Source organism: Parabacteroides sp. AF21-43, from assembly GCF_003635435.1.
In the GTDB taxonomy this organism is placed as follows: domain Bacteria; phylum Bacteroidota; class Bacteroidia; order Bacteroidales; family Tannerellaceae; genus Parabacteroides; species Parabacteroides distasonis.
This window is the reverse complement of the sequence record NZ_QTMG01000014.1, coordinates 57,672-115,342: the sequence shown is the minus strand read 5'-3', so window position 1 is coordinate 115,342 and position 57,671 is coordinate 57,672. Positions and strand designations below refer to the sequence as shown.

Here is a 57,671-nt window from a genome sequence, read left to right as displayed (position 1 = left end):
CTTATCCGCGACGATCTGGATATTCACCTTGGCCGGTTTCTGGCCTTCCTTAACGGTATAGATCTCGCCGTCGTAACTATAGCATAGAGTCCCGGAATTATCGGAGGTAAGGAAACGCACGGGGTGGGTGGTATGCGTCGTGATTTGTTTCTCGCTGTTGCCTGCCAAATCCTTCTTGAAGATGTTAAAGCTTCCTTTCTCCTCGCTTAGGTAATAGAAAGACGCCCCATCCGCGGCCCATACAGGATTACGATCCTCACCGCCAAAAGTGGTTACTTTCTGGAAAGAGCGATCTTTTCCAAGCGTACATAACCAGATATCACGGGTGATAGAAGATTGATGATGCTTGCGCCAAGGGTCCTCGTAACCTTTGTAGTCATTGTATAATAATTTACTGCCATCTTTGCTGAGGGCTATATTTTCCATGTATAACGAAGAATATAAATCCGGCCTTCCTCCGTCCGTGCTTATCTCATAGACTTGCATAAAGCGGGTGCCGGGGAATTGGATATCCTTGGCGTCTTGCAATACGTTGGCTAGATACAAGATGTGTCCGTTGTCCTTAAAGGTAGTGGGATATTCGTTTGTGGAGTGGGTGGTGAGCCGCTTAGGTTCCCCTCCCTCCTTGTTCATGAGAAATACATCGAAGTTGCCGCTACGGTTGGAGGCGAAGGCTATTCTCTGTCCGTCGGGCGACCAGACCGGACGGGTATCATGCGCCGGATGTGTTGTCAACTGCCGGGCTTTTCCTCCGGAAGAAGGGACCGTGTAGATATCCCCTTGGTAAGAAAATGCGATCGTCTGCCCGTCCGGGGAGATCGCGCAGTAACGCATCCATAACGGACTGTCGTCTGCTTGCGCCGCCGCCGATAAAAATAACGCCAGCGCAGGAATCATCAAGTTTTTCATGTGTACTCTATTTTAGATTTACAAATGTAATCGATTTTCGATATTTATTAGGAGAAATAATTGCGTAGATTAAATTTTTAAATATTTTTGCATATGAACTTTAAAACCGCCAAGATGATGACGAAATATAGGGTGTGTATGACTTTTATGTCCATTTTATTATTGCTATTTCATTTTGTGTTTCTGTTTTCTTGTGGAAAGCTACCGGAAAAAACATTTGCTTTTTCTGATAACCTGCGGATTGACTCTTTGGAACATATGGCTATGGATTCGATTTACCGGAATCCTCGATATGCTCATTCCGCATTGGATGAAGCTTTAAGTCTAACTAAAGATAGCGATAAATATTATAAATTACTTGCGGTTAAAAGCCAGATTTATTTTGCAAATAGTGTATATGATTCCGGGTTTGTTTTACATCGGTCAATTATAGATTATTGCGACCGTGTACCGATGTCTCCCAAGATACATGGACTCTTAGGGACGTTGAAAAATACGGTTGGCAATTATTATTCATTTTTGGATAAAACGGATTCGGCCCTCCTTTGCTATTCCGAGGCGTATCAAGAGATCCGGCAGAGTGAGATGGAGCATAAAATCCCGGATATTTATATCAATATAGCGGATATATATACCCGGAAAGGAGCTTACGATCAGCGAGCCCGCTACTTTCGCCAAGCTCTTTTCGTGAGTGATTCATTGGGTATTATGGATCGGATGTCCTTTCCTATTTATTTTGGTTTGGGCGAGACGTATATGGAATTGAGGGACTTTGACTTATCCGATCACTTTTACCGTTTGGCGGAGAAAGAACTGGATTCTCGTAACTTGAGCGAGAAATTCACCTTTTGCAATAGCCGGGGAAATTACTATTATTACAAGGAAGAGTATGCGAAGGCGCTTCCTTGGTTCTTGAAAGCCCGTGAGGTGGTACGTCCTACTCATATGGATTTCTATACTAACGTATGCGAGATCAATTTAGGGGAGATCTATCTATGTCTGAATCAGTTGGATTCCGCTCGTTTTTATCTGGAAAAAGGGTTTAGGTACTTCCATACCTATAATAATAAGACGGCCTTGTACCATTTGACGACCTTGAAGGCTTCGCTAGCCTTAAAAGAGGGGAACTCCGGGCTGGCTTATCAATTGTTGAGGAGTTACACGGATACGGTAGGCATAGATCCCAAGATGGTAGCGATCCGTAATAAGAACTTGCAGAATTATTTCGCTACCACGGGCGATTTTAGGCGTGCCTATGAGTACCAAACGAAGAATAGCGTCATTGAGAACAATATTCGTAGCGAACGGACCCAGATGCGTGTCACCGAGATCGATATGCGTTATAGCCAAGATACGACTTTACTCAAGCGGGAGGCTATTATTAAACAACAGGCCGGCCGGATGGAATACTTGGAAATGAGCCGTTGGGTTTGGATCTTGCTTTTTGCGATCTTGTCGATCGTCAGCGGCATGGCTTATTACTTTATGAAACGTAAACGGCATGCCCAATGGTTAAGCCATATCGATCAGGTGACGAAGTTAAAGATGGAGAGTATTCGCAACCGTGTATCCCCTCATTTTATATTCAATATATTGAACCGGGAGATTAGCTCGGAGGAAGAAGGAAGTTCCCGCCGTACGCAACTTTCCGGATTGGTGGAGTTGTTACGTAGTAGTTTGGAGATCACGGAAAAGCTTAGTATCACGTTGGAGGAAGAATTACGCTTTGTCCGGACTTACTTGAATTTGCAGGCGCAAGGATTAGGGCCGGACTTCCGTCTGGAATGGAATCTCGATCCCTCCCTTGACACGGACGCAATCTATCTCCCGGCCATGCTGATCCAGATACCCGTAGAGAATGCCGTGAAACATGGCTTGTGTGCGATCGAGGGCGAGAAGCGATTATCTGTTTTCGTGGAGCGCGACGGGAAAGGCATCCATATCCGTATAGAGGATAATGGACCCGGGTATCGTCTGTTTACGAATGCGGGACATAACGGTACGGGGATGGGAACGAAAGTCCTTTACCGTACGATCCTATTGTTGAATAGGAGAAATAAAGAGAAGATCACATATTCGGTCCAAAGCAAGGAGAAGGGGATGGGGAGCGGAACAATCGTCAGTTTCTTTATTCCGTTGGATTTTAATTACGCTTTCTAGGTATCGTGAATGTACGAAAGTAATCCGGGCCGTTTCCTCCGGATAGTGGATGGAAGCGGCCCGGATCGAATTGAATCGGTTGATTCGGGTTATAGTCGCTCAATGTCTTCAACAGAAAGTCCGGAGCATTGGGCGATAAGTTCGGAGTCAAGTCCTTGCTCCTTCATCTTTTGGGCTATCTGGAGTTTTTCCTCTTGACGGCCTTTCTCGATCCCTTTCTCGATCCCTTTCTGCATCCCTTTTTGCATTCCTTCCTGCATTCCTTTTTCAATCCCTTCCGTTTGTGCGTAATCGATGGTCGCATACCAATCCCGATAATTCTTTAGGTTTTCCTCGTAGATCGCACGTTCTTTTTCGCTGAGTGAGTTGACGTTCGCCACGTCCAGTAAGCGAAGGAAGGTCTCCTGTTCCTCCTTGAAGGGAGATTGTTCAAATAGGTTCATATTCTTCAATGTATAAATCCAACGTTCGAAGGAGCTCTTGCACTCCTCCTTGCTTAAACTGAATAACGGGAACGATATGTAGATCTGCTTCATCTTGATCTCATTGAACACCTTTCCCGTCCTCTCGTTAGCGAGGACAACATCCGTACGGAAGTCTGTGAACTCCGGCAACTTGAAATTCAAGAAATAGACTCCGTAGATGGGTAGCAACCGATATTGCCATTGCTTGCCGATTTGTCCTTGCCGGGCCACCATGCGACAAAGATAATAAAAACCTCTGTTAAAGAAATAGTGCTGGGGACAATTCTGCATCTCTAGGATGAACTTGGCCCCGGACACGTCCTCGCAGAGCAGGTCGAATATGATGGTACGGTTCTCGACGGTCTCTGGCTTGATCTCCTTGTCGAGGTAGGTGATGTCCTTGATCTGCCGTTCGCCGGCTAGGGCGGCGTTAAGGAACTTGATGGTAACTTGCTTGTCTTGGAAGACAGCCTTAAATCCAGCATCAGTCATGATGTCTACGTATTGTGCCATAGTTAAATGGTTTTAGGTGATTACTGCTCCAAAGGTAAGGTTTATTTTCGTATCGCACATCCTGTTTATTGTATATTTCTTAAAAAGCAGATTCATGGTAGTCAGCTTTACTATTTATAGAAAGTACGATTAGTATTAATAGTAGTGCAAAATACTATGGATAGTAATCGGCTCCCATTTTGATCAATTCTTATTATACGCTGATTATCAGAAATATAAATAACAATCTTTAAATATTAGGCTTATTGTACTTTTTAAGAGATCAAATTTGGTATGGTTGACTTATTCTTTTCACGTATAAAGATAACATTAAATAATAGACTAAGCCGCTAGCATAAAGTTCTCCAAGTGAATAACTAATCACTTCTCAACTCGTAAGCTTATGGCTTGACAAGCCTTGGATTATACGTTTGTAGTATTTGCAATGATTGCATGTGAATGTTTGTATTTTGTATTTATTATGCGGTTATGGATGGATACCATATATAATGTACATGCGTACATTATATAATAGATAGAAACGGCTAGTCTAAACGATCGATTCTTTTAGTCATTTGCAAAGGTACGCGTTTCTTCGATACTTGCAACCCTTCCGAGCTATTTTTTTTTCACTTATCCTCTTTCTTATCAATAGGATAGGTTATCATTTACCAAACAAGCGATTCCTTCAACGAACCTCCCGCTCAAGCGTCTAAAAAACGCAAGATCTAAACGATCGTTTAGACTAGTCGTTTTCGAGTAAAACAAGGGTACTAAACGACGGGATGGACTTTAATTAACACTATTATTAATATTAAATTTTGAATTTATGAACAAGAAGTTTTCTACTCTTTTGGCAGGTATGGCGCTGTTAAGTGTTATGTCTGTTAATGCACAGACTACACCAAGTCGAGTAGACCCGGAAACTGTATTGGGTCAAGAATGGCGTTTAGGCGGTTTGAAGGAGGGAGCTAATTCTGGTCTTTATCAGTTGAAGGTCATGGATGGCACTACTCCTGCTTATCTTGCGATGGAGCTAAATCGTGGAACAGGTGATTATGAACTACGTGTTTATAGTGCAAGCGAAGCTAAGAATAACTTAGAGGCTACATTGTGGTGTGTTTCTGTCTCTAATTATAACCAAGGTCAAGCTCCTATTTATGACTTCCAGAATAAATTGTCTGGAACTATGTTGGATTTGACAATGGCTGGCCATGAGAAGACTGAGAATGGTATGAATGGTGCTTGGAAACCTGTTTTAGGTGGTGAGATCGCAGGTTGGGCATTCTCTCGCTCATACAAAGATTTGGAAGAAAAGAGACCTTTGTATTCTTATTTCTCAACGGACTCAATTGTTGGTTTGAAAGCGGATCCTGCTACCGGCGCTGTTAAGGTTGCCAAGTGGGGTGCTAATCAAATAGATGCCACTTCAAACGCCGCTGATGTGACTAACTTTGCTTTGGTTGGTGCGGCACAAATCGCATTGAGTGAAGATCAAGTAAATACGAAGTTGGGTCTTCTTCAAGATAACGAGGCTGGAGTACAATTGACTTTCACTCCGGACGTGAAAGGTACTAGCTTGAAGAATCCGTTCAATGAGCAGAAGTTTATCGCGGAGGATAAAGATAATGACAAATGGCTTTTCATCAAGCAAAAGGATAAAGACGCTTATTTGAAAGTTGATACGGCTTATACGAATGAGACAGGTACAAAGTTCTTAGCTTACGGTTGGACAGAGAAAGCAAAGGATAAAGCTGATGCTTACAGTTCTATTAGCTCTGAATTACGTGCTCAGCACAAGTTCAAATTTATCTATTCTCCGAGTGGCGATAGCTTGTACATCTATGTGAAAAAAGTTACTTGGAATAATGATGGCAAGTATTGGAATACGCACGTTACGGCTAATCCGGCTAACGAGCATGAGTACTGGCGTGTCTCTTTGCAAGACTTGATTAAAGATGAAACTTGTATTTTGACAGTTGATCCGGAGGACCAGAACACTCATATTTCTTTGGGTCTTAGCGGATGTGAGGAAAAGGGTTCATCCAAGACTTCCGTTGATGATGGTGTTTATTTCATCAAGAATAAACAAGGACAGTATTTAGCTTCTCCTATCTATGAGAATGGTACTATCCGTTGGACAACCGTGAATGAGGATGAGCAGAGTGTTGCTCATATGCCAGCTTATCAATGGGTTGTATTGAAGAAAAATACAAGTAATGATAAAGTGAAGGCTGTGTCTCCGGTTACTATCTCTAACCGTGAATTCGCAGATAAAGTTATAAATGCGGATTTTGATGGTGATGGCCAGATGGAGTCATATAAGACTGCTGTTTATTCTACTGTTCAGTTAAGAAAGGCAGAGGGTGGTTCTTATATGTTTGTATATGGAGATAAACTTACAGCGGAGTATGGCTCTGTCGGTATAGATTCTTTGTTCTTCGAGAAAGTTCCGGCAGCTTCTATTTCTGATCCGTATTTAGGTTACAGAAAGTTGGAGAAAGATTCTTTGTTGGTTAACAAATATACGTTTAACTATTGGCATCCTTATGCTACGGATAAATACATCGCTAAATCTACAGACTCTACGTTGACTGTGTTGGATGGAAAAGATGCTTTCGTAATTGATACATTGACTGAGCGTTGGTATAATAACTCAAAGATATTTGCGACTGTAGATATCCCTTACGGTTATAAGGTTAGCGATGATGTGGCTAAGAATCGTATTAAAGGCTTGAAGACTCTAGTGAGAACTGCTTATGAGGTTTCTTATAAAGATGGTAAAGGTGAACTTAATGAATGGAAAGTTAATAAGGAAGATAAGTTTAATGTAGGTTCTAGTGCTACTGGTCATCAGCAATCTTATACGACTTATTATGCATTCTTCAAAGAAAACAACCATATCAGTGGAAAGCACTATTATGCGATTGTTAATGCTGCATATGATAATTATCCTAATGCTACAAAATATGTATTAGGTTATCAGAAAGCTGGAGTATCCGATTATGATGGTGCCGCTACATTGAAGAATCAAGTATTAGGCGAGACTCGTACTTCTGCTTTCGCTATCGAACCGGACAACACTCCGCTTTACCGTCGTTTCAGTTCTCTTGAACTTGAAGGTAATGAAGGTGACAAGGCCGATACTTTACGTTTTATCGAGAAATACCGTAAAGAATACTTGCAGGTTGAGAATAATAAGAACTTCATGAAAGAAGGTATTGACTTCTTAGGTATTTATACTCCGGATAAGACTGAGGATGGTTTGTCATTCATCGTTGATACCGCATGGGTAAACCGTGGTTCTGGTAATATCAAGCCTCAATATTTGATCTCTATTGATCGTAATGATTTCGAAGGAGTTGAAGGCGTACCTTGTACGGAAGATGACCATCACTTTACCGCAGAAGGTAAACCGACAGATAAATGGCATTGCGTTCACGCAAAACCGGCTGTTCCGGGCTTTGAAAGAGGTAAATATTTGATCAATTTCCATGATTTCGCTAATAAATATGGTTGGTCAACATTATCAAATGGGGAGCAAGATGCTGACTACATGTGGAAGAAATATGATCGTGCAGGTTTCGTGGAAGCTATCCGTGTAGCTGATACTTTGTATATCTTGAGAGATGAGTTCAAGAACTTACCGAACGAGAAGATCAACTTCGCTGATTTGAACAAGGCTGAGGAGGATGCTTGGACTGCGGCTAAGAAGGCTGGAGTATCTGAAGATGAATTTGTTTCACACAAATATATCTTATCTGGTGATAACCATAAGTATGTGACTTGGTCTATGCGTTTCGTAAACAAGGAAGTTGCCGCTAATGAGGTAGAAGCTGATAGAGCATTCTTGTTCGAGTCTATGAAGAGTAAACATGTTTCTGGTTACAATAATTCTGCTATGGGTGACATCGCTCCTACATATGCGGCTTGGTTGAGAATGCAGAATGGTTGTTTAGTTCTGTCTGATGATCGTTCTTCTAATTTCGATGAGATGAATACAGGTGGTGACGATGCTTTGATCTTCAATGTGGAGCAAGGTGATGATATCGCAACAGATAACGAAACAATCGATACTGTAGAAGGTATCTCTGTAGTAGCCGGTAACGGTACCGTAACCGTTCAAGGCGCAGCTGGTAAGTCTGTAGTTATCACGAATATCTTGGGTAAGGTAATCGCTGAGACCGTTCTTACTTCCGATAACGCTACAATCTCCGTGCCTGCCGGTATCGTAGCAGTGGCTGTTGATGGTGAGGAAGCTGTTAAGGCTATCGTTAAATAAGAATTTAACAAAATAAGATAATCATACAATTCCCGTGCGGGTATCGATCCAAGTAATCCGTGACGGATGAACAGGCGGGAGTTGGATTAATATTAATACTAAAGTAATAAATTAAGAGGTCCGTAAGTACCTCCGTGAGGAGGAAGTACGGATAAAGGAACAAGAGGATGCGTCGATATAATGTACGCATCCTCTTTAGTGTTTATAGCGGGTGTTGAGGATAAATCCTGCTTCTACTTGCAAAAGAGCGAGATAAGCAACGGCACGCTGATCTCGAGGATAATCCCGTGGATAATAGCCACAGGTACGATATTCTTTCCGGAATACCGACTGATAACCGGAAGGCAGACATCCATGGAATTGATTCCCGCCACGGATACCGGAGCGAATTTACCAAAGAAAGAGGCATACAGCGGTGCCCCGAATAAAGCTAACATTTCCCGGATGATATTAGCCAATAATGCGATAGCCCCAAGTTGCGAAGCGATCTCTATCCCTGCCGACGCCTCTTTCAGTTGTACGATAAGCAAGGAGGATAAGGAATAATAAGCGAATCCGCTTCCTACAGCCATACAATCATATATATTCCACGAGGTCAATAACAAACTTGCCGCCGCAGAGAATACTAACGTGCCGATGATCGTAAAGAACGGCAGTAGCAAACTGGAAAACCGGATATCCTTTATCATCTTTCCTAATTCGGCGTTTGCTCCCAGATTCAATCCTACTTGGATAACGAGGGCGTATAGCAAGAATTGCGGTAGTTTTTCGCAATACGTGGAGATAGTCGTGTTGGCGAAGGTTCCGCAAAAGATTCCCGCAGTGAAACATAAGATAACGATTAGGTTATTTTTCATTGAGACCTCCTTTCTTGATAAATAATTTATAAGCGATAAAAGATGCTACCAGACTTCCCAATACTCCGCAAATAGCAAGTATGGCTGCTTGTATTCCAAACTCACCAATATTATTCAGCAAAGATTGGTTGGCTCCTATGGTAATACCGAATATGAACAACATCGCGAAAATCGTATAAGAGATGGAATGTTCCAATCCCTTGAAAGCGGGGACGTGTCGGCATAAATAACCGACGCTTATCCCCAGACCTAATAGACCTAGAATGATAAACATAAGCATATTGTATTTTGAGATGCGCAAGACATCTTTTCCCCGGAAACGAAGCATACGAATACTCCCTCTTTTCCGCAGAAGTTAAACTTGAGTGCAATTAAGACCTAGATGTAGGTGTAAGAAGAGAACTATAAAAAGAAGTCCTCTCAAGAAGAGTATGGATGGATTTAGACAAAACCGCTGAACCAATGAACATGCACGATCGTATTGCCCGAGAAAGCCCGGGTATACCATCTTTTTGAGTTGTTCAGAAGCTTCTTGTTCATCTTATTTGTATCATTGTTTGATTTCCGGCGCAAAGGTAGTAATAAATTAGAGATTCTAAAACTTTTTCTAGGATCGGATATATAAGGGACTTGACTTGGATTTTGGATCTTTTTATGTACATTTGAGGTCCTACCCGCTATTGGGCCAACTAAAAACGGATAGAACAGATATGATTAAAAGAAAAGATTGGTTATGAGGAAAAGAATGATTTTAACAGCATTGGCGGCTGTCGCTATCCCTACGTTGTTGATGGCGGCGGATGAGGCGAGATTAATGCGCTTTCCGGCTACAAATGGTTCAGAGATTGTATTCTCGTACGCTGGCGATTTATATAAGGTCCCGGCTACAGGTGGTGAGGCACAGCGATTGACATCGTATGTGGGGTATGAGATGTTTCCCCGTTTCTCCCCGGATGGTAAGACGATCGCTTTTACGGGACAGTACGACGGTAACACGGAAGTGTACACGATGCCCTCTTCCGGCGGTGAGCCATTGCGTATCACTTACACGGCTACGAATAGCCGTGATGATCTGGGCGATCGCATGGGCCCGAATAATATCGTGATGACTTGGACACCGGACGGTAATGGTATTGTTTACCGCAACCGCATCAGCGATGGGTTCTCCGGCAAGTTATATACGGTAAATAAAGAAGGTGGCCTTTCCGAGGTGGTTCCCTTGCCCGAGGGCGGCTTTTGTAGCTATTCGCCCGACGGAAAACAATTGGCTTACAACCGGGTAATGCGTGAGTTCCGTACATGGAAATACTATAAGGGCGGTATGGCCGATGATATCTGGGTTTATAATCCGGAGAAGAAAAGTGTAGAGAATATCACGAACAATGAGGCGCAAGATATCTTTCCGATGTGGATTGGTGATGAGATCTATTTCCTTTCGGATCGGGATTACACGATGAACTTGTTCGTTTACAATACGAAGACTAAACAAACAAGTAAGGTGACGAACTTCACTGAGTACGACGTGAAATTCCCTAGCAGCTTCGGCAATACGATCGTTTTCGAGAATGGAGGCTATATCTATAAGATGGATGCGGTGTCGAAGAAACCGGAGAAAGTGAACGTAACCCTCGCCTCCGATAATGTCTACGCACGTAGCGAGATCAAGGATGGCTCCAAATATATCACGAGTGCCAGCCTCTCCCCAAAAGGTGAGCGTATGGTGGTGACAGCTCGTGGCGAGGTATTCAATATCCCGGTAGATAAAGGGGTTACGAAAAATATCACCCGTACTCCGGGAGCGCACGAACGTGACGCTCAATGGTCACCGGACGGAAAACATATAGCCTATATCTCCGACGCTACCGGCGAGACCGAGCTGTATCTCCAAGATTTCGAGGGGGGCGAGCCTACCCAGTTGACCAAGAATAACGATACGTATATCCGTACTTTCCAGTGGAGTCCGGATTCCAAGAAGATTGTCTATACGGATCGTAAAAATCGTATCAATCTTTTGGACGTATCTAACAAACAGCTAACAACTATCTCACAAAGTCTGTTAGATGAAGCCCGCAACGTAAGTTTCTCTCCGGATAATAATTGGTTGACTTATTCCCGTGTGTCCGATAATAATTTCTCGATCGTCTATGTCTACGATATCGCGGGTAAGAAAGAATATCCCGTGACCGATAAATGGTACGAGTCTTATTCTCCGGTATTCAGTACGGATGGCAAATATCTGGTATTCACTTCCGCCCGTGATTTCAATCCTACGTATAGCCAAACGGAATGGAATCATGTGTATAATAATATGGGTGGCGTATATCTGGCGTTATTGTCTAAGGATACCGCTTCCCCGTTTATGGAAACGGATGCGGAGGTAGCCATTGAATCTACCCCGGCGAAAGCGGATGCCTCTAAAAAGGACGAGACAAAGAATGAGGCTTCTACTCCGGTCGTAAAGATTGATATAGAGGGTATCACGGATCGAATCGTTAAGCTCCCCTTGCCGGGATCGAATTACTACGATCTTTATTCCGATGGAACGAACGTGTATTATTTCACGAAAGGCGGCATGAAGATGTTTGACTTGAAGAAACAGAAAGAGGAAACCGTTAGCGATGCCGCTATGATGGTTGATCCGGCTGGCAAGAAAGCTGTTTTCTTTAAGGACGATCAACTATTCGTAACCGATATACCGAAGGGTAAAGCGGATTTAAGTAAGCCGGTTAATCTGGCGAATATGAAGATCACGGTAGACTATACGAAGGAATGGGCGCAAATCTTCGATGAGGCTTGGCGTGCTTTCCGGGATGGTTTCTATCTGGAGAATATGCATGGCAAGGATTGGAAGGCGATCAAGGAGAAATACGCCGCCCTTCTTCCTTACGTGAAAACACGTTTGGACTTGAATTATATTATTGGCGAGATGATCGGCGAGCTGGGAGTAGGGCATGCTTATGTGAACCCCGGTGAGGTGGAAAGTCCTAAACGGGTATCGATGGGTCTGCTAGGTGCTGAGGTTTCTCGGGATAAGAGTGGTTTCTTCCGCTTGGAAAAGATCCTGCCGGGGGCTTCTTGGAGTAAGGAATTACGTTCTCCATTGACAGAACCGGGTGTTGAGGCGAAGGCTGGAGAGTATATCGTCGCTATAGACGGGGTTCCTGCGAATAGCGTGAACGATATGTATAAGTTGTTGATCGGGAAGGCGAACGTTCCGACCGAGTTGTCCTTGAATAGCAAGCCTCAGTTGGCGGGGGCTCGTAAGATCGTGGTCAGTCCGTTGGCGGAAGAATATTCTTTGTATCACTATAATTGGATCCAAGATAATATCAAGAAGGTAGATAAGGCGACGAACGGTAAGGTCGGTTATATCTATATTCCGGATATGGGGCCGGAAGGCTTGAATGAGTTCTCTCGCTATTTCTATCCGCAATTGGATAAGGAAGGTTTGATTATCGATGATCGTGCGAATGGCGGTGGAAATGTCTCCCCGATGATTCTGGAACGTCTGTCTCGTGAGCCGTATCGTTTGACGATGCGCCGGGGTTCTTCTTTGATCGGGACCGTGCCGGATGCCGTACAGGTTGGCCCGAAAGTTTGCTTGATCAATAAGTATTCCGCTTCCGATGGCGATTTGTTCCCGTGGGGCTTCCGTGCGCTTGGCTTAGGTAAATTGATTGGAACCCGTACTTGGGGCGGTATCATCGGTATTAGCGGCCCGCTTCCTTATATGGACGGTACGGATATCCGTGTGCCTTTCTTCACGAGTTATGATCCGAAGACGGGCAACTGGATTATCGAGAACCACGGTGTGGATCCGGATATCTTGATCGATAACGACCCCATCAAGGAATGGAACGGTGAGGATCAACAATTAGACCGTGCTATCGAGGAAGTCATGAAACAATTAAAAGAACGCAAACCGCTAGCTCCTGTCCCCGCGCCAAGGGACTGGAGCCATAAATAATGAGAGGTTATTTGTAGAGACGGGGCACGCCCCGTGTCTACAAATAAATAAATAGTAAACGGATTAAAAACTAGTAATCTATCTATGGAACGATTCGCAGCCATTGACTTTGAGACCGCTAATGGAAAGCGGAGCAGTATTTGCAGTATAGGTATCGCCATATTGGAGGATGACTGGGTAGTAGATAGCATTTATACCTTGGTACGTCCTACCCCTAATTTCTATACCCGTTGGACTACGGCTATACATGGGTTGAGCGCTGAGGATACGAATGATGCGTTATGTTTCGAGGAGGCTTGGGAAAGCATCGCCCCGAAACTAAAGGATCTCCCCCTTGTTGCCCATAACAGTCCGTTTGATGAGGGATGCCTGAAAGCCGCCCACGAGGTGTATGACTTAGCCTATCCGAAATATCCCTTCTATTGCACTTGCCGTCTATCCCGGAAGATGTACCCATTTCTGGTAAATCATCAGTTGCAGACAGTAGCCGCCCACTGCGGTTACGACCTTACCCGACATCATAACGCCATGGCTGACGCTTACGCCTGTGCCCATATCGCCCTTACGATGATGCGGGAAAAAGAGGTCGATACCTTGGAGGCGCTTATGGCTTCCTGTTACTCTAGGTAACTATGGGGTGTTTTTCCCGGCTATTTTATCCACCACGACAGCGATAGCGCCATCTCCCGTCACGTTGCAAGCGGTGCCAAAACTATCCATGGCAATATAAAGGGCGATCATCAACGCTTGCAGTGTCTCATTGAATCCCAGCATACTTTGCAAGATACCCAAAGCGGCCATAATAGCCCCTCCCGGAACCCCCGGAGCCGCTACCATCGTAATTCCCAGCATCATGATAAATCCGCTGAAGTTGGAGAAGGTAACCGGTTCTCCCGCCATGATCATGATAGCCATAGCGCAAGCTACGATTTTCATGGTGCTACCTGCCAGATGGATCGTGGCGCAAAGCGGTACGGTAAAGATCGCTATATTCTCCCGTACGCCATTCTTGACAGCCTGCGCCAGTGTCACGGGAATCGTGGCGGCGGAGGATTGGGTCCCCAGAGCCGTAGCGTAGGCCGGTAACATATTCTTCAAGAGGCGGAGCGGATTTTTCCCGGCTATGGCTCCGGCTATCGTGAATTGGATCAATAACAATAATACATGTAAGACAAAGATGACTATGATAACCTTGAGGAACATCGTGATAATACTCATGACTTGTCCGCTCACGGTCATGTTCAGGAAGATACCGAAAATATGGAGCGGTAATAACGGGATGATAACCACCTCGATTAGCTTAATGATAATTTCCTTGAAATCCGTGAAAGAGTCACGCAGGGTGGTTCCCGCTATATTAGAAAGCCCTAGGCCAATCGTAAAGGATAGCAGCAAGGCTGTCATGACATCCATTAAAGGCGGCATATTTACCACGAAGTAAGGTGTCAGCATGAAATCTTCCGGATTCTCCATTGCCGTCAATTCCGTGTTGGTCGGTAGTATGTGCGGGAATATAGCCGATCCGCTCAGGAACGTGAAGAAACCCGAGAAGACTGTTGAACCGTAAGCGATCAAGGCGGTTATCAACAATAGCTTTCCGGCTCCTTTACCCAGATCTCCGATAGCGGGAGTCACCAGCCCCAATATGATTAGAGGGATGGAGAACGATAGGAAGTTGCCGAACAATGAATTGAAGGTTACAAAGATACGTGCGATTCCTCCCGGTAAAAACTGGCCGAACAATACGCCGGCGGCGATAGCGATAACGACTTTAGTTAACAATGATACTCTGATCTTCTTCATGGTGTTGCTTTATTTTGAAGCCAATGGCGGCCATCGTAATACTCATCAACGGACTGATCAGGTTAAAGAAGCAATAAGGAAGATACGTCAGGGTCGCTACGCCTAATATCGTGGCTTGCGTCATGCCGCAGGTGTTCCACGGTACCAGCACGGACGTTACGGTTACGGAATCTTCCGTCGTACGGCTTAACAGGCGACTCTCATATCCTTTTTTCTTGTAGATATCCTTGAACATATTTCCGGTAAGGATAATAGATATGTATTGATCGGCCGTAACGATATTCAAGAATAAACCGGAGAATACGGTAGACGCCACCATGCCGACCCTCCGTTTCATAAAGCGCAGGAATACGGACGTAAGGCTTTCCAGCATACCGCTGGCCGTCATGGAACCACCGAAGCACATGGCGCAGATGATCAGCCAAATCGTATTCATCATACCCGCCATACCCCGGGTAGCGACCAAGCTGTTCAAGGCCTCGTTGCCCGTATCGATTTGGGTACTCCCGTAGAATGTCATGAATAATCCCTTAAACAGGGAGGAGGCATCCGCTACCGACGCTCCCGCTACCTCTTGCAATAAATGAGGCTGGAAAAAGATCGCGAGCACCCCCGCCATCGCTGTCGAGATAAACAAGGTGATCAAAGACGGTACTTTCTTGGCGATTAATATACCCGTTACCACCGGTACGATCAGTAGCCAGAGCGAGATATTAAAACTTTCGTTCAACGAGGCGGCGAACTCGGCTATTTGCCCGGATGCGTTCGAGGTATGCGTAAAACCCGCTATGGTAAAGATAATCAACGTGATCACCATAGACGGTATTGTCGTAAGCATCATATACCGGATATGGGAGAACAAAGGGGTATGCGTTACGGAAGAGGCTAATACCGTCGTGTCCGAAAGCGGTGAGATCTTATCCCCGAAATAAGCGCCCGAGATGATCGCCCCGGCTACCCACCCCGTAGCGAAGCCCTGTGCCTCACCGATACCCATCAAGGCGATACCGATCGTGGCGATGGTAGTCCACGAGCTACCGGTCATAACGGATACGACAGCGCAGATCACGCAACAAGAGGCCAGAAAGAAACTCGGATGGATGATTTGCATCCCGTAATAAATCAAGGTCGGGACGATACCGCTGATCATCCAGCTACCGGATAAAGCGCCAATCAACAATAGGATAATTATAGCTGTGGCCACTCCCAATATGTTTTTACATATCGCCTCTTCTATATCACGCCATTTGACTTTGCAGAAGATCATGGCCAAAAGGGAGGCGACCGCCGTGGTGGTAAGTAATACGACTTGGCTTCCGCCGCTCAACGCGTCGCTGCCAAAAGTGCGTATGGTTACAAACAAAAGAGCTACCAGCACGAGGATAGGCACTAGTGAAAGTAGAGGGGAGGGCATCTTCTTAAGATGATTTTCCATTGTTCATTCAGTCGCTTAAATAATGATGGTGCGAAAATACTAAAAATACCTTGAATAGCGCTATGAATTATAGATTGATTTCCTTATTTCACAGTCTTTTGGACGATCTTATAACCGGTTGCCGCTATAAGAATGCTCATAAACGGGCTGACGATATTAAAGACGCAATAAGGGAAATAAGTCCAAGTAGATACGCCAAGGATTGTAGATTGCGTCATGCCGCAAGTCGTCCACGGGATCAGCACGGAGGTGACGGTGACGGAGTCTTCCGTTGTCCGGCTAAGCAGGCGGCTCTCGAATCCCCGTTGCTTATATACTTCTTTAAACATTTCGCTGTTCAGGATGATGGCGATGAACTGGTCCGCCGTGCAGATGTTCAAGGATAATCCGGACACGACGGTAGAGGCGACCATGCTGGTACGGCCTCGCATGAAATGCAAGAAGATACGTGTGATGCTTTCCAGCATGCCGCTAGCGGACATGGCCCCGCCGAAACACATGGCGCAAATGATCAGCCAAATCGTGTTCATCATCCCGGCCATTCCCCGGGTAGAGACTAGAGAGTTCAGGGCCTCGTTGCCGGTCTGTATCTGCGTGCTGTCATAGAAAGTCATCAGCAGGCCTTTGATATAGGCGATAATTCCGCTATCCGTGATCCCGGAAATCTCCAATAAGGCGTTTGGCTGGAAGATCAAGGCGAATATTCCGGCGAGTATGGAAGAGGCGAAAAGCACTACGATCGAAGGTGTCTTCTTGGCGATCATGATTCCGGTAACGATCGGTACGATCATAAGCCAAGGCGTGATATGGAACGAGCCTTTCAAGGCTTCGGAGAAAGCGGCTATCTGGGACGCGTCCGCTGTCTCCCTCGAGAATCCGGCGATGCTGAATACGATCAGTGTGACGATCATAGAGGGAACGGTCGTATAAAGCATATACCGGATATGCGTGAAAAGGGGCGTGTCCGTTACGGAGGCCGCCAATACCGTAGTGTCTGATAACGGCGACATCTTATCCCCGAAATAAGCGCCCGATATAATCGCTCCGGCTACCCACCCCGTACTGAAGCCTTGCGCCTCGCCAATCCCGATCAAGGCGATCCCGATGGTGGCGATGGTAGTCCACGAGCTACCCGTCATAACCGATACGATACTGCATAGCAGGCAACAGGCCACGAGGAAGAAATCCGTTTGCATGACTTGCAACCCGTAATAGATCAAGGTCGGCACGATCCCGCTTACCATCCAACTGCCCGATAGGGTTCCGATCAATAAAAGGATGATGACGGACGGTGCGATCCCATAGATGTTACGGGCGATTTGCCCCTCGATATCTTCCCACTTGATCTTGCAATGAAAGACGGCGATCAAAGAGCAGATCGAGGTGGCTATCAATAATACGATTTGGCTGGCTCCTCCAAGGGAATCGCCCCGGAAAATATAGATGGCTACGGCCAGCATGATGACTAATGTCACTACGGGTAGTAAAGAGATCGCGATGGAGGGTGTCCGGGGCTTTTCTGCCATGGGTTTATTCACGTCGTTTGTTATTTATCATGGATAATCCGAATAAATTCTTTATACGGACTTGCCTTGTGTTATCGATTCTAATTAATTTCGCTGCAAAAATAAAAAAGGATTTGGATAGGAGGGTAACTTATGGTAGTAAATAATCGGTTAGGCTATTTATTTGTCTTTTTGGGGATGAGTATGGCGCTATATGCCCAGCGAAAGACGGAAGTGATCCGTTATGGCGATCTGGATCAGTGGGTGGTACGTAAGATCACGGAATCGGCTATTATCGGGAAGGAGACGAAGACACTTTACTGCGTTGGCCCTACGGATACGATTATCGGAAATAGACCTTTTGAGTCGAAAGCTTCGCCTTGGGGCAGTTCTAACGTGATGGCTAGGGTGAGCGGGATTACGAAAGCTAGCGTCAGTGTCTACCCCGAAAGACGGGATGAGGGGTATTGCGCACGGCTGGAGACGGGGATAGAATCGATCTCGGCGATGGGTATCATGAACGTGAAGGTGTTGGTCGGGGGATGCCTCTATCTCGGCCGTTTTCTGGAACCGGCGAAGAATTCTTCGGAGACGTGGGGACAGATCGTTTGCGGTATCCCGTTTCACCAAAAACCTACGTCCTTGTTATTCGATTATAAGGTGAAACTCTCCGGTGATCCCAATCGTATTAAATTGAGCGGTTTTAGCAAGAGATCGGAGGTAAATGGCATTGATATGCCTTTGGTGAATCTCTTTCTTCAGAAGCGTTGGGAAGATAAGGACGGGAACATATATGCTAAGCGTATCGGTACGCTGGTAATCCGGATGGATAAAAATACGGATTGGGTAAACGATGCCAATTTCACGATCTTATACGGCGATATCACGAAACGTAGCGATTATAAAGAATATATGGGGTTTCAACTCGGAGAGTCCGCTCGTTATAGTTTAAACAGCAAAGGTAAGAACGTCCCTGTCCAAGAAATCGGCTGGGGAACGGAGGACGATGAGGTAACCCATATGATCTTAGAGTTCTGTTCCAGTCACGGAGGCTCATACATAGGGTCTCCGGGAAATACCTTTTGGGTAGATAATATCCGGTTGGGATATTGAGCCTATTATCGTTGAAACCCTATGGTATTTGTCTCCGGTCTTGATACAGAAGCCAACAAATGAAGCGTAGCTTGTTTTATTCTATGGTTTCGTGATCAGAATATAATAGTCTGATATTAGCCTCTAATATTCTGAATCCACTCCCATGATCGTGCGGCATACCATATTTGGGGCCAGATTTATAGCTCCCGATTCTTATATCATACATTATCTTCCCATCGGTTAAGAGTGATATAAAACGCTCAAATGATGGCTCTGTATATATATCGGCTTTATTGAAGTAGAAGAGTTCCTTACCTCCTTCTTTTTTTGTTTGGGCAGTTACATATAATAAGTTCTTTAGCTTCTTTGTTAGTGCTTTTTGAATGTCTTGATAGGTGTAACCTACGCTACAATCTAACAGCTCTTTTGTATTTAAGTCAAATACTCCTATTAATATTGTCTTGGCGACAGGGTTGTTTAGGAGTTTAAAAGAATATTTCTTCATATATGTGTTATAGCTATTTGCAAACATAGACGTATGCAAGCTATTTATAGATGGTGCATCTTCATAAGGTGTTCCAAATTTATCTTTTAAATAAGCATTCGCACGTTTGGGAAATGAGGGGCTTTTAGTGAATAGGGTAACGTAAGAGCATGAAGCGCCGCGATGAGATTTTATTTCGAATCCAGCTAAATCGGGCTCGTCTAAATTGTTCTCGACAACTCCGATGTAATCTTCAAATGTTTTTCCAATCCCAGTATTGTTGGCTCTATTGCTTGGAACATATTCCAAGGATTTAACCTCTTTGAACTTTGAAATAATAAAATCCTTATTCTCCATAACGTATTATATTAAATATGAGTAAGTCAATAATATCTCTATCTTTGGAAAAATCTTCCTCTGATATGAATAGCTGTTCTATGGTAATGTTGAAATAGTGGCATATTTTATAGATCTGACTAAGGGTGTACTTATGTGGAAATTTAGGGCTTTCTATACTCCCGATTAAGCCCGGAGCCACTTCGAGGAGATTCGACAACTCTTTTTGGCTAACATTGTTGGCCTCTCTTAGCTCCTTTATCTTAAGGATGATTTCAAGTTGATACTCGGTCTTTCTAATCATTATTGTTATTTTTGCCCAAAAATATAGTTTTATATATGCTTATGTGCTCACAATATGTGAGCAATTGAGTATATTTGCACTCACATAATATAAGTAAGGAAGGTATGTACAAAAGAACGATTGATAATAGGTGGAGCTTTAAGGATGCCGATACCAAAGAATTTACTCATTGCTATCATGCGTATCCTGCGATGATGATTCCCCAAGTAGCAAGAGCTCTAATAGAGGAATATAAGCCAGAGGATGGAGTTGAGCTACTTTTCGATCCATATATGGGAAGCGGTACATCGTTAGTTGAGGCTTCCATAAAAGGTATAAATGCGATAGGAACAGACCTTAATCCATTGGCTAGATTGATGAGCCATGTAAAAACAACCCATTATGATTTATCTTGTATCAGAGATACTTTTTCAATGATGCAAGCCTTGTTCTTTGAGTATTCTGAAGATAAGGTCAAGAATAAGAATTTCGATAATATTTCTAATTATACTTATTGGTATTCCAGAGATAGCCTTTTGCGCCTTTCTTATATTTATCAAGTAATTAATGAATGTGTGGCTTTAGATTTCGCTGATTTCTTTAAAGTTCCTCTTTCCGAGACTGTTAGAGAGGTGTCGTTTACGAGGAATGGAGAATTTAAGCGGTTTAGGATGAAGGAAGAGAAAATTAAAGACTTCAAACCGGATGTCTTTCGATTGTTTGAAGAAAAGGTTATAAGAAATATAAATGGACTTGAGGAGTTTAATAGTATAAAATATCCATGTAATATAGGTATCTATGACTTTAATAGTACTATAGAAATCCCTTCCGATATAATACAGCCGAATAGTGTTGATATGGTTGTAACCTCTCCGCCTTATGGCGATAGTAGAACAACCGTTGCTTATGGACAATTTTCAAGGTGGGCAAATGAATGGTTCAATTTTGAAAATGCTAAAACACTAGATAATCTCCTAATGGGGGGACGAGTTCAGAAAGAGGAACTTTTTGAGACTAAAAGCATTAAATCTGAACTGGACGAAATAAAGAGCATTGACCCAAAGAGAAATTTGGAAGTGGTCTCGTTTCTTAATGATTATACCTGTTCTATAAAGAATGTCGCGTCTGTAATAAAGAGTGGTGGAGTCGTTTGTTATGTCGTAGGGAACAGAACGGTTAAGGGGGTTCAAATTCCATTAGATTACTTTACTGCTGAAATGTTTGAGAAGAATGGTTTTACACATATCGATACGATTGTTAGAGAAATACCTAACAAAAGGATGCCTTCCAAAACAAGTCCTACTAATGTGGCAGGGAAGAAGGTTAGTACGATGTGCAATGAATATATAGTCATATTGGAGAAGAGATAAGGAAAGAGGCTGTTTTATTTGACTGAATTGATAGCCAATGGCTCCCTGTGTCGAGTTCTTTCTTTTTGACAGTTTGTAATCTTAACGCCCGTAGAATTGATTATTGCGGGGGAATGTACAGTCTACTCTTAAATTTGAGTTAAAATATATTTAATCGCTTGTTGGATAGTTGGATATCAAAAGATGCTCTTTTGTTCTAGCGAAACTAGCTCATCCTAATTCCTATTTTATGGGATGAAAAACCTATCTCAATGGGTTACGATAGGGAAGTGACAGGGTTATGATGGCTATTCTTGATAGTTCACGACCCTATTCTTGACTATTCACGATGCCCAACGGCACTATTGGCGTTGCCAAACACGACCGATAGTGTAGGCTTTTGTCGATACTCGTGTGTAAAAAGTAGTACTTTGCCGCATAAAACGCCGCTTACAACCTCCTTTTTCTCATTATCTTGCCTCTTTTACGAATGGGCTATGTCACGATATGCGCTTTATTTCAGTCAAAAGGATTGTATGAATGCTGTTTTACTGACAGGGAGATTCGCAGGAAATAGTCTGTATTGGAAGTAAAATATAAATAGATAATTGAAAGTAGAAATGAATTGTTCTTTTAATGTACGCTCGTACATTAATGTATAGTTAAATACGTTGATATTTGAGAATTTTTTATGGGATAGAAACGACTAGTTTAAACGATCGATTCTTTTAGTCATTTGCAAAGGTACGCATTTCTTCGATACTTGCAACCCTTCCGAGCTATTTTTTTACCGCTTATTCTCTTTCTTATCAATAGGATAGGTTATCCTTCACGAAACAAGCGGTTCCTTCAACAAACCTCCCGTTTCGACGCTCAAAAAACGCAAGATTTAGACGATCGTTTAGACTAGTCGTTTTTAAATAGCGACGATTTGTTAAGGTCTTGAATGATATTTAATTAACACTATTATTAATATTAAATTTTCGATTTATGAACAAGAAATTTACAACGTTTTTGGCTAGCGCCATGCTTGTATCTGCTTTCTCTGTAGGTACGGTAGCGGCGTATGTCGGAACTCCAGTTGCTCCGCAAGCTACAATGGCTGCGGAAGAAACTCCGGATCCTAATGCGACGATAACGCCTAAAAAAGGGGAGGCCGTTTTGTTTCAAAACGGTTCTGAGGCGAAGTTCTTAGGTATCACAAAAGGAACGACCTTCGGTTATATTACAAAGGAGACTGGGACTTCTCAGTTTACATTGGAGAACTTAAACAAGGCTACTTGGACAGTTTCGGAGAAGAAGACCGTTTTAGGTCAAACGGTTTATTCTTTTGTGAACAAGAATACAGGCTTGACTTTCGCTGTAGATCCTTCTTTGGCGGCAGAGGCTGTTATGCAAGAAGACGGTGAAACGGTAGATGCGGCTAAAACCGCTAAGAAAGTTAAGGAGGCGGCCGTAGCCACTTTAGGGGGTAGCGCTACGGAGTGGGTAGTGAAAGATCTTGACGGCAGCGGCAAAACTTTGGTTTCTTATGTGGATGGTAATAAATATGTTTATCTGGCGACCAGATCGTCTGATGGCAAGATGATCTTGGTTAAGGGATCAAGTACTTCTTTAACGGGAACATCTGTATTATCTATCGGATTGAACCAAGGTAATATTCCGCAGGAGTTAGAATTAGGAGCAAAGGATTTAAATACCTTGTTGCAATCGGCAGTTGAAAACTCTTTCCGTTTGAATATGACTCCGGAGGTTACTTCTGGAAAGAAAAATCATTTGACGGCGACCGACCTTGTTGCGGAAGACGCTACTGAAGGCTATGTACTTTTACAGGCTAAAGACCAGAAAAAAGATGATGCGCAGTTGTATGTTGTTGTTGATACCACTTATTATGGCGGTACGGAAACAGATGGTTCCTTGCTTACTTATACGTATGATGCCTATGGGCCTAAAAACGACGATGGCTCTTTAAAGGATACGAAATCTATTACGGGTACCGTGGAGGGTGAATCAGTTACATATACAACTCTAAAGAACGGACGTTTGCAAGGCTCTTATAAGTATAAGTTTACTTATAATGCAGTAGATGACAAGCTTTATGTCCAAGTGAAGGACGCTATGCACCAAGTGCCTCGCAGAGAGGATGAGACAGATGCCGCTTATGCTAAAAGAATAAAGGACAGCTTTGATAATGCGAAATGGCAATCCGCTGAAAACGTAGTAAACGACAAGTATATTTATATGGCTAGTCTAGCCAGTGTAAATGTATTGTCATTGAATACGGATGAGACGGAAAAAGAAAAAACAGGTGTGGTAACTCAAAACGTAAAGATTACTATCGGTACGAGTTTCACAGGTTTGAAACCGACTACAATCCCCGATGGTGTTTATACGGTCCAGTTTAAGGCTAAGGCAGGAAATCCGAAGTTCGCCCAAAACGGTACTTATGCGTTGGCTAACCTTGCTGGTGATTTCGGCTGGGCTGATCAGGCTAAGAGACAAGATTTCAATCATATGCCGGCTGCTCAATGGGTGGTTAAAAAGAATGGAGTTTCTACTACGTCTGCGGTCACGATCAAGAACCGAGAGTTCAATGATTGGGGAGCTGATGCGTCTGCTGAAAGTGTTTTGCCTAAGACTTCAACCCAATTCTATGCGGTGGAAGGTAGCGGTGATGTCTTTTATTTCAATGGAACAATGCCCGATACATTGACCTTCACGAAGGTAGCGGACGAATTAGTCAAGGATACGAAGTTGGGTTATAAGTACGTAACCGCTAACGAGGCTATGGTGCAGACCTATACATTTAATTACTTGCATGGCTTGTCATTAGACAAATATTTATACACCCCGGCAGGCAAGGACTCTATCGTACGTGTAGACGAGAATGATGGCAAGTCCAATTTCCGTTTGATCTTGAAAGTCAAGGATGACAAATATGGCTATGAGAATGGCTTGGTAAGAAACGCTTACTATGTATCTGATGGCAAGGGACATTATATCTCTTATGACTCTGACGCTAAAAAGTATATGATGAAATCCGAGCCTACTTTGTTCTTCTTGAAAGAGAACAATTGCGATAATGGCAAGCATTACTATGCGTTAGTGAAGGCTGTGGAGCGTACGCATGCAGTTGGTGAGGGCTCATTCTTCACTTCTGATTATTTAGGTAAAGAGGTTAAGGAAGGTAAGATCGATGGTAAGGAGCTTGCTAAAGTGAAAGACGAAGAAAATACGCTTCTTTACGACAAGGATGGCTATCGTTTAATTAAGGACAACAGCGAGATCAAGAAGGCTTATGTGTATACGTTGAATGAAGATGAAAGTAAAGTCATATTTGACGAGATTGAATTAACTTCAGTTGCTGAACAAAAACACAAATCAACGGATTATGCTACTGTCAAGGTTTCTGTGGATGATAACACGTTGGATTTGACGGAAGGAAAGTTGAATGATAAGTTCGATGATGGCACTGACAATGAGATCCGTACTTCCGCTTTTGCGGTAGAGGTTGACAACTCTCCATTGTATCGTCGTTTCGACAACGCCGAGTTGGAAGAGAGCGAGACAGCTGACAGCTTATTCTTCGTAGAAAAGATCCGTAAGGAATACTTGATGGATGAGTGGAATAAGAACTTGACAGATAAGAAGGTTGATTACGCTGGTATCTGGAATAAGGAGAAAGCTGATGGTAAATTGGCGTTCATCGTTGATACCGCTTGGGTAAACCGTGGCGCTGGCAATATCAAGCCTCAATATTTGGTGTCTGTAGCTCGTCAGGATCAAGCCGGTACTCCGGGTGTTCCTTGTACATATGCTCATAATCATTTCGACAACGCCGGAAATCCTGTAGAGGCAGATAAATGCTCACATGCTACTCCTGCTAGCCAAGGCTTCAACTACGGTAAGTATTTGGTAAGTTTCGGTGACTCTGCCCTTATTAAAGGCAAGGAATACAAGACTCCGTATATGGATATTGACGGTGGTTATACTCGCGTTGGTTTCGTAAAGGCTATCCACGCAGGCGACAGTTTGTTCATCTTGGTGAATGATTTCGCTAACATGAAACCGGAAGAGTTGAATGTTGAGACAATTATCAAAGCTTATGAGAAAGCTAAGATCAACGAGACATATATTGTAAACTTGCGAGGCGACAACCATAAGAACGTAACTTGGTCATTCCGTTACGTAAATCCGGATAAGGCCGCTCAAGCTTACGAGGATGGTAAAGAGGGTGAGAACAATGAGTTCATGTTCGAGTCTAACATTTATTCCGAGACTGCTGACGCTGCTGTTACGGGTAATAAAGGTAAGGCTACTGCAGGTTACAAGGAAGTTAAGGCCGGTTCCATAGCTCCTCAATATGCCGCATGGTTGAAGATGCAGAACGGTTGCTTGGTATTAACTCGTGGTGATTCAGAGTTCAGCGCAGCTAAGACTGGTTCTGACGGTGCCTTGATCTTCAACGCATATCAGAAGACTGATGCTGAGGATATGGTAACATCTATCGAAGGCGCTAACGCTGAAGGCGTATCTATCGTAGCCGGCAACGGTACTGTAACCGTTCAAGGCGCAGCCGGTAAGTCTATCGTTATCACGAATATCTTAGGTAAGGTTGTCGCTGAGACTGTTCTTACCTCCGATAACGCTACAATCGCTGTACCTGCCGGTATCGTAGCCGTAGCTGTTGATGGTGAGGAGGCTGTAAAGGCAATCGTGAAATAAGAAATAAACGAAATAAGATAATCATACGATTCCCGTGCGGGTATCGATCCAAGTAATCCGTGACGGATGAACAGGCGGGAATTGGATTAATATTAATACTAAAGTAATAAATTAAAGTTCATCCGTAAGTACTTCCGTGAGGATGGAAGCGGATAAAAAGACAAGTCCTTGGCAATGTGTTCGCATGCCAAGGACTTCGTGTTTATACTTGCCTTCGTCAGACCTAATGAGTGTATGAATTGTTTAATTCTGCGTAAGCAACTCCGTCAGCCTCTTGACCCCTTCCGAGGCCCCGGCCTGTATATGCTCGATATCGTTGCGATAAGTACGTACATCTTTCGGGTCGATCAAGTAGATCGGTTGGCCCCGGCGCACGTAGTTTAGTAATCCGGCAGCAGGGTAGACGTTTAAGGAGGTACCGATAATCACGAAAATATCACAATCTTCCACCAGCTTGATGGAAGGCTCTATCATGGGTACCGCCTCTCCAAACCATACAACGAAAGGACGTAGCTGATTTCCGTGAGGGTCCTTGTCGCCCAGATGAATATCCGGGTTCTCCAGCGATAGATTGTAGGTCGTGTCCAGATCCCTTACGGAGCATGCCTTCATCAACTCTCCATGCAGATGGATCACGTGGCTGCTACCTGCGCGTTCATGTAAGTTATCGATATTCTGGGTAATGATCCGTACGTCGAAATCTTTCTCCAAGGCGGCAAGGCCGAGGTGACCGGCGTTAGGTTTCGTATTCAATAGCTCTCTTCTGCGCTGGTTGTAGAAGTCGAGAACCAATTTAGGGTTGGCGGCGAAGCCTTCCGGCGTGGCGACATCTTCCACCCGGTATTTCTCCCATAACCCGTCCGAGTCACGGAAAGTGGAGATACCGCTCTCTGCGCTCATTCCCGCTCCGGTAAGTATGACTAACTTTTTCATCTGTTACTTGTTTAATGTATAGATGTATATATTAATAGTTACGAAGTTACGACTTTATTTCGTAAAAAGCTTTGAATGAAATAAAAAGTTCTTACAAAATGCTGTTATACGATTAAAAGCATTACTTTTGTGGCTTATAATTAGTTGAACAAGAAAAAAGAATGGATAAAGTAAGTTATGCGCTTGGCTTAAGTATCGGAAATAATTTCCAGAACTCAGGCATCAAGGATCTTCAAGTGGAAGATTTTGTACAGGGATTGAATGACGTCTTAACAGAGGCAAAACCTGCTCTTAGTTATGATGAGGCAAAACAAGTGATCAATGATTACTTCATGAAGCTTCAACAAGAGAAACTGGAGATCAATAAGAAAGCCGGTGAGGAGTTCCTTTCTATCAATAAGCATAAGGCTGGTGTGGTAGAGTTGCCTAGCGGTTTGCAATACGAGGTGCTGAAGAATGGTACAGGCGCTAAACCTACGGCGAACGATAAGGTAAAATGCCACTATCACGGTACGTTAATCAACGGTCAGGTGTTTGATAGCTCCGTACAGAGAGGCGAGCCCGCCGTATTCGGTGTTTCACAGGTAATCCCGGGATGGGTAGAGGCCTTGCAGTTGATGCCGGTCGGTTCTAAATGGAGATTGTTTATCCCGTCTAACCTTGCTTATGGCGAGCGTGGGGCAGGTGAGGCTATCGAGCCGAATAGTACGTTGATCTTCGACGTTGAGTTATTAGATATCGAAAAATAATATATAAGAGTTAAAGAAAAATGAAAAAGTTAAGTGTATTAGTCGCTACAGTGATTGTAGCAATGGGCGCATCTTTCACCTCTTGCGGTGATTCTCACAAAAGCGCGAGCTTGAAGACTTCTATCGATAGCGCAAGCTACGCTATTGGTATCAGCACAGGTGCCGGTTATAAGGAAAACTTAAAGACTTTGCCGGGTGGTGAGGCTAACGTAGATGATTTGATCGCTGGTTTTATCCAAGCTATCAAAGGGGATTCTTCTGCGATGAAGATGAATCCGCAACAGGCTCAACAATATTTGCAGACTTACTTCGTAGAGGCTCAGGCTCGCGAGGCTAAGAAGACAAAAGAAGAGGGCGATAAGTTCTTGGCGGAGAATAAGACAAAAGAAGGCGTTATCACGACTGAGAGCGGCTTGCAATATAAGGTAGAGAAAGAAGGTACAGGCGCGAAGCCGACCGCTACCGATAAGGTAAAAGTTCATTATACCGGAACTCTATTGGACGGTACTAAGTTTGATAGCTCCGTGGATCGTGGCGAGCCGGCTGAGTTCGGTGTTGGCCAAGTAATCAAGGGCTGGACTGAGGGCTTGCAGATCATGCCGGTCGGTTCTAAATATATCTTCTGGATCCCGGCTGAGTTGGCTTATGGCGAACGTGGCGCAGGACAAGATATCAAACCGAACAGCGTATTGAAGTTCGAGGTTGAGTTGCTTGACATCGTAAAAGAATAAGTAGCGAAGAAATAGAAACGGAACGTTTGTAAGATAATAGGCGGGCAAATTATGCTAAAAAGCATTTTTTGCCCGCTTTTATTATTTATTGATTACTTTTTTCTTTCAGAATGATATATGATTCAAATTTATTATATACTTTTGATACATTAAATCTGAATGCATATAATAAAGCGAATTTAAAATGGAGAAGATAGACAAACTGGACCGGCAGATATTGAACATTATTTCAAAGAATGCTAGGATTCCTTTTAAAGATGTTGCCGAGGAGTGCGGTGTATCTCGTGCAGCTATTCATCAACGGGTTCAACGCATGATTGATATGAATGTGATCGTTGGCTCAGGGTATCACATCAATCCTAAAATATTGGGGTATAATACATGTACCTATATCGGCGTGAAATTGGAGCGTGGATCTATGTACAAGGATGTTGTCCCGGAATTCGAGAAAATACCCGAAGTGGTAGAATGCCATTTCACTACGGGTCCGTATACGATGCTGATCAAGCTGTATGCCCGTGATAACGAGCACTTGATGGAGCTTTTGAACTCCAAGATTCAAGAGATACCGGGTGTTACGGCTACAGAGACCTTGATTTCTTTACGCCAAAGTGTTAAACGTGAGATCCCTATCTGTAATATCAATGAATAAGACGAAGAATTATACATGAGCCCGGCCTATTCCAGTGCCGGGCTTTTTTGTTTATTCGGCGGTATCATCTATCTTTGTAATTCGTAATTGTGTGAGGTTCTATGAGTAAATATATAGGAATATTCGTTTTCGTATTCAGTTTGTTTTCTTTGGGAGTACATGCGGGGGAAAGTTTTCGTTTTCGGGTGTATTTGAAAGATAAAGGGGATTCCGGTTATACGCTGGATAACCCGGAGGAATATCTTTCCAAGGAGTCTGTTGAGCGACGGAACCGGCAAGGTATATCGGTGTCGGAATCGGATTTGCCGATCGCTCAAGCTTATTTGGATACCTTGTCCGCCAATGGAGGAAAACCGGTGCTGGAGAGTAAATGGTTCTCTACGGTCGTGGTGTCCAGTCCGGATAGCTTGGTCGCTGAGCGTCTCTTGCGCCTCCCGATCGTGGATTCCGTGAAATGGGTCTGGAAAGGTGACGAGGAAATCGATATTCCTAGGGAGGAGAATGATACGACACGGTTTATGCCAATAGATAAACCGGAGAAATCGCCTTACGGTTATGCCGAGGAGCAGATCAAGATGCTGAACGGTATCAAATTGCATGAGGCGGGCTTTAAGGGTAAGGGTATGCGTGTGGCCGTGGTCGATGCCGGTTTCATGAACGTGGATCGGATCAGCGTATTTGATTCCTTGCGGTTATTAGGAACGCATAACGTGGTTTTCCCCGGCCGAAGCGTTTTCATCGGGGATGATCATGGGACGAAGGTCTTATCTTGCTTGGCCGCTGATGCGCCGGGCTTGATGGTCGGTACGGCTCCCCAAGCCGAATATTGGCTGATAAAGAGCGAGGATAGCCGTTCGGAGTTTCCCATCGAGGAGGATTATTGGACGGCAGCTATGGAATTTGCCGATAGCGTGGGAGTGGATGTGGTCTCTTCTTCGTTGGGGTATTTCTCTTTTGATGTAGAGGCCCTGAACTATCATCAAGATCAATTGGACGGGAGGACTTCCTTGATCAGTCGTGCCGCTAAGATGGCTTCATCAAAAGGGATCTTGTTGTTTAGTAGCGCCGGCAACGAGGGGGGCGGTAGCTGGGGAAAGATAACCTTTCCTGCGGATGCCCCGGATATATTGACAGTGGGCGCTATCACGGATCGTAAGAAGAAAAGTAATTTCAGTTCTGTCGGCTTTACGGCGGATTACCGGGTGAAGCCGGATGTGGTTGCCTTGGGTACGGGCTGTTGCGTGATAGATCCTACGGGGAATATCCGTTACGCGAATGGTACCTCTTTCGCTACGCCGATCTTAGCGGGGTTGGGTGTTTGTCTATGGCAAGCGTTTCCCAGTCTGACGAATAAGGATATAATCTCTCTTTTGCAGCGTTTCGGCAGTAAGTTTGAGCAACCGGACGCTGAGTTGGGATATGGCATCCCGGATGTGTACAAAGCTTATAAACAAGAGCGTAAATATGCGGCCGAATCTAAATAACTTATCGGGTGAGAAAGAGGCTCTATCTTTGTTAGAGCTGAATACTCGTATACGGGGTGCGTTGTCGAGGGCTTTCCCGGAGACTTGCTGGGTGCGTGCGGAGATGAGCGATGTGCGGGTGAATACTTCTTCCGGACATTGTTATCTGGAGTTTGTGGAGAAGAATGTGCAGACCGGGCAATTGGTGGCCAAGGTACGAGGGTCTATCTGGGCGAAGACGTTTCGTATGTTGAAACCTTATTTCGAGATGGAGACCGGTCAGATGTTCGCTTCCGGCTTGAAAGTGTTGGTGAAGGTGTCTGTTGAGTTCCACGAGTTGTATGGATTGAGTCTTACGGTGCTTGATATAGATCCGGCTTATACGTTAGGTGATATGGTGCGTAAGCGTATGGAGATTATCCGCCAATTGCAGGAGGAAGGGGTCTTTACACTGAATAAGGAATTGCCTTTTCCGCTACTTCCTAGGAGAATCGCTATCATTACTTCTCCGACGGCTGCCGGCTACGAGGATTTTATGAATCAGTTGACACGGAATAAAGGAGGTTATCCGTTCTATACCAAATTATTCCCCGCCTTGATGCAGGGAGAACGGACGGAGGCTTCTGTAATAGCGGCTTTAGACCGGATTTATCAACATCAAGATCTTTTTGATGTGGTCGTGATTATCCGTGGGGGTGGGGCTACCTCGGACTTGAATAGCTTCGATTCTTATCTGTTGGCGGCGAATTGCGCTCAATTCCCTTTACCGATTATCACGGGTATCGGGCACGAACGGGATGATACGGTTGTAGATTTGGTGGCGCATACCCGGATGAAGACACCGACCGCTGTCGCCGAGTTCCTTATTTCCCGAATGGATAGCGTTGGTGAGGAGTTGGAGAGTTTGCGTCAAGACGTGAGTTTATTGGCTATGGATATTCTATCCCGACAGAAAAACTATTTACAATTGGTAGCGACCCGTTTCCCTTCTATCGTGACAAGCCGGATCGAGCGGAATCGTTCGGGACTGCAAACGATAGCGAGCCGTTTACCTGCGATGGCATCGGGTTTGTTATCACGCCGCCAGTCGGTGCTTGAGAATACGGAACTTCGCTTGCGAAACGGTATTACCTCTAAACTCTCCGAGGATGTGCGTTTTATCCAGCTTACGGAACAGTTTATCAAGATGGCTTCTCCTGATTATATCTTAAAGCGAGGCTATAGCTTAGCCTTGAAAGATGGCAAGATTATCAAACATGCCTCTGATTTGCGAGCCGGCGAAGAACTGACGACTCGCTTCATCGATGGTGAAATAAAAAGTATTATCAAACCATAGAGGGTGGTTTTATAACCGTCCGATAAATACATAATTAATATGGCGAAGAAAGAAGAAACATATAACGAGGCGATCGAGAAACTTCGTAAGATCGTGGCTGAGATCGAGAATGGAGACTTGGATGTCGATATCCTGTCCGAGAAGGTAAAAGAAGCTACCCGTCTGATCAAGCTCTGCAAGGAGAAGCTGTATAAAGTGGATGAGGAAGTTAAAAAAGTTTTGGAGGAATTGGATTGATGGATAAGTACGTCTTGATCGTTGCCGGGGGTAAAGGGCTTCGTATGGGTGGAGATCTGCCGAAGCAGTTTATTCCTATGCGGGGGAAACCTCTTTTGATGCATACGTTAGAGGCTTTTCATCGTTGGGATGCTTCCGCACGTATAATCCTTGTGCTTCCGGAGGATCATCAGCCGTATTGGAATATGCTTTGCAAGGAAATCGGCTGCAAGGTCCCGCATGCGATCGTGAAAGGGGGAGATACTCGCTTCTTCTCGGTTAAGAATGGATTGGATTGGCTTTTGGCGGAGAGGCGTCGGAAGGGGGAGGAGGATAGCGGTCTGAGTTTGGTCGCTGTGCACGATGGCGTTCGTCCTTTCGTCTCTCCGGAGGTTGTTGAGGCCTGCTTTGATAAAGCGGCTGTCACGGGAGCCGTTATCCCGGTTGTTCCGATGATTGATTCCCTGCGTGAGACAGATGGAAAAGGGAGCCATCCGGTGGACCGTTCCCGCTATATGGCTGTACAAACCCCGCAAGTCTTCCATCTGGAATTATTGACAAAAGCCTATGAGCAACCTTATTCGTCTTTATTTACGGACGACGCTTCCGTGGTGGAGGCGATGGGGCATGCGATTGATACGGTTCCCGGTGATCGTGAGAATATCAAGATTACCACGCCCTTTGATTTGTTAATAGCGGAAGCGATGTTTGCCCGGTAAACCCTAAAAACTCATAGATGTTATGCTGGACCTTGATAAGCGATCGATTACGTACTTGCCGGGAGTAGGACCCAAGAAGGCGGATATCCTGCAAAAGGAAGCGGGGATATCGTCGTATGAGGACTTGCTCTTTTATTTTCCTTATAAATATATAGATCGCAGCCGGTTTTATAAAGTAGCTGAGATCAGTGGGAATATGCCTTATATCCAGTTGAAAGGCCAGATTCTCTATTTCGATACGCTAGGCGAGGGACGGAGTAAACGGCTGGTCGGTAAGTTCTCGGATGGTACGGGCACGATCGATTTGATCTGGTTCAAGGGTTTGAATTATGTGACAGATAAGTATCGTCCCAATACCGAGTATATAGTTTTCGGAAAGCCTACGGAGTTCGGGCATACCTATAACATACCGCATCCGGATATCGACTCAATGGAGCAAGCTGATCAAGTGGCGAATGGCTTGACTCCTTTCTATAATACCTCGGAGAAAATGAAGAAATCTTTCTTGAATTCCCGGGCGATCCAGAACCTGCAATATACGTTGTTAAGCTGGCTGAACTGGGAACTTCCAGAGACGCTTTCCCCCGACGTATTGAAACGGATCCATATGATGTCTATGACAGAGGCAATGCGGAATATCCATTTCCCGGAATCTGCCGCTAAGTTGCGTGACGCCCAGTTACGTTTGAAGTTTGACGAGCTTTTCTTCATACAATTAAATATATTACGTACCGCTAGCGTTCGGAAACTGAAGCTAAAAGGGATCGTTTTCCCTACGGTCGGCCATTATTTCAATACGTTCTATAAAGAGTATCTTCCTTTTGAGTTGACGAACGCCCAGAAACGGGTAGTCCGTGAGATCCGGATCGATATGGGTAGCGGGCGGCAGATGAATCGCCTGCTGCAAGGTGATGTGGGGAGTGGCAAGACTTTGGTAGGCTTATTGTCTATGCTATTGGCGATAGATAATCATTGCCAAGCTTGTATGATGGCTCCTACCGAGATATTGGCAACCCAGCATTATGCGACGATCATGGGATTCCTGAAAGATATGGACGTTAAGGTCGCTCTTTTGACCGGATCTACCAAGAAGAAAGAGCGGGATAAGATATTACCGGCTATTGCCAGCGGTGAGATCCAGATCGTGATCGGGACGCATGCGTTGATTGAGGAGACAGTGGTTTTCTCTTCGTTGGGATTAGCGATTATCGATGAGCAGCACCGTTTTGGTGTGGAGCAACGCTCACGCCTTTGGACGAAGAATGCGATCGTGCCGCATGTGTTGGTGATGACGGCTACCCCGATTCCCCGTACTTTGGCGATGACTTTGTATGGGGATCTGGATGTATCGGTGATCGATGAGTTACCTCCGGGACGTAAACCGATACAGACGCTTCATCGCTATGATAATAAAAAGGCGCAATTGTATGAGTTCCTTCGGAAAGAGATACAAAAGGGGCGTCAGGTTTATGTGGTATATCCCTTGATTGAAGGAAATGAGAAACTGGATTATAAAGACTTGGAGGCCGGTTTTGAGACGTTCAAGGAGGTCTTCCCAGAATATAAGGTATGTATGGTACATGGCCGTATGAAAGCGGCGGATAAGGATACCGAGATGCAGAAGTTTATCTCCGGCGAGGCGCAAATCTTGATGGCTACTACGGTTATAGAGGTTGGCGTGAACGTGCCGAACGCATCCGTCATGGTGATCGAGAGTGCTGAACGTTTCGGTCTCTCTCAACTTCATCAGCTTCGTGGCCGGGTAGGACGTGGTGCTGAACAATCTTATTGTATCTTGGTCTCTTCCTATAAACTAAGTAATGACACTCGTAAGCGACTGGAGATTATGGTGAACAGTACGAATGGTTTTGAGATCGCTGAGGCGGATCTCCGTCTCCGGGGACATGGAGATCTGGAAGGTACCCGGCAAAGTGGCGAGGGGATAGACCTTAAAATAGCGGACTTGGCGGCCGATGGACAAATACTTCAATATGCGCGGGATATCGCTCAAGGAGTTCTTGACGAAGACCCCGAATTATTGTCCGAACAGCACCGGATATTGAGCGAAAGGCTCAAAACTCTGTTCACAAGGAAGATAAATTGGGGAATGATTAGCTAATATGTTGTGAAACATATTGTTCTGTAAGCCTTTGATATTTAACTTGTTTGTTCGCTTGTTTTGCTTTTATTCAAAGTCATTGCAGAAATTTTTCGTTAATCAATTTTGTCGGCTTATTCAAATTTCCGAACTTTGACAAGTTGACAATCAGGCAGAGATGCCGGGTATTGCCGTTTTATCCTGAATTATAAGAATGAAAGTTATCAAAAAATGAGTATAAAGACATTTCTATTCATTTGTTGTGCCGCTGTGATGGTATCGACTGCAAATGCGGAGAATCCGGTGAAACCGGAAACTCCGGAGACTCCCAATCATCCAACCCACAAACTTATGGACAAGCGTGTATCTGAGTTAATGGCCGACCGTGTTGGCTTTAAGAAAGATATGGCTTTGAAGGAGCTTGCGGAGATTAATGAGAAAGCGGAGTTGGAGGCGAGAGAGAACTTGATGTTCCCTGCCGATGAATTATATGGCGAATGGACAAATGAATGGGTGAATCCTTTCCGGGGTAAAAAGGTAGATATGCCGGATTCTTGCGTGATTGATTGTTCTACTTTTGTCTTGCCTATGGACTCTATGACAAGGGTCACTTCAAAGTATGGTCCTCGCCGTAGACGGATGCATAAGGGGATAGACTTGAAAGTGCAAATTGGAGATACGATCCGTGCGGCGTTTGACGGCAAGGTGCGTATCAAGAATTTCGAGCGTAGGGGATATGGCTATTATCTTGTGATTCGCCATCCGAATGGTTTAGAGACTGTATATGGTCATTTATCTAAATTCTTAGTAGGTGTGAACGATATCGTACGGGCTGGAGATCCGATCGCTTTAGGGGGAAATACAGGACGCTCTACGGGATCTCATTTGCATTTTGAGACTCGTTTTCTTGGACAGGCTATTAACCCGGCTGATATTATTGACTTCGAGAACTCAATACCTCATCAGGATCAATATGTGTTTCGTAACGTCAAGATTAACGGACGTAAGAGCAATATCTATACATCTTCCAATAGTCAGATGGTGTACCATCGTGTAAAATCCGGTGATACCTTAGGTAAAATCGCACGTATATATGGTACGACAGTGAATGAGCTTTGTCGTTTAAATGGATTGAAATCTACTTCTATGTTACGTATCGGCCAGTCCATTCGTTGTAGTGCCGGTGTGGAAACCGCAGCTAAAGCGACTCCAAAAGCTCAAACTCAAAAGAAATCGACTGCTTCCGTATCTTCTAAGAAAATCACGGTACAGGCAAGTTCTTCCGCTACCGCTTCTTTAGGAGAAGACACGAATACAATGAATGATGTGGAGGCTACTTCGGTTTATCATCGTATTAAATCCGGTGATACGCTTGGCGCTATCGCTAAAAGATACGGTACTTCTGTTAGTAAACTCTGCGAATTGAACGGTATCACAAAGACTACCGTGTTGCGTTTAGGACGCTCATTACGCTGTTCATAACGATATATAAGATGTAAGGAAACGAAAAGGAGCCGCTTATAAAGTGGCTCCTTTTTGTTGTAACCTCTTTTCATTTATCTTATTAGCTTTTGTTGTCTTGAATTTTCGAGAACATCTACGTCTTTTTTCCTATATTCGCGGGTATAATCTAGGATAGTATGCCAAATACAAAGGAACAATTCGAGCAAGTGATCTCCCTGTGCCGGGAGTTGTTCGAGAAGAAGTTGAAAGATTACGGGCCGTCGTGGAGGATCATGCGCCCCCAGTCGGTTACCGATCAGATATTTATCAAGGCGAACCGTATCCGTAGCTTGGAGATCAAGGGGATGAGCATGGTGGACGAGGGAATCCGTCCGGAGTTTATCGCTATCGTTAATTATGGTGTGATCGGCTTGATCCAATTGGCGTTGGGATTCGCGGATACGACCGATATCACGATAGAGAAAGCCTTGGAATTATACGATAAATACATTGCGGAGACGAAGGAACTGATGTACGCCAAGAATCATGATTATGATGAGGCGTGGCGCAGCATGCGTATCAGCTCGTACACGGATCTTATTTTGATGAAGATTTATCGGACTAAGCAAATCGAGAGTCATGGAGGCAAGACGCTCGTTTCTGAGGGAGTGGACGCCAACTACATGGATATGATTAATTATGCCCTCTTCGGTTTGATCAAGCTGGAGTTTGGTGAGGAGTGAGCTACATGGAATATAAGGAAACCGTAAAGAAAGTGATCGCAGAGGTCTGCCGCCTGTTACTGGGAGTAGTCTTTATCTTCTCCGGGACGGTGAAGGCTGTCGATCCCATGGGAGGAGCCATTAAGATTGGCGACTATCTGACTTCCTTTGGGCTGGATAAGCTGCAACCTTTTACGGTATTGATCTCCTTCAACTTGTCCGCTCTGGAATTCATGCTGGGTGTCTGTATGCTATTAGGGGTGTACCGGCGGTATACGACCTTCTTGACCTTGCTGATGATGTCTTTCATGACGCCGCTGACGCTGTATCTGGCGATCTTCAATCCCGTATCGGATTGCGGTTGCTTCGGGGACGCCTTGGTGATCAGTAATTGGCAGACCTTCTATAAGAATGTCGTACTTTTGGCCGCCGCTATTTACGTGTTCATCCATAATCAGCGGCTTTTACAAGGCTATACCTACCATGTCTACTGGTTCGTGGCCTTGTGGGCATATGTCTTCGCTATCGGTTTCGCTTACCGGAATTATAATCATTTGCCGATCTTGGATTTCCGTCCCTATAAGTTGGGTGCGAATATCCCTGCCTTGATGTCGATACCGGAAGGTGCGCCCGAGGATGAATATGCGTATTCTTTTATTTACGAGAAGGATGGCGTACAGAAAGAATTTTCTTTGGAGAACGCCCCGGCCGATGATAGCACGTGGACTTTCGTGGATTCAAAGACCAAGCTGATCAAACAAGGATACGTTCCCCCCGTTACCACATTTCATATCTATAATGAGAATGACGCAGACGTGACTGATGAGTTGCTGAACGACCCGAAAGGTCTTTTCCTTTTGATCGCTCCCCGTCTGGAGAATGCGGATGATGAGCGTATCGACGAGATTAATAACGTATACGATTACGCCTTGGAGAACGGCTTGGGCTTCTATTGCGTGACGGGTTCTTCCGCTGATGCTATCGCTACATGGAGCGATAATACCGGTGCCGAGTATCCGTTTCTTATGGCCGATGATGTCCTTTTGAAAACGATCATCCGCTCCAATCCGGGATTGGTCTTGCTGAAGAAAGGTACGATCTTGATGAAGTGGCATTACAACGATATCCCACAGGAAGAAGACCTGAAAACGATCGTAAACGGCTATCTGGAAGGAAATACCGACTGGAAAGCGAAAGAAGATGCCCGGCTAATAACCAACCTATTAAGTTTTACCGTACCTTTGTTGCTGGTTTGGGGATACGATGCCTTGCGCAATCGCCGTCGCCGGAAAGGAAAAGAATCTGAATAGAGATTTATTTGTATTACATATTTAAATTATTAAGTTATGAGAAAGAATATTGTTGCAGGAAACTGGAAAATGAACACTACTCTTGCTGAAGGTCTTGCTTTGGCTAAAGGTTTGGACGAGGCTTTGAAGGGTAAGACTCCGAATTGCGATGTGATCATCGGTACTCCGTTCACTCACTTGGCAAGCGTTGCTGCCGCTATCGATACAAACAAGATCGGTGTTGCAGCTGAGAACTGCGCTGACAAGGAAAAAGGTGCTTATACAGGTGAGGTTTCTGCCGCTATGGTAGCTTCTACTGGCGCGAAATATGTGATCTTAGGCCACTCTGAGAGACGTGCTTATTATCATGAGACTCCGGAGATCTTGAAGACGAAGGTTGAGTTGGCTTTGGCTAACGGTTTGACTCCGATCTTCTGCATCGGTGAGGTTTTGGAGGAGAGAGAAGCCGGTAAGCACTTCGAGGTAGTAGACGCTCAGATCGCTGGTTCTTTGTTCGATCTTTCCGCTGAGGATTTCAGCAAGATCGTCTTGGCTTACGAGCCGGTATGGGCTATCGGTACAGGTAAGACTGCTTCCGCTGAGCAAGCTGAGGAGATCCATGCTCACATCCGCGCTACTTTGGCCGCTAAATATGGCAATGAGGTAGCTGATAACTGCACGATCCTTTACGGTGGTAGCTGTAACGCCGGTAACGCTAAGGAATTGTTCGCTAAACCGAACGTAGACGGTGGTTTGATCGGTGGCGCTTCTTTGGCCGTTGACAAATTCATGCCGATTATCGAGGCTTTTTAATTAATTCATAATAAGAAGGTATCTTTCCCCTCAATGAATGGGGAAAGATACTCTTTTTAATATTCTATCTATGAAAAGAATTCCTTGTATCTTATTGCTATTTGCCTTTATGATGGCCGGTACTTCATCTTTATTCGCTCAGACGGCGTTGGAAGGTGAGCGTTCGACCATATTCGATGCGTTGCAGAGATCCGGTTTGGGAAAAGGCGAGGTCGTTATCAATCAATCCGCCGCTATCCGCGAGATGGTGGGTGAGCGTATGCGTGGAGCGAACGTGGAGACGACAGATAGCCTTACCTTCTTGAAGGTACAAGGGTATCGTACGCAGGTATTTTCCGGTAATAACCAACGGGTCTCGAAAGACGAGGCTTTTCGTAAGGAGAAGGAAATCAGGGAGCTTTTTCCAGAGATCCCGACGTATGTCACTTACAACGCCCCGTTCTGGAAGTTGCGTGTGGGAGATTTCCGCTCGCATGAGGAGGCCTATCATATGATGCGCCTGTTGATGGGTGCTTTCCCGAAATACGGGAAGGAAATGTATATCGTACGAGAAGAGATAAAAATTCCCCTAAATTAAAGAGAATGTCAGAAGTAAACGAAGAGACGCTACGTGCCCGGGAAGCTTTGGCCGGCCATTATAAGGAAGTATTGGGTTTGCTGGGTGAGGATGCCGGGCGTGAGGGTCTGCTTAAAACGCCGGAACGTGTGGCGAAAGCCATGCAGTTTTTAACCAAGGGATATCATGAGGACCCGGAGGCGGTGCTCCGTTCCGCCATGTTTCAGGAAGAGGATTACAAACAGATGGTTATCGTGAAAGATATCGATTTCTTCTCCCTTTGTGAGCATCATATGTTGCCTTTCTTCGGCAAGGCCCACGTGGCTTATATCCCCAAGAAATATATTACGGGCTTAAGCAAGATCCCTAGGGTAGTGGATATCTTCGCCCGCCGTCTCCAGATACAGGAGCGTATGACGATGCAGATCAAGGATTGCATCCAGAGGACCTTGGACCCGTTGGGCGTGATGGTCGTGATCGAGGCGCAACATATGTGCATGCAGATGCGTGGCGTGGAGAAACAAAATTCCTTGACGACTACCTCTGATTTCACCGGCTTTTTCCAACAAGCTAAGACGCGCGAGGAGTTTATGAATCTGATCAAGCATAACCGCTGATCATCTCCCGTCATAGCTTACTCCAGTTTAGCCGTATAACTGATCCGCAGTGATACGGCTTTTATTATATCCCTACGTTTCCATCCGTTGAGTTACTGTTGTGATAAATATATAGGCGGGATGCAACTTTAATGGAGACCTATTCATCAATTAGATATAAGGACATTAAAAATATCAAGTTATGAAGACCAACAATTACCTATTCCTGTCGCTCTGTCTCTGCATACCTTTGTTTGCGTTGACTGGGTGTGACAATGATTCTTCTGAAGAACCTTTCGGAACCGATACTGAGCGATATGATATACCTTTGGATACTAAATCGCTAGAGGTAAACGCTAGAGGGCAGAAGTTCGCTTTTAATTTTTATAAGGAAATGGCTGGCAAGGAGGAGTCGAATTTTTGTATCTCTCCTTTAAGCGCCTCCTTTTGTTTGGGTATGGTATTGAATGGGGCGAATGGTAATACGTATACAGAGCTACAAGAAGCCTTAGGTTATGAGGGCTTAACCAACGAGGAGATAAACGCTTATGCCCAAATGATGCAGACGGAGCTTCCCAAGTTGGATGGTCGTACTGTTTTCATGAATGCGAATAGTATGTGGATCAAGGATGATTTCCAAATGCTGGAACCATTTGTAAAGACCAATCAGACATATTATAATGCCGAGGTTTATAACGAGCCGTTCAATATGGAGACGGTGGACAAGATCAACCATTGGTGCGCCAATAAAACGAATGATTTGATCCCTAAGATGCTGGAGACAATCAGTCCCAATACATTGGCATGCCTGATCAACGCCATTTATTTCAAGGGAGTGTGGAAAATGGAGTTCGATAAGGGAGATACAAAGGACAAGCCGTTCCATCTAAAGGACGGATCAGAGATCAAAGTTCCTACCATGAAACAACAAGCGACAAATTATTATTATTATGGTGATGAGCAGGTATCTGTCGTGGAACTACCTTATGGAAACGGAGCGTTTAGTCTGGTTCTTTTTATGCCGTCCGATAAGAAGAAAACCTCGCTAGATGAGTTGATTGCAGACTTGGATGCGGATCGTTGGAACCAGTGGATGAGTAACCTGAGCTCTTATTCGTTCGACCTCTATTTGCCTCGCTTTACGATGGAATCAAGTATGGATTTAACAGATGTGATGAGGACATTGGGAGTCAAGGATGCCTTTAAGTCGGAGGCAGACTTCACGAATATATCAACCGAACAGCCTTTATTTATAGGCTTGATAAAACAAAATACCTTTATTAAGGTCGATGAGTCCGGCACGGAAGCCGCCGCTGTTACGATAGTAGATATGGATACAAGTGCGCTTCCTCCCGCTACCACTTTAAAGGAACTTCGTTTTGATCATCCCTTCGGCTATGTCTTAAAGGAGAATAGTACGGGTGCCATTTTATTCGCAGGCCGAGTGGATCATCCCAAGTCTTAAAATAAATCAGCGTGTGTACCGGTATCGGTCATGATCAAGACCAGTTCGGTATCGTTTTGTTGCCATATTAAGAGCCAGTCGCTTTTAATATGGCATTCCTATAAGCCCTCAAATTTACCGCTTAGTTTATGGGGGTGATATTGCATTGGGAGGGAACCGGTTTCTTGAAGAATGCCGATAACTTCCCATAGGAGTTCTGGATTGCAATTCCTTTTCAAGCATTTCTTGAAACTCTTATCAAATTGCTTGGTAGTCTGTACGTCGTACATGGTTTATTGATTTAGCAAATGCTTTTTTAGATCTTCCATATCTTTGGCCTTATAAACCCTTCCTGCCTTGATATCCTCCAGTCCCTTCTCTATACCGGACTTCTTCCTGCCGATATTCCAACCGAATTTCTTGGCCAGTTCTTTGAGCAAGGCCATGTCTACCTCCGGTAAGGTAATTTCTACTTTCTTGACTGTCACTTCCATATCTTGGGTTGTTTATAGATTGTATGTGACAAAAATACGTTTTTTTATTGAATTGATAATCATCTTTGAGAGATTTCGAGAAAGACGATCGAAGGATATGACAATCTGTTAGGATTGACAATTTGTAATCGGAAGTCCCGGAGAATCGATTTTTCCGGGCTAAGGTACGTCTTGTGTTTGAATTTGAAAAAATAAATCAGCAATCGGTTCATTGATAGAGCAATGCTGAAAAATGGCCTTTTGTTCTAGCGAAAATAATTCATCGTAATTCATATCCGATGGAGCAAAAGGAGGGAAAAACGGTGTTACGATAGGGCTATAAGGAGGTAAGAATGCCCATTCACGACTACTTACAACCCTATTTGCGACTGCTTATAATGCCCAATGGCACTACTGGCGTTGCTTAACGCGACCGTATGTGTAGGCTTTTGTCGCCTAATGTGTATCGAAAACGGTCTTTTTCATTGGAAAAGCACTGTTTATTGTTATCTCCCCTCCTTTATCTTGTGATTCCTGTGGAAATGAGATGTTATGGAAAAGCTCTAATACTACTCAAAAAGACAGAAAAGCCTCTTCGTGGATGACTTTATGGAAATGAGAATTTTGCTTGATCAACAGCTGGAAAAAGCGTTTAGAAGTGAATAACTAATCACTTCTAAAGCCGTTAGTTATTCACTGGGTATACTCGTTAGTTATTCACTCGACAAGCCGCAAGTTATTCACTTCAGAAGGCAAAAGTAGGAGATTTTACCTTTCATCCCCCGGATACTTCCGTTGGTCACAATAATTTGATTGGATATTCCTGCTGATGTAATTTTGATATAAAAACGACATGAGCAGGAATCTTTTTATAATAGTTCTATTGATAATTACCCCTTTTTGTGGTTGGGGACAGGTCGATACGATAGCGGACCAGAAGTTACAGGAAGTGGTGATCATGGCTAAGCTCCCTACGGTAGAGATGAAACCGGGGAAGATGACTTATAGGCTGGATGCCTCTATCACCCAAAGCCAAGGGAATGTCTACGACGTGTTGACCAGTTTGCCGGGAGTCGTGATACAAAATGATGGCACTATTTTCTTGAATGGTCAAAACGGGGCGAATATCTTGATGGATGGTAAGCCTACCTATTTATCGGGGCAAGATCTTGTCAATCTCTTAAAATCGACTCCTGCCTCCATTACGGATAAAATCGATTTGATTACGCATCCCTCGGCACGTTACGACGCTAGCGGAAACTCCGGTATTATCGATATACGTACGAAGAAGATATTGCGAAGAGGAATGAACCTTTCGGTAAACGGTAGTTATGACCAAGGTAAATATGGAGAGGGTTTCGCTTCTACTACCCTGAATCTGCGAACGAATAAGTTCAACTTCTATCTCTCTTATTCCTATTCCCGGAAGAATGATTACGATGATCTGTATGTGGAGAGAAACTATCTGGAAGGTTGGCGGCCGGAAGGGGAGACCGGGCAGATGACGCAATCTTCCTATCGAACTTGGAAGAATACATCAAACTATTATCGTTTCGGGATCGATTATCAAATGTCGGATAAGACTACGATCGGGTTTTCGACGGATGGTAATCTGGCGGGTAACAAGGTTGAGGGAGATATGAACTCATCCATTCCTAAGCGATCTCCGCAAACCGGAGGTTCGCTTCGCACCTTGAACGATCAGAATCGTTCGCAGGATAATTTTACGGCTGTTTTAAGTTTAACACATACCTTTAACTCTGATGGTGGGGTCTTGGATGCCTCTATGGATTACTTGCGTTATCGATACGAGGAAGACCAATATTTGAATAGCCAAGATACCTTGTTTGGGGATATGGATGGAGGAATCCATTTATACTCCGGACAAGCGAATCTGGTGTGGCCTTTCTCGAAATCCTTCACGTTCCATGCAGGCGCCAAGACCTCTTTTGTCTCTATTGATAATAACGCTGATTATAATCGGTTACAAGGTGATTCTTGGCAACCGGACCATGACTTGAGTTGTGATTTTCAGTATGACGAGAATATAAACGCGGGCTATGTACAGCTTGACGCCAAATTCTCTTCTATAAGTCTGGAGGCAGGTCTTCGTCTGGAAAATACCCGCATAGAGGGCGAACAATCGGGTAACGCTTATCAAAGAGACTCCTCGTTTACCAATCATTATACGCACTTGTTCCCAACGCTTTCTGTTCAGTATGCCTTGAGGAATGGGAATAGTCTGTCGCTAACTTATGGCAAACGGATTGTCCGTCCGAATTACCGGGACCTGAATCCGTTTGTATATATCCACGATGAGTATACGTATGATAAAGGTAACACCTTATTACGCCCGGAATTATCCGATAATCTGGAACTGGCCTATATACATGGCGATTTATTCCGGGTGGGGCTTGCTTTCAATTATACGAAGGATGTAATTATCAAGAGCTATTTGGATCAAGGGAACTATGTCGTTTATGTCTCACCGGAAAATCTCTCTTCCCGCGTCAGCGTAGGTCCCCGGCTCAGTACCTCCCAATTACCGTTAACCTCATTTTGGAACGTGAACGTCAGCGCATCCTTGATCTATAACCGGTATCGTTTACCGGAGAATTATCAAGTAAAGGTGAATAAGAGATGGACGCCGAATATCGGGATCTCGAATCAGTTTAGCTTTGCCCGGACTTGGAGCGCTGAACTTATCGGTTTCTATAATGGGAAAATGGCGGCGGGACAAGCTACGATCTATCCGTTATGGCAAATAAATGCCGGTATCCAGAAGAAGATATGGAAAGGCCGGGGAACGATCCAGTTATTCGCACGGGATATTTTCCATTCGAATGTATCGAGAATGAGCGTGATGACTCCCACCCAGCACGCTTTTATAAAAGAGCGGATGAACCGGACGGTAGTCGGTATTTCATTGACCTATCGTATAAATCGTGGTTTGGAGGTGAAAGAATCTCGCCGGAAGCATAGCGTAGATGAAAGTAAAAGAATAAATTTGTGAAACCTCTAGACAAATGGTTTATGAAAAAGATATATAAGTGGATATATGCCTTGATTTTTGCGGTCTCTTTGTATTCTTGTATCCGCTGGGTAACGGATTATACGAAAGAAGGACACTACTGGACACAGTCCTTGGGGAATAGTATCCTAGAGATCGTGATCCTTGCATTTGTCTCTTATTTGTTTTTTATTTATTTCAGACGCCAGATCGAGAAGAGCCGAAGAGCGAAAGAACCGAATAGGTGGAAATTTGTTTGGAGATCGTATGGAATGCCTTTCTTATTGATTATATTGGGAGTGAATGCTACGTTGGCAATTACCCGTATATTTACCGGTGATACTTTCCATATGGACGATATAATAATTGCGAACGTGATAGGGAGCTTGTTTGCGTTTATGGTCTATAATGTTCAGCGAGCTCAAGTATTGGATAAAGATTACGCCGAGCAGCGTATCCAACTGGAAAAGATCAAGAATGATCAATTACAGACGGAATTGAAGTTCTTGAAATCCCAATATCATCCTCACTTCTTGTTTAATGCGCTCAATACCGTTTATTTCCAGATTGATGAAAGTAACAAGGCGCCTCGTCGCACGTTAGAGATGATATCCGAACTCTTGCGTTACCAACTGTATGGCGGTAATCAGAAGGTCAGTATCCTACAAGAAATTGATTATTTGAAAACTTATATAGCTTTACGTAAGCTTCGTATGAGTGAACGCCTGCGGTTGCGTGTAGAGTTTCCGCCCGAATTGAATGAACTGAATATTTATCCGTTACTCTTCCTCCCGTTGGTAGAGAACGCTTTTAAATACGTAGGTGGCGATTATCAATTGGATATTATCATGAAATGGGAAAATAACCGGATCAGTTTGTTTATACGAAACTCCATCCCCGAGCTTTCAGCGGAGGACGAAGCGTTGCGTAAATCGGTGGATGAACGGCAACGTAAAGGCATCGGTCTGGTAAATTTACGCCGCCGATTATCTTTATTGTATCCCAATAAGCACCGTTTGGAAACCCGGAAAGAAGAGACTGAGTTCGTAGCGGAATTAATGATTGAAATAGAAGAAATATGACAATAACCTGCGTGATAACAGATGATGAGCCGATGGCCCGTAAAGGATTGCAATCGTATGTGGAGCGAGTGGATTTTCTCTCCTTGACCGGTGTATGTGAGGACGCTATCCAATTAAATACCCTGTTGAAAACTCAGCAGCCGGATTTACTTTTGTTAGATATCGAGATGCCTTATCTTTCCGGTTTGGATTTATTGGCGACCTTAAACCAGCCTCCCAAAGTGATCGTTACTTCCGCTTATGAGCAATATGCCTTGAAAGGGTATGAGCTGGATGTCGTGGATTATTTGCTGAAGCCTATTTCCTTTGAGCGTTTCTTAAAAGGCGTGAATAAGGTGCACGACCTGTTGGCTCGGGAGAATACGCCGGATGCGGATGCCTCGTTTTTCGTGAAAAGCGAGAAGCAAATGCGTAAGATTTACCTAAGAGATATCTTATTTGTAGAGGCGTTGGAAAATTATGTTAGTATCTATACTACTTCCGGTAGAGTATTGACCCATTCAACCTTGAAGCGGATCGGGGAATCCCTACCCGATGATCAATTTCTCCAAACGCATAAATCGTATATAATTAATGCGGATCGTGTCGATCTGGTAGAAGGGAATAGATTACGTATCGAATCCTATCAAATCCCGATCGCCCGTAATCTCAGAGATATTGTATTTAAGCGTATCCTTAAGAATACGTTGTAATTATATGACTGTAGCTAGGTCATAGAGACGCGGCACATGCCGCGTCTCTACAACTGGGGTATTTTGTTATTTGAATAACATTGGGGCGAATTTTGTGAGGTAGATGCGCCAGTTTTTCCAGATATGGCCGCCGTCGCTCTCGTAGTATTCGTATTTGTAGCCGCTATCGTCTAGTTTCTTGCGATAGTCTATGTTGTTCTTGTATAAGAAGTCGGTTTTACCGATAGCGATCCAGTATAATTTCGGGTGCTTGCCGAATTGTACTTTCAGCTTCTCATCCATATTCTGGTAGATGGGAGATTCGGAGCCTTCGCGGGGGAGGATAGCGGCAGAGAATAATCCCACGTAATCGAACATATCCGGATATTGCTTAGATATATGCAAAGAATGGAAACCACCCATGGAAAGTCCGGCTATCGCACGGCTGGATTTCTTTTTTTCCACACGGTAATTGCTCTCGATAAACTTAATGACATCCGGGAAGCTGCTTTCCATGCTACCCTCCATGGTTTTAGGTAGTTGCATATTCGGCTTAACTAAACCTAGGCTGGATTCTCCCGGAGCGGCCTCTTGATCCGCATTTCCGTTTGTCATAACCACGATCATCGGTTTTGCCTTACCTTGGGCGATCAAATTGTCTAAGATCTGGGCCGTACGTCCTAAGGCGATCCAAGCTTCCTCGTCGCCACCCATGCCATGTAAGAGGTAGAATACCGGATATTTTTTGCCACTTGTCTCATAGCCAGCCGGCGTATAAACGGTAATACGGCGGGTCTTTCCCAATGTCGGGCTCTCATACCAACGGCGAGCGACCGTTCCGTGAGGAACATCATTAACGCTGTATAAATCGCCCTGTCCACCCTTGATGATAAAGATATTCGTAACGGATGCCACGTCACGGTTCAGATAGACATTATTAGGATCTGTAGTCTTTAATCCATCGACAATAAAGGAATAGCTATATAATTCGGAGGGAAGAGGTTCCGGTGTGGTATATTCCCAAACGCCTTCTTTACCTTCCTTTAAATCAACGGTACCGGGTACATCCACTAAACCGAACTGAGTCTCCATCTTCTGTGTGGGAAGGAAATCTCCTGTTACCTGCACCTTGATTGCTTTGGGTGCCCTGAACCGGAAGGTTACGGTGTTATCCGGATGAATCTCCGGAGAGATGATGTTCTGACTACCCCAAAGGGCTTGTTGGGCGAACGTGATCACGCTGATCAGCATGAATACGGCCAAGATTGATAATCTTTTCATAATGATAAATTTATTAATGGTATTACTGAGGTCTAAAGATTTTTACAAATGTAATGAATAATCTGTTACATGAGCAATAAATAGGCTCGATAATGTGTGTCTTTCGTGACGGGGCATAATGAGAGGTAGCCTTCTTGAATCCTTCCATTCGCAAAGCGAAGTGGATAAGTCTCAGACATGAGGCGGTGTTTCTCGAGAGCTTCTCCGGCTTCCTTCTCGTAAGAAACCCGGTAATCGCCAACAGCCCTAGGCGCTACATAATGCTGGAATAGACGTAAAGCGACCATTCCCATCGTGTACCGCATATTGATCTCAATGCAGGGATGAATAGCGAAAGATCCATCCTTTTGTCTATAGACCAGCATATCCACACCTATACAGCCCGCGTAAGTAGATCCGTACACTTCTTGTAATACAGAGCGTACCGCCTCTTGGATGCGGGAATAGGTTTCTTCGCCCGTGAATCGGGTGATGCGAGAGAGCATGGTGGATTGTTCCTCTAGGATGTTGCCTGTATAGGAGCCTCGCTCCTCGGTATTGAAAACGGATAATCCCTCGTAACGGACAGTACCTTGCCCGTCGGAATAAAATTCCATGGCGAAATCCTGTACTTTGTCTAATCCGCTTTCGATACTGATCATTCCTTGTTTGTTGAATACGCCCTCTATCCAGTTTTTCGTTTTTGTATCCGGTTTTCGTTTCTCTACCCATAGCAATCCCCGTCCGGAAGAGGAATAGGGTGTTTTTAATACGAAGGGAGCGTTGCATAAGATCATGTATCTCTCCACCTCCCGGATTTTCGTGCAGAAACGAGGCGCTACCGGAATAGGGAGATCGGGTAGGAGGGCCTGTATCTTTTCCAGACATTCCGCCGCCGTTTGCCTACCGGTAAGGCGAAAATAATCCTCTTTCCAAGTCGGGACGGATAGCCGGACTTTTGCCTTGTCCCTCAACTGCTCGAATAAATGAAGACTATGCGGGGAAAGTCCCCACGGGGCTGCGTCCATAGGAGAGAGGTAGGGAGCGTTTTTCATCAGCATCGCTTTTGTTACAGGTATAGGAGCCGGGTGTAGGTCTTTGGGTAAATGGGCGAAAAACGGAGGGGTTGCCTTACTATCTTCCAGATAGACAAAATCATCCTCTTCCGCATACCAAACCGGCAGCAGCGCCAAGTCTTTTTGCATTTTACGGACATTTGTCGGTGCCGTGTAGTTCTGTGTTCCTAAAAGTACGGCCGTCTCGTGGCCGGGATTGAAATAATGTATCCGTGACATAAAAGCGTAAAAACAACAAAGCCGTCTTTTTAAAGGACGGCTTTGCTCGGGTTTATGAGATTGTTATTCCAGATTCTCGTCGATGGCATCGATCTTCTTGACTGTTAAAGCCATATCCTCTTTCAGTTTTTCGATCTTGCGTTCCATTTCTTTCAGTAAACCGCCGCCGCCCTTGGAGGAAATGCTTAGGAAGCCGATGTTGTTCTCGTAAGTCTGAAGCTCGTTCTTCATGCGCTCGTACATACGCATCAACTTATCACGCTCGCTGAACAAACGGCCTTTACCTCTTTCGCCGCTGGTCATCTCGTTTAGGTTGTTGCGGAACGACTGCATCTTGCGATCGTTCTGGTCTACCTTCAAGCGATCGAATTGCTGGTCAACCGCCTCGTGATATTCCTTGTAGATCTTATCTTTCTCCTTGAACGGTACGAAACCGATCGTGTTCCATTCCGCCATATAAGACTTCAAGGTCGTGATAGCCTCATCATGTCCAAGGCTCTCGTCCATGCCCTTAATCTTAGCGATCAACTCTTTCTTAGCGGCCAAGTTGGTCTGCTCTATGCTCTTTTGGGAAACAACGTTCTTATTCTTTTGCTCGAAGAAATAATCACAAGCCGAGATAAAACGTTTCCAGACAGCGTCGGAATGCTTACGGGCTACCGGTCCGATCGTCTTCCATTCTTTCTGCAAAGCGATCATCTTATCCGTCGTATCCTTCCAGTCCGTACTATCCTTCAAAGCCTCGGCTTTCTCGCATAACGCACGTTTAGCGTCGAGGTTTTTCTCCATATCGCTCTTGATCGCCTTGTAGAACTCGCTCTTCTTCTCGAAGTAGACATCGCAAGCGGCACGGAAACGTTCGAATATCTTTACGTTATATTTTTTCGGAGCGAAACCAATCGTCTTCCATTTCTCTTGCAAGCCGATTACCTCCTTATTCTTTTCTTCCCAATCCTTAAACGATTTCAACGCGCTGAAATCAATCGCCTCGATTTGTTCGCAAATCACGGTCTTCGCATCCAGATTCTCCTGCTCTTTCGCTTTCAGTTTCTCGAAGTGCTCTTGGTGACGCTTATTGATCACGGTTGAGGCAGCTTTGAAGCGAGCCCATAAGTCCTCACGTAATTCTTTCGCTACCGGCCCGATCTCACGCCATTGCTGGTGCAGCTTCTGAAGCTGGTGGAAAGCGGAGATAACATCCGGCTCGTTACCTAGTTTCTCTACGGTTTCGCACAAGGCGGTCTTCAATTCCAGATTCTTCTTGAAGTCGTAATCACGGAACTGATTGTTTATCTTGATAATATCATAGAATTTCTCGGTGTAGATCTGATAGTTCTTCCAAAGCTCGTTCACGTGCTCTTGGGGAACGGCCTTCACCTCTTTCCATCTTTGTTGGATGTCCTTGAAAGAGTTGTATAATTTATTGAAATCATCTTGGCTTTCGCAAAGCTCTTTCAACTGGTCGATCAACTGCAATTTCAAAGCGTAGTTAGCGGCCTTTACACGCTCTTCCTCGGCGAGGATAGCGGCTCTTTTCTCTTTATAAGAGGTGAGCAAATCCTTGATCTTGTTCTCGGTTTCGTCAGCGGGGGCTGTAAAATCCTTTTCTTCGCCACCATCAGCGATGAATACTTTCTTAAGCTCTTCCACCTCGTTACGACGGATCTTGTAGTAAGCCTGTTTCAAAGCCTCTACTTCTCCACGGGAAGTCTCTACGGAAGTCTCAACAAGTTCGGTTAACTTAGCGAGAATTTCTTCTTTGGTTAATTTACCTGCGGCAATAGCAGCGTCCGCCTCCGCTGTGTCGTTGGCTTCAACGTCTGCGGTAGCATCGATTTCCGGCGTCTCAACCGGTTTTTTAGTTTCTTCCAATTTCCCGGCTTCTTCCGGCAAATTAGTCTCAAGAGTGTCCTTCATATACAATCGCTTTTAAGAAAAGGATAAATACATTCCTATATCAAGTCACAAATTAAACTAAATATTTTTGGATTACAGCATTTCGGGGAAATTATTTATCTAAAAAGTCATTTTGGATACTAATAGATGTTAAGACCGGGCTATTTCTCTTGATTCCGCTTGTAGAGACGGGGCATGCCCCGTCTCTACAACGTCTACTTATACTATTTAATCTCATTTATCCCAAGAAGGAAATCAATACGCCGGCAGCTACCGCCGAGCCGATCACTCCCGAGATATTACTAGCCATGCAATATTGCAAGACATGGTTCTTCGGATCATATTGCAACGCGATCTCATTCGCCACACGAGAGGCCATGGGTACAGCACTTAAACCCGTGGCTCCGATAAGCGGATTGATTTTCTTCTTAGTGAACAAATTGAAAATCTTAACGAAGAAGATACCTCCGGCGATAGACAAGGCGAATGCCAAGAAACCGCCGATTACGATGCCGATCGTTGTCAGGTTCAAAAACGCCTCTGATGTCATGGTAGCTCCGACAGATAATCCAAGGAAGATCGTTGCAGCGTTCATGATGCTGTTGGAAGCCGCATCGAACAGGCGGAACGTATTGGTTCCGATCTCTTTTACAAGATTACCGAACATCAACATACCGATCAAAGGAACGGAGCTGGGAACAAACAAGGCGACTACGGTAGTTACCACGATCGGGAATATGATCTTCAATACACGCAAGTTCTTGATCTCCGTGTCGGAAGGAAATTTCTTCTCTTGCTCTTTCATGTTGATCCGTAACTCATCCTTCGTACACAATAGTTTAACTACCAAAGGAATGATAACTGGAACTAAAGCCATGTAAGAATAAGCCGCGATAGCGATCGGGCCTAATAAATGAGGCGCCAACTTAATGGTCGTGAAGATAGCCGTCGGGCCATCGGCACCTCCGATGATTCCAAGAGATCCGGCTTCTTTCGGTGTGAATCCCATTAAGATCGCTACCAAAAGTACCGTGAAGATTCCCAATTGAGCCGCGGCACCGAAAATGGATAGGCGAAGGTTGCGGAGCATCGGGCCGAAGTCGGTCAACGCACCGACACCCATGAAGATAATCGGCGGCAAGAAGCCCGTCTTGATCAACATATAATAGATGAAGTTCATCAAGCCAAGTTCGTGGGCGATATCATGCAACGGCATTTCCCAGATGTTTCTCATCACGCCGTGTACATTAATCAACCCATTCTCATCCGCTTGAATCACTCCCATATCGCCTCCGGGGAAATTGGCGAGCAATACGCCGAACGCGATAGGCACGAGCAATAGCGGCTCGTATTGTTTCTTGATACCGAGGTAGAGCAATACGAACGCTATGGCATACATGATCAAGAACTGCGGTTCAGCAATGATATTGCTGAACGCAGTCATCTCATATAAGTTTTGAAATATCTCGTTCATTATTGAATCGTCATTAATACATCATCCTCAGATACGGCATCACCGGAAGACAGGCAGATCGCCGTGATCGTTCCACCGAACTCGGCACGTACGGCATTGTATGTTTTCATGGCCTCCACGTAGCAAAGGACATCACCTTCTTTCACTACGTCGCCCACCTTCACCGGTGTATCGGAAGCGTTCTTTACAAGGAAGAATTTACCTTCCAGCGGAGAAAGCACCTCTTTTCCAGCGCCTGCGGGAGCATTTGTTGTCTCCGGGGCTGTCGGGGCGGGAGCCGCTGTCGGTTTAACTTCCGGAGTCGCGCTGTTGGTATCACCAAAAGCGACGGTCACACGGTAAGCTTGCCCGTTTACATCTACGGTCATGACTTGCGGAGTAGTCGGCATCGTTAATGCAGCGGCAGGTGCCGGAGCCGATGCGGCCGGAGTGGCGGGTACCGTCGGTTTACCGGCGTTCGCTTTCTCTGCCTTACGTTTTGCCACGTCTGCCTTAAACTCGACCTTGGCCTTTCCGGAGCGATATGCCTCGTATTGAGCGGGGTGCATGGCGTATTCGAAGAGTTCTTCCTCATCCTCGCCAACTTCCCATTGCTTCTCGTTCATCAACTTTCGATACTTATCCAATGCGTCCGGATAATTGTCTTGAGGATTGCCCTCGAAGAACTGGCGGCCTTCGGCCTTCGCCTTCTCGACGATCTCGGGAGCCAACGGGCCCGGAAGACGTCCGGCCTTTCCGAGGATCATATCCCAAATATCGTCGGCGATCATGCTCCAGCGGGCTTTCCCCTTCTCCATCTGCATGACGTTCATCAAAGCTAGGTTCTTCACGTATTGGCTGAATGGAGTTACCAATGGAGGATAACCGACACGTGGCCATACGTAAGCTACCTCGTCGAACAACTTGATCAACAACTGGTCTTGAGACATCAGCGGTTTGTTGTTCTTTATATTGCTCTTGTTGATCGTCTCTAGGTTCTTCTCAAGGTCTGCCATCAAGCTACCCATCATACCGCCCGGAAGTCCCGGTCCGATTAGCAAGGAATTCATCAACCGGTTCTTCGGGCTGATATACAATCCCAAGAAATCATCCATGAATTCTTGAACCAAGGCACGAACCTTCATATAAGCCTCCATATTGATCTCGGGCACCTTATAACCGGCGTCCTTCAACATCGCCTGTACGGTCAGCAAGTCCGCATGTCCTGTACCCCAAGAAAGCGGCTCCATACCTACGTCGATATAGTCGCAACCCGCGTTACAAACCTCCATGATGGAAGCTACGTTAAAGCCGGGACCGGCATGGCTATGATATTGGATCGGGATCTCCGGATATTTTTCCTTGATATTGGCTACGATACGGCCTAATGTGTACGGACGTCCGATACCGGCCATATCCTTGATACAAATCTCATCCGCTCCGAGCTCGATCAACTCGAATGCCATCTTGGTATAATACTCAACCGTATGTACCGGAGAATGCGTGATACACAAGGAGCATTGTGAGATCATACCGGCCTCTTTCGCGTATTTAATAGATGGGGCGATATTCCGTACGTCGTTCAAACCGCAGAACGTGCGGGCGATATCCGTTCCTTGTGCTTTCTTTACCTTATAAAATAGCTGACGTACATCGTCAGGTACCGGGCTCATGCGAAGGCCGTTCAACGCACGGTCCAACATATGCGTCTGGATACCTGCCGCATGGAAAGGTTTTGTCCATTCACGGACCGCTTTATTAGGATTCTCGCCGAATAATAAGTTGACTTGTTCAAATCCTCCGCCATTCGTTTCCACCCGGGCGAAACAGCCCATCTCGATAATTGCCGGAGCGACTCTGGTTAGTTGGTCTACGGTCGGGACATACTTTCCGGCAGATTGCCACATGTCTCTGAAGACCAAACTGAATTTGATTTCTCTTTTCATGATATTAATATGTATTATTTATACTTTCTCAATTTTGATAACTTTCCCCTGTCCACGGGTAACGGCGCTGATTGCCGATACGATGGCGGCTGTCTCCTGTCCGGAAAGACTGCCGATTGCGGTGGTTTGCGTTGGAGTGGCCGTTTGTACCCGAACGGCTGCCGCTACTGGTTTCTTCGCTATGATCTCTTCCGGTGCGTATTTATTCACCAAGACGATAAGTCCTTTTCCCAGATTGATAACGATCAAAAGGATAGCAAATACGGTGGTCATTCCAACTACCATTAACAAAAGTCCTGTCTCTATATTCTCCATATTCTATATTTGTGGCTAGCTTAAAAGGTTTCTACAAAGGATTGAGCAACTTTCAGCCAAATTAAAAACAATCGCAAAATTATAAAATACTGGAAAACGATCTGTTACATTTTAATTAAAAAAATGAAAATAAATAAGCGAAACGGCCTTTTCGGTGAATGATTGTCAGCTTGAAAAAACATGTACGTGTTTTCCAAAAAACATGTACGACTTTTTCCAAAAACACGTACGTGTTTTTTCCGGCGCTTGTACGGCTGAAAATTCAAATATATTACCGTAACTTTGCGGTGGAATTCTAATAATGTAGAACTATAATAATTAAGGAATAAGACCATGGGAAATTTCTTTACATCTTTATTCTCTTCTTCCAAACCGGCCGAGGCGACGGAGGATAAGGCGAAGAACGAGCAGAAGAACTTTGATATCTTGAAATACGACGGCGTACGTGCCCAGAAGATGGGAAAACTTGCTTATGCGATCAAATGCTTTACGGAGGCACTGAATATACAGGAGGATTTTGAGACGATGAGCTATCTCGTTTCCGCTTATACGATGGCGAACGATCTAGGGAAAGCCGAGGACGTGTTGAACCGGATGGTTGAGATGGAGCCGGATCATATCGCTACCCGCTTGACTCGCGTTAACTTATTGTTTATGTTGGATAAGGACGCGGAGGTCATAACCGATTGTTTGCACGTGATCGAGCTAGAGCCTTCTAATCATGTCGCTTATTTCATGATGGCAAAAGCGAAGAAAGCGACGAATGACGTATTTGGCGCTATCGCCGACCTGACGAGATCGATCTCCTTGAAGGAGGATTTCGCCGATTCTTATTTATTGCGTGCGGAGATTCTTTTAGGACTGGGACAAGCTAAAGAGGCGCTGCCCGATGTGGAGAAAGCGATCGAGATCGTGCCGGAGGAGGAAAGTTCTTATTTATTGAGAGGACGTATTCATATGGCTTTAGGGGATATCGAGGCCGCGAATTCTGGTTTCCAGCAGGTCCTAGATCTAAATCCGTTTAATGAGGACGCTTGTATCTTATCTGGTCAGTTACTGATCGAGCAAAAGAAATATGACGAGGCGATCGCTTTCTTCGACGAGGCGATCGAGACGAATCCGTCTTTTGCCAAGGCTTATAGTGAGCGTGGGCGAGCCAAGAATCTGAAAGGTGATAAGACCGGTGCGTTCGAGGACTTGAAGAAATCTTTGGAACTGAATCCAGAAGGCGAAGAGGCCCAGAAGATGAACGGACAACATTCGAATTTCGATAATATGTATAAAGGGGGAATCTTTTGATTCCCCCTTTTTAAGTCTGCGCTAACAGTCCGCTATCTCTTCGGGAGAGAGTCCTGTGCAATTCGCTATGATCTCGATGGGAAGCCCTTGCTTTTTCAAGTTGGCGGCAATTTGACGTTTCTCTAGGTTCTGTCCTTCTGCGATACCTTCTGCTCTACCTTCCGCTTTACCCTCTGCGATACCTTCCGCTCGTCCATCCGCATGCCCTTCTATCCATCCGGTCTCGATGACGCTCTTTTGATATCGAAGGGCTTCCATGTGGGCGTAGTATTGGCCCTTCTCGGAAGGGCTGAGTTTATCGATCCGTAACTTCTCCCGTGCTTCCGGCAATCCTTTGGCGGTGGCATGTTCATCTATTTCTCCTGTTTTTAGGAAATAGATCCATTCGTCGAGGGGTGTTTTCGCCAGTTCGTCAAACTCGTTGACACGTAATACGTAATATTCAGGAAAAATATCGCCAGCTTCTTGTTTGACGAATTGTTCCCGTTGGCGGGTGGATAGTTTCAATATATCGTCAAAATGAATACCTTTGAATTGGGTCTTCCCGTGATATACGTAATCTTTTCCCTGCCCAAGATCGAAATAGATAATGTTTACGGAGTAGATTTTCTTGATAGTACCGTATTTCTCTCCCTCATGAATATACTCGGTGACTGCCTTGGATGTGCCATATAGCATACGGTGAAAATAATCTAGCTCCCGGTTGTTTTGTACCTCGATGATTACCAGCTCGCCTTTACTGTTTTCTGCCAATACGTCTATGCGGTTGAACTTGTCCTCGCTATCCTCTTTGTTACCTTCGCTTTCTAGGATGCGGACAATAATCACGTTTTCCCCGAGAAGGGTGGATAAAAGACCTTCGAGGACTACAAAATTGGACTTTTGGCGAAGTAAACGTTTGATCGCCCAATCGAAACGTACTAACGATGATTTATTTTTCATAGTTATCTTGTTTATTTGTTTATACTTCCACAAAGATAATGAATTAAACGATTATCTTTGTTCCTATTCATAAAAAAGCAACCATGACCTATAATGTTTCTCTGGCAGCATGGGTATCTCTAT

At 44.7% G+C, this 57,671-nt stretch carries 44 protein-coding genes and 2 pseudogenes (1 of these 46 only partly in view); 26 read left to right on the top strand and 20 right to left on the bottom strand.

The window, feature by feature from the left end:
* A protein-coding gene (locus DWX84_RS11685; protein WP_122377517.1) for a S41 family peptidase crosses the window boundary here: on the bottom strand, positions 1–909 show its 5' portion. The gene continues 2,322 nt to the left of window position 1, outside the view; 909 of the gene's 3,231 nt are visible here — the first part of the coding sequence; its start codon is at positions 907–909; its stop codon lies beyond the left edge, outside the window.
* 93 nt (positions 910–1,002) lie between these two features.
* On the opposite strand from DWX84_RS11685, the gene DWX84_RS11680 reads away from it, so the two are divergent.
* The gene (locus DWX84_RS11680) at positions 1,003–3,069 is read left to right on the top strand and encodes a histidine kinase (protein WP_122297739.1); all 2,067 of its coding nucleotides are present in this window, start codon (positions 1,003–1,005) and stop codon (positions 3,067–3,069) included.
* Between the two features lie 89 nt (positions 3,070–3,158).
* Here DWX84_RS11680 and DWX84_RS11675 read toward each other — a convergent pair whose 3' ends face one another.
* On the bottom strand, positions 3,159–4,046 hold the full coding sequence (locus tag DWX84_RS11675; RefSeq protein ID WP_005860923.1) for an Rpn family recombination-promoting nuclease/putative transposase: 888 nt from the start codon (positions 4,044–4,046) through the stop codon (positions 3,159–3,161).
* A gap of 808 nt (positions 4,047–4,854) precedes the next feature.
* On the opposite strand from DWX84_RS11675, the gene DWX84_RS11670 reads away from it, so the two are divergent.
* Positions 4,855–8,307, top strand: a complete 3,453-nt coding sequence (locus DWX84_RS11670; protein ID WP_048927868.1) for a DUF6383 domain-containing protein — start codon at positions 4,855–4,857, stop codon at positions 8,305–8,307.
* 233 nt (positions 8,308–8,540) lie between these two features.
* Here DWX84_RS11670 and DWX84_RS11665 read toward each other — a convergent pair whose 3' ends face one another.
* Together DWX84_RS11665 and DWX84_RS11660 are read right to left on the bottom strand one after the other, a co-directional pair.
* Complete coding sequence (locus DWX84_RS11665; protein WP_048927869.1) at positions 8,541–9,164, bottom strand: lysine exporter LysO family protein; 624 nt, start codon at positions 9,162–9,164, stop codon at positions 8,541–8,543.
* The gene (locus DWX84_RS11660) at positions 9,154–9,438 is read right to left on the bottom strand and encodes a LysO family transporter (RefSeq protein ID WP_172718840.1); all 285 of its coding nucleotides are present in this window, start codon (positions 9,436–9,438) and stop codon (positions 9,154–9,156) included. The genes DWX84_RS11665 and DWX84_RS11660 overlap by 11 nt, the downstream gene beginning before the upstream one ends.
* A gap of 459 nt (positions 9,439–9,897) precedes the next feature.
* Between DWX84_RS11660 and DWX84_RS11655 the strand changes: the two genes are divergently transcribed.
* A complete protein-coding gene (locus DWX84_RS11655; RefSeq protein ID WP_122377516.1) occupies positions 9,898–13,131 on the top strand; it encodes a S41 family peptidase in 3,234 nt (1,077 codons plus the stop codon).
* 84 nt (positions 13,132–13,215) lie between these two features.
* Entirely contained in the window at positions 13,216–13,761 is a 546-nt protein-coding gene (locus tag DWX84_RS11650) for a 3'-5' exonuclease (RefSeq protein WP_036611673.1), read from the top strand.
* On the opposite strand, the gene DWX84_RS11645 is transcribed toward DWX84_RS11650, so the two are convergent.
* The 3 genes from DWX84_RS11645 to DWX84_RS11635 all read right to left on the bottom strand — a co-directional run bounded on the left by DWX84_RS11645 (position 13,762) and on the right by DWX84_RS11635 (position 17,895).
* Positions 13,762–14,934: a dicarboxylate/amino acid:cation symporter gene (locus DWX84_RS11645; RefSeq protein ID WP_005866537.1), complete on the bottom strand. Its 1,173-nt coding sequence runs from the start codon at positions 14,932–14,934 to the stop codon at positions 13,762–13,764.
* Entirely contained in the window at positions 14,903–16,369 is a 1,467-nt protein-coding gene (gene nhaC / locus DWX84_RS11640) for a Na+/H+ antiporter NhaC (protein ID WP_005860937.1), read from the bottom strand. The genes DWX84_RS11645 and nhaC overlap by 32 nt, the downstream gene beginning before the upstream one ends.
* Before the next feature lie 83 nt (positions 16,370–16,452).
* On the bottom strand, positions 16,453–17,895 hold the full coding sequence (locus tag DWX84_RS11635; protein ID WP_005866541.1) for a Na+/H+ antiporter NhaC family protein: 1,443 nt from the start codon (positions 17,893–17,895) through the stop codon (positions 16,453–16,455).
* A gap of 132 nt (positions 17,896–18,027) precedes the next feature.
* Here DWX84_RS11635 and DWX84_RS11630 point away from each other — a divergent pair, with 132 nt between their 5' ends.
* A complete protein-coding gene (locus DWX84_RS11630; protein WP_005866543.1) occupies positions 18,028–18,987 on the top strand; it encodes a PCMD domain-containing protein in 960 nt (319 codons plus the stop codon).
* Between the two features lie 76 nt (positions 18,988–19,063).
* On the opposite strand, the gene DWX84_RS11625 is transcribed toward DWX84_RS11630, so the two are convergent.
* Positions 19,064–19,810, bottom strand: coding sequence for an MvaI/BcnI restriction endonuclease family protein (locus tag DWX84_RS11625; protein WP_005860943.1), 747 nt, complete (start codon positions 19,808–19,810; stop codon positions 19,064–19,066).
* Positions 19,800–20,093, bottom strand: a complete 294-nt coding sequence (locus DWX84_RS11620) for a helix-turn-helix transcriptional regulator (protein ID WP_005860945.1) — start codon at positions 20,091–20,093, stop codon at positions 19,800–19,802. The genes DWX84_RS11625 and DWX84_RS11620 overlap by 11 nt, the downstream gene beginning before the upstream one ends.
* A 104-nt stretch (positions 20,094–20,197) precedes the next feature.
* On the opposite strand from DWX84_RS11620, the gene DWX84_RS11615 reads away from it, so the two are divergent.
* Both DWX84_RS11615 and DWX84_RS11610 read left to right on the top strand, forming a co-directional pair.
* Positions 20,198–21,442: a DNA methyltransferase gene (locus DWX84_RS11615; protein WP_121960972.1), complete on the top strand. Its 1,245-nt coding sequence runs from the start codon at positions 20,198–20,200 to the stop codon at positions 21,440–21,442.
* Positions 21,443–22,411: 969 nt separating this feature from the next.
* Complete coding sequence (locus DWX84_RS11610) at positions 22,412–26,146, top strand: DUF6383 domain-containing protein (protein WP_048927871.1); 3,735 nt, start codon at positions 22,412–22,414, stop codon at positions 26,144–26,146.
* A gap of 243 nt (positions 26,147–26,389) precedes the next feature.
* On the opposite strand, the gene DWX84_RS11605 is transcribed toward DWX84_RS11610, so the two are convergent.
* Positions 26,390–27,079, bottom strand: a complete 690-nt coding sequence (locus DWX84_RS11605) for an NAD-dependent deacylase (RefSeq protein WP_048927872.1) — start codon at positions 27,077–27,079, stop codon at positions 26,390–26,392.
* Positions 27,080–27,240: 161 nt separating this feature from the next.
* On the opposite strand from DWX84_RS11605, the gene DWX84_RS11600 reads away from it, so the two are divergent.
* The 15 genes from DWX84_RS11600 to DWX84_RS11530 all read left to right on the top strand — a co-directional run bounded on the left by DWX84_RS11600 (position 27,241) and on the right by DWX84_RS11530 (position 41,927).
* Entirely contained in the window at positions 27,241–27,828 is a 588-nt protein-coding gene (locus DWX84_RS11600; RefSeq protein WP_005866557.1) for an FKBP-type peptidyl-prolyl cis-trans isomerase, read from the top strand.
* A 20-nt stretch (positions 27,829–27,848) separates the two neighbouring features.
* Positions 27,849–28,559 (top strand): FKBP-type peptidyl-prolyl cis-trans isomerase, encoded by a 711-nt coding sequence (locus DWX84_RS11595; protein WP_005860960.1) that lies wholly within the window; start codon positions 27,849–27,851, stop codon positions 28,557–28,559.
* A 184-nt stretch (positions 28,560–28,743) separates the two neighbouring features.
* A complete protein-coding gene (locus tag DWX84_RS11590) occupies positions 28,744–29,211 on the top strand; it encodes an Lrp/AsnC family transcriptional regulator (RefSeq protein ID WP_005860962.1) in 468 nt (155 codons plus the stop codon).
* 101 nt (positions 29,212–29,312) lie between these two features.
* A complete protein-coding gene (locus tag DWX84_RS11585; protein WP_008773976.1) occupies positions 29,313–30,695 on the top strand; it encodes a S8 family serine peptidase in 1,383 nt (460 codons plus the stop codon).
* Entirely contained in the window at positions 30,676–32,010 is a 1,335-nt protein-coding gene (gene xseA / locus DWX84_RS11580) for an exodeoxyribonuclease VII large subunit (RefSeq protein WP_121960971.1), read from the top strand. Before DWX84_RS11585 ends, xseA begins: the two co-directional genes overlap by 20 nt.
* Positions 32,011–32,049: 39 nt before the next feature.
* Positions 32,050–32,247, top strand: a complete 198-nt coding sequence (gene xseB, locus DWX84_RS11575; protein WP_005860969.1) for an exodeoxyribonuclease VII small subunit — start codon at positions 32,050–32,052, stop codon at positions 32,245–32,247.
* A complete protein-coding gene (locus tag DWX84_RS11570) occupies positions 32,247–32,945 on the top strand; it encodes a 2-C-methyl-D-erythritol 4-phosphate cytidylyltransferase (protein WP_044545300.1) in 699 nt (232 codons plus the stop codon). Before xseB ends, DWX84_RS11570 begins: the two co-directional genes overlap by 1 nt.
* Before the next feature lie 22 nt (positions 32,946–32,967).
* Positions 32,968–35,064 (top strand): ATP-dependent DNA helicase RecG, encoded by a 2,097-nt coding sequence (gene recG, locus DWX84_RS11565; RefSeq protein ID WP_122144479.1) that lies wholly within the window; start codon positions 32,968–32,970, stop codon positions 35,062–35,064.
* A gap of 210 nt (positions 35,065–35,274) precedes the next feature.
* The gene (locus DWX84_RS11560) at positions 35,275–36,525 is read left to right on the top strand and encodes a M23 family metallopeptidase (protein ID WP_048927874.1); all 1,251 of its coding nucleotides are present in this window, start codon (positions 35,275–35,277) and stop codon (positions 36,523–36,525) included.
* Between the two features lie 158 nt (positions 36,526–36,683).
* Positions 36,684–37,229, top strand: coding sequence for a DUF1599 domain-containing protein (locus tag DWX84_RS11555; protein ID WP_048927875.1), 546 nt, complete (start codon positions 36,684–36,686; stop codon positions 37,227–37,229).
* Positions 37,230–37,234: 5 nt separating this feature from the next.
* Positions 37,235–38,518 carry a BT_3928 family protein gene (locus tag DWX84_RS11550; RefSeq protein ID WP_036611642.1) on the top strand — a complete coding sequence of 428 codons (1,284 nt, stop codon included), beginning with the start codon at positions 37,235–37,237 and terminating at the stop codon, positions 38,516–38,518.
* Between the two features lie 36 nt (positions 38,519–38,554).
* Positions 38,555–39,310 (top strand): triose-phosphate isomerase, encoded by a 756-nt coding sequence (gene tpiA, locus DWX84_RS11545; RefSeq protein WP_005866575.1) that lies wholly within the window; start codon positions 38,555–38,557, stop codon positions 39,308–39,310.
* Positions 39,311–39,380: 70 nt separating this feature from the next.
* Positions 39,381–39,887, top strand: coding sequence for an SPOR domain-containing protein (locus DWX84_RS11540; protein WP_121960975.1), 507 nt, complete (start codon positions 39,381–39,383; stop codon positions 39,885–39,887).
* A gap of 5 nt (positions 39,888–39,892) precedes the next feature.
* The gene (gene folE / locus DWX84_RS11535) at positions 39,893–40,483 is read left to right on the top strand and encodes a GTP cyclohydrolase I FolE (RefSeq protein ID WP_009018420.1); all 591 of its coding nucleotides are present in this window, start codon (positions 39,893–39,895) and stop codon (positions 40,481–40,483) included.
* Between the two features lie 181 nt (positions 40,484–40,664).
* Positions 40,665–41,927: a serpin family protein gene (locus DWX84_RS11530; RefSeq protein WP_083434127.1), complete on the top strand. Its 1,263-nt coding sequence runs from the start codon at positions 40,665–40,667 to the stop codon at positions 41,925–41,927.
* Here DWX84_RS11530 and DWX84_RS11525 read toward each other — a convergent pair.
* The 3 genes and pseudogenes from DWX84_RS11525 to DWX84_RS22190 all read right to left on the bottom strand — a co-directional run.
* Positions 41,924–42,196: pseudogene (locus DWX84_RS11525) on the bottom strand (type II toxin-antitoxin system YafQ family toxin). The gene DWX84_RS11530 and the pseudogene DWX84_RS11525 overlap by 4 nt on opposite strands.
* A 3-nt stretch (positions 42,197–42,199) precedes the next feature.
* Entirely contained in the window at positions 42,200–42,400 is a 201-nt protein-coding gene (locus tag DWX84_RS11520; protein ID WP_034532133.1) for a hypothetical protein, read from the bottom strand.
* A gap of 59 nt (positions 42,401–42,459) precedes the next feature.
* Positions 42,460–42,630 (bottom strand): annotated as a pseudogene (locus DWX84_RS22190) (hypothetical protein); the annotation flags it as partial.
* 602 nt (positions 42,631–43,232) lie between these two features.
* Here DWX84_RS22190 and DWX84_RS11515 point away from each other — a divergent pair.
* Genes DWX84_RS11515 through DWX84_RS11505 form a run of 3 tightly spaced genes read left to right on the top strand, consistent with a single transcriptional unit; the run spans position 43,233 to position 47,163 of the window.
* Entirely contained in the window at positions 43,233–45,392 is a 2,160-nt protein-coding gene (locus tag DWX84_RS11515; protein ID WP_048927877.1) for an outer membrane beta-barrel protein, read from the top strand.
* 20 nt (positions 45,393–45,412) lie between these two features.
* Positions 45,413–46,471: a sensor histidine kinase gene (locus DWX84_RS11510; protein ID WP_048927878.1), complete on the top strand. Its 1,059-nt coding sequence runs from the start codon at positions 45,413–45,415 to the stop codon at positions 46,469–46,471.
* Complete coding sequence (locus DWX84_RS11505) at positions 46,468–47,163, top strand: LytTR family DNA-binding domain-containing protein (RefSeq protein ID WP_005860996.1); 696 nt, start codon at positions 46,468–46,470, stop codon at positions 47,161–47,163. The genes DWX84_RS11510 and DWX84_RS11505 overlap by 4 nt, the downstream gene beginning before the upstream one ends.
* 66 nt (positions 47,164–47,229) lie before the next feature.
* Here DWX84_RS11505 and DWX84_RS11500 read toward each other — a convergent pair whose 3' ends face one another.
* The 6 genes from DWX84_RS11500 to DWX84_RS11475 all read right to left on the bottom strand — a co-directional run bounded on the left by DWX84_RS11500 (position 47,230) and on the right by DWX84_RS11475 (position 55,307).
* Entirely contained in the window at positions 47,230–48,423 is a 1,194-nt protein-coding gene (locus tag DWX84_RS11500; protein ID WP_048927879.1) for an esterase, read from the bottom strand.
* Positions 48,424–48,488: 65 nt separating this feature from the next.
* Positions 48,489–49,697, bottom strand: coding sequence for a hypothetical protein (locus tag DWX84_RS11495; RefSeq protein ID WP_048927880.1), 1,209 nt, complete (start codon positions 49,695–49,697; stop codon positions 48,489–48,491).
* A 63-nt stretch (positions 49,698–49,760) separates the two neighbouring features.
* Entirely contained in the window at positions 49,761–51,614 is a 1,854-nt protein-coding gene (locus DWX84_RS11490; protein ID WP_008780630.1) for a DUF349 domain-containing protein, read from the bottom strand.
* A gap of 217 nt (positions 51,615–51,831) precedes the next feature.
* Entirely contained in the window at positions 51,832–53,067 is a 1,236-nt protein-coding gene (locus DWX84_RS11485; protein ID WP_048927881.1) for a sodium ion-translocating decarboxylase subunit beta, read from the bottom strand.
* Positions 53,067–54,992, bottom strand: a complete 1,926-nt coding sequence (locus tag DWX84_RS11480) for a biotin/lipoyl-containing protein (RefSeq protein ID WP_048927882.1) — start codon at positions 54,990–54,992, stop codon at positions 53,067–53,069. The genes DWX84_RS11485 and DWX84_RS11480 overlap by 1 nt, the downstream gene beginning before the upstream one ends.
* An 18-nt stretch (positions 54,993–55,010) precedes the next feature.
* Positions 55,011–55,307 (bottom strand): OadG family protein, encoded by a 297-nt coding sequence (locus DWX84_RS11475; RefSeq protein WP_008773957.1) that lies wholly within the window; start codon positions 55,305–55,307, stop codon positions 55,011–55,013.
* Between the two features lie 333 nt (positions 55,308–55,640).
* On the opposite strand from DWX84_RS11475, the gene DWX84_RS11470 reads away from it, so the two are divergent.
* The gene (locus DWX84_RS11470; RefSeq protein WP_048927883.1) at positions 55,641–56,606 is read left to right on the top strand and encodes a tetratricopeptide repeat protein; all 966 of its coding nucleotides are present in this window, start codon (positions 55,641–55,643) and stop codon (positions 56,604–56,606) included.
* A 21-nt stretch (positions 56,607–56,627) separates the two neighbouring features.
* Here DWX84_RS11470 and DWX84_RS11465 read toward each other — a convergent pair whose 3' ends face one another.
* Positions 56,628–57,548 (bottom strand): Rpn family recombination-promoting nuclease/putative transposase, encoded by a 921-nt coding sequence (locus tag DWX84_RS11465; RefSeq protein WP_048927884.1) that lies wholly within the window; start codon positions 57,546–57,548, stop codon positions 56,628–56,630.
* Between the last annotated feature and the right edge of the window lie 123 nt (positions 57,549–57,671).

What these genes read in the sequence shown, in the direction of transcription:
- DWX84_RS11605 (WP_048927872.1), bottom strand. Translation starts at nt 27,079, where the DNA reads ATGAAAAAGTTAGTCATACTTACCGGAGCGGGAATGAGCGCAGAGAGC.
- DWX84_RS11485 (WP_048927881.1), bottom strand. Translation starts at nt 53,067, where the DNA reads ATGAACGAGATATTTCAAAACTTATATGAGATGACTGCGTTCAGCAAT.
- DWX84_RS11615 (WP_121960972.1), top strand. Translation starts at nt 20,198, where the DNA reads ATGTACAAAAGAACGATTGATAATAGGTGGAGCTTTAAGGATGCCGAT.
- DWX84_RS11515 (WP_048927877.1), top strand. Translation starts at nt 43,233, where the DNA reads ATGAGCAGGAATCTTTTTATAATAGTTCTATTGATAATTACCCCTTTT.
- DWX84_RS11675 (WP_005860923.1), bottom strand. Translation starts at nt 4,046, where the DNA reads ATGGCACAATACGTAGACATCATGACTGATGCTGGATTTAAGGCTGTC.
- DWX84_RS11520 (WP_034532133.1), bottom strand. Translation starts at nt 42,400, where the DNA reads ATGGAAGTGACAGTCAAGAAAGTAGAAATTACCTTACCGGAGGTAGAC.
- DWX84_RS11620 (WP_005860945.1), bottom strand. Translation starts at nt 20,093, where the DNA reads ATGATTAGAAAGACCGAGTATCAACTTGAAATCATCCTTAAGATAAAG.
- DWX84_RS11635 (WP_005866541.1), bottom strand. Translation starts at nt 17,895, where the DNA reads ATGGCAGAAAAGCCCCGGACACCCTCCATCGCGATCTCTTTACTACCC.
- DWX84_RS11590 (WP_005860962.1), top strand. Translation starts at nt 28,744, where the DNA reads ATGGAGAAGATAGACAAACTGGACCGGCAGATATTGAACATTATTTCA.
- DWX84_RS11470 (WP_048927883.1), top strand. Translation starts at nt 55,641, where the DNA reads ATGGGAAATTTCTTTACATCTTTATTCTCTTCTTCCAAACCGGCCGAG.
- DWX84_RS11475 (WP_008773957.1), bottom strand. Translation starts at nt 55,307, where the DNA reads ATGGAGAATATAGAGACAGGACTTTTGTTAATGGTAGTTGGAATGACC.
- DWX84_RS11595 (WP_005860960.1), top strand. Translation starts at nt 27,849, where the DNA reads ATGAAAAAGTTAAGTGTATTAGTCGCTACAGTGATTGTAGCAATGGGC.
- DWX84_RS11625 (WP_005860943.1), bottom strand. Translation starts at nt 19,810, where the DNA reads ATGGAGAATAAGGATTTTATTATTTCAAAGTTCAAAGAGGTTAAATCC.
- DWX84_RS11680 (WP_122297739.1), top strand. Translation starts at nt 1,003, where the DNA reads ATGAACTTTAAAACCGCCAAGATGATGACGAAATATAGGGTGTGTATG.
- DWX84_RS11480 (WP_048927882.1), bottom strand. Translation starts at nt 54,992, where the DNA reads ATGAAAAGAGAAATCAAATTCAGTTTGGTCTTCAGAGACATGTGGCAA.
- DWX84_RS11660 (WP_172718840.1), bottom strand. Translation starts at nt 9,438, where the DNA reads ATGTTTATCATTCTAGGTCTATTAGGTCTGGGGATAAGCGTCGGTTAT.
- DWX84_RS11560 (WP_048927874.1), top strand. Translation starts at nt 35,275, where the DNA reads ATGAGTATAAAGACATTTCTATTCATTTGTTGTGCCGCTGTGATGGTA.
- DWX84_RS11505 (WP_005860996.1), top strand. Translation starts at nt 46,468, where the DNA reads ATGACAATAACCTGCGTGATAACAGATGATGAGCCGATGGCCCGTAAA.
- DWX84_RS11555 (WP_048927875.1), top strand. Translation starts at nt 36,684, where the DNA reads ATGCCAAATACAAAGGAACAATTCGAGCAAGTGATCTCCCTGTGCCGG.
- DWX84_RS11670 (WP_048927868.1), top strand. Translation starts at nt 4,855, where the DNA reads ATGAACAAGAAGTTTTCTACTCTTTTGGCAGGTATGGCGCTGTTAAGT.
- DWX84_RS11650 (WP_036611673.1), top strand. Translation starts at nt 13,216, where the DNA reads ATGGAACGATTCGCAGCCATTGACTTTGAGACCGCTAATGGAAAGCGG.
- DWX84_RS11495 (WP_048927880.1), bottom strand. Translation starts at nt 49,697, where the DNA reads ATGTCACGGATACATTATTTCAATCCCGGCCACGAGACGGCCGTACTT.
- DWX84_RS11600 (WP_005866557.1), top strand. Translation starts at nt 27,241, where the DNA reads ATGGATAAAGTAAGTTATGCGCTTGGCTTAAGTATCGGAAATAATTTC.
- DWX84_RS11655 (WP_122377516.1), top strand. Translation starts at nt 9,898, where the DNA reads ATGAGGAAAAGAATGATTTTAACAGCATTGGCGGCTGTCGCTATCCCT.
- DWX84_RS11530 (WP_083434127.1), top strand. Translation starts at nt 40,665, where the DNA reads ATGAAGACCAACAATTACCTATTCCTGTCGCTCTGTCTCTGCATACCT.
- nhaC (WP_005860937.1), bottom strand. Translation starts at nt 16,369, where the DNA reads ATGGAAAATCATCTTAAGAAGATGCCCTCCCCTCTACTTTCACTAGTG.
- xseA (WP_121960971.1), top strand. Translation starts at nt 30,676, where the DNA reads ATGCGGCCGAATCTAAATAACTTATCGGGTGAGAAAGAGGCTCTATCT.
- DWX84_RS11665 (WP_048927869.1), bottom strand. Translation starts at nt 9,164, where the DNA reads ATGAAAAATAACCTAATCGTTATCTTATGTTTCACTGCGGGAATCTTT.
- xseB (WP_005860969.1), top strand. Translation starts at nt 32,050, where the DNA reads ATGGCGAAGAAAGAAGAAACATATAACGAGGCGATCGAGAAACTTCGT.
- folE (WP_009018420.1), top strand. Translation starts at nt 39,893, where the DNA reads ATGTCAGAAGTAAACGAAGAGACGCTACGTGCCCGGGAAGCTTTGGCC.
- DWX84_RS11630 (WP_005866543.1), top strand. Translation starts at nt 18,028, where the DNA reads ATGGTAGTAAATAATCGGTTAGGCTATTTATTTGTCTTTTTGGGGATG.
- DWX84_RS11645 (WP_005866537.1), bottom strand. Translation starts at nt 14,934, where the DNA reads ATGAAGAAGATCAGAGTATCATTGTTAACTAAAGTCGTTATCGCTATC.
- DWX84_RS11540 (WP_121960975.1), top strand. Translation starts at nt 39,381, where the DNA reads ATGAAAAGAATTCCTTGTATCTTATTGCTATTTGCCTTTATGATGGCC.
- recG (WP_122144479.1), top strand. Translation starts at nt 32,968, where the DNA reads ATGCTGGACCTTGATAAGCGATCGATTACGTACTTGCCGGGAGTAGGA.
- DWX84_RS11570 (WP_044545300.1), top strand. Translation starts at nt 32,247, where the DNA reads ATGGATAAGTACGTCTTGATCGTTGCCGGGGGTAAAGGGCTTCGTATG.
- DWX84_RS11550 (WP_036611642.1), top strand. Translation starts at nt 37,235, where the DNA reads ATGGAATATAAGGAAACCGTAAAGAAAGTGATCGCAGAGGTCTGCCGC.
- tpiA (WP_005866575.1), top strand. Translation starts at nt 38,555, where the DNA reads ATGAGAAAGAATATTGTTGCAGGAAACTGGAAAATGAACACTACTCTT.
- DWX84_RS11500 (WP_048927879.1), bottom strand. Translation starts at nt 48,423, where the DNA reads ATGAAAAGATTATCAATCTTGGCCGTATTCATGCTGATCAGCGTGATC.
- DWX84_RS11585 (WP_008773976.1), top strand. Translation starts at nt 29,313, where the DNA reads ATGAGTAAATATATAGGAATATTCGTTTTCGTATTCAGTTTGTTTTCT.
- DWX84_RS11510 (WP_048927878.1), top strand. Translation starts at nt 45,413, where the DNA reads ATGAAAAAGATATATAAGTGGATATATGCCTTGATTTTTGCGGTCTCT.
- DWX84_RS11465 (WP_048927884.1), bottom strand. Translation starts at nt 57,548, where the DNA reads ATGAAAAATAAATCATCGTTAGTACGTTTCGATTGGGCGATCAAACGT.
- DWX84_RS11610 (WP_048927871.1), top strand. Translation starts at nt 22,412, where the DNA reads ATGAACAAGAAATTTACAACGTTTTTGGCTAGCGCCATGCTTGTATCT.
- DWX84_RS11490 (WP_008780630.1), bottom strand. Translation starts at nt 51,614, where the DNA reads ATGAAGGACACTCTTGAGACTAATTTGCCGGAAGAAGCCGGGAAATTG.